General features: G+C 71.2%; 53 protein-coding genes and 1 pseudogene (2 of these 54 only partly in view). 33 read left to right on the top strand and 21 right to left on the bottom strand.

Translation table 11 applies throughout. The annotated features are described in order from the left end of the window. The 6 genes and pseudogenes from QE381_RS07780 to QE381_RS07755 all read right to left on the bottom strand — a co-directional run. Positions 1-4,066: pseudogene (locus QE381_RS07780) on the bottom strand (ATP-dependent helicase); it reaches 552 nt to the left of the window's first position. A 124-nt stretch (positions 4,067-4,190) separates the two neighbouring features. Further along, positions 4,191-5,237 carry an alanine racemase gene (locus tag QE381_RS07775; RefSeq protein ID WP_307216991.1) on the bottom strand — a complete coding sequence of 349 codons (1,047 nt, stop codon included), beginning with the start codon at positions 5,235-5,237 and terminating at the stop codon, positions 4,191-4,193. After that, the gene (locus QE381_RS07770; protein ID WP_307216989.1) at positions 5,234-5,908 is read right to left on the bottom strand and encodes an alanine racemase C-terminal domain-containing protein; all 675 of its coding nucleotides are present in this window, start codon (positions 5,906-5,908) and stop codon (positions 5,234-5,236) included. Before QE381_RS07770 ends, QE381_RS07775 begins: the two co-directional genes overlap by 4 nt. Continuing rightward, the gene (locus QE381_RS07765; RefSeq protein ID WP_307216987.1) at positions 5,905-6,930 is read right to left on the bottom strand and encodes a sugar-transfer associated ATP-grasp domain-containing protein; all 1,026 of its coding nucleotides are present in this window, start codon (positions 6,928-6,930) and stop codon (positions 5,905-5,907) included. The genes QE381_RS07770 and QE381_RS07765 overlap by 4 nt, the downstream gene beginning before the upstream one ends. Before the next feature lie 25 nt (positions 6,931-6,955). Continuing rightward, complete coding sequence (locus QE381_RS07760; protein WP_307216985.1) at positions 6,956-7,936, bottom strand: TauD/TfdA family dioxygenase; 981 nt, start codon at positions 7,934-7,936, stop codon at positions 6,956-6,958. 140 nt (positions 7,937-8,076) lie between these two features. Beyond that, positions 8,077-8,739, bottom strand: a complete 663-nt coding sequence (locus QE381_RS07755) for an alpha/beta hydrolase (protein WP_307216983.1) — start codon at positions 8,737-8,739, stop codon at positions 8,077-8,079. Between the two features lie 61 nt (positions 8,740-8,800). Here QE381_RS07755 and QE381_RS07750 point away from each other — a divergent pair, with 61 nt between their 5' ends. Both QE381_RS07750 and QE381_RS07745 read left to right on the top strand, forming a co-directional pair. Further along, a complete protein-coding gene (locus QE381_RS07750; protein WP_307216981.1) occupies positions 8,801-9,430 on the top strand; it encodes an NUDIX hydrolase family protein in 630 nt (209 codons plus the stop codon). A gap of 14 nt (positions 9,431-9,444) precedes the next feature. Next, a complete protein-coding gene (locus QE381_RS07745; RefSeq protein WP_307216979.1) occupies positions 9,445-10,287 on the top strand; it encodes a helix-turn-helix domain-containing protein in 843 nt (280 codons plus the stop codon). A 56-nt stretch (positions 10,288-10,343) separates the two neighbouring features. Here QE381_RS07745 and QE381_RS07740 read toward each other — a convergent pair whose 3' ends face one another. After that, on the bottom strand, positions 10,344-10,898 hold the full coding sequence (locus tag QE381_RS07740) for an NADPH-dependent FMN reductase (protein WP_307216977.1): 555 nt from the start codon (positions 10,896-10,898) through the stop codon (positions 10,344-10,346). 106 nt (positions 10,899-11,004) lie between these two features. Next, the gene (locus tag QE381_RS07735) at positions 11,005-12,075 is read right to left on the bottom strand and encodes a low specificity L-threonine aldolase (protein WP_307216976.1); all 1,071 of its coding nucleotides are present in this window, start codon (positions 12,073-12,075) and stop codon (positions 11,005-11,007) included. A gap of 125 nt (positions 12,076-12,200) precedes the next feature. On the opposite strand from QE381_RS07735, the gene QE381_RS07730 reads away from it, so the two are divergent. Continuing rightward, on the top strand, positions 12,201-13,886 hold the full coding sequence (locus QE381_RS07730) for an SPFH domain-containing protein (protein ID WP_307216973.1): 1,686 nt from the start codon (positions 12,201-12,203) through the stop codon (positions 13,884-13,886). 100 nt (positions 13,887-13,986) lie between these two features. Here QE381_RS07730 and QE381_RS07725 read toward each other — a convergent pair whose 3' ends face one another. Beyond that, positions 13,987-15,429: a DUF6421 family protein gene (locus QE381_RS07725; RefSeq protein ID WP_307216971.1), complete on the bottom strand. Its 1,443-nt coding sequence runs from the start codon at positions 15,427-15,429 to the stop codon at positions 13,987-13,989. A 94-nt stretch (positions 15,430-15,523) separates the two neighbouring features. Here QE381_RS07725 and QE381_RS07720 point away from each other — a divergent pair, with 94 nt between their 5' ends. Further along, on the top strand, positions 15,524-15,994 hold the full coding sequence (locus QE381_RS07720) for an Lrp/AsnC family transcriptional regulator (RefSeq protein ID WP_307216969.1): 471 nt from the start codon (positions 15,524-15,526) through the stop codon (positions 15,992-15,994). Positions 15,995-16,099: 105 nt separating this feature from the next. Here the strand turns inward: QE381_RS07720 and QE381_RS07715 are convergent, their stop codons facing one another. The 7 genes from QE381_RS07715 to QE381_RS07685 form a co-directional block, all read right to left on the bottom strand. Further along, positions 16,100-17,242: an ABC transporter substrate-binding protein gene (locus QE381_RS07715; RefSeq protein ID WP_307216968.1), complete on the bottom strand. Its 1,143-nt coding sequence runs from the start codon at positions 17,240-17,242 to the stop codon at positions 16,100-16,102. Between the two features lie 70 nt (positions 17,243-17,312). Continuing rightward, a complete protein-coding gene (locus QE381_RS07710; RefSeq protein ID WP_307216967.1) occupies positions 17,313-18,074 on the bottom strand; it encodes an ABC transporter permease in 762 nt (253 codons plus the stop codon). Beyond that, positions 18,074-18,886: an ABC transporter ATP-binding protein gene (locus tag QE381_RS07705; protein ID WP_307216965.1), complete on the bottom strand. Its 813-nt coding sequence runs from the start codon at positions 18,884-18,886 to the stop codon at positions 18,074-18,076. Before QE381_RS07705 ends, QE381_RS07710 begins: the two co-directional genes overlap by 1 nt. Continuing rightward, complete coding sequence (locus QE381_RS07700; RefSeq protein ID WP_307216963.1) at positions 18,883-19,752, bottom strand: ABC transporter permease; 870 nt, start codon at positions 19,750-19,752, stop codon at positions 18,883-18,885. The genes QE381_RS07705 and QE381_RS07700 overlap by 4 nt, the downstream gene beginning before the upstream one ends. Beyond that, entirely contained in the window at positions 19,749-20,765 is a 1,017-nt protein-coding gene (locus QE381_RS07695) for a TIGR03842 family LLM class F420-dependent oxidoreductase (protein ID WP_307216961.1), read from the bottom strand. Before QE381_RS07695 ends, QE381_RS07700 begins: the two co-directional genes overlap by 4 nt. Positions 20,766-20,777: 12 nt before the next feature. Beyond that, positions 20,778-22,220, bottom strand: coding sequence for a dihydropyrimidinase (gene hydA / locus QE381_RS07690; protein ID WP_307216959.1), 1,443 nt, complete (start codon positions 22,218-22,220; stop codon positions 20,778-20,780). 40 nt (positions 22,221-22,260) lie between these two features. Next, entirely contained in the window at positions 22,261-23,109 is an 849-nt protein-coding gene (locus QE381_RS07685; protein ID WP_307216957.1) for a nitrilase-related carbon-nitrogen hydrolase, read from the bottom strand. A gap of 126 nt (positions 23,110-23,235) precedes the next feature. Here QE381_RS07685 and QE381_RS07680 point away from each other — a divergent pair, with 126 nt between their 5' ends. The 5 genes from QE381_RS07680 to QE381_RS07660 all read left to right on the top strand — a co-directional run bounded on the left by QE381_RS07680 (position 23,236) and on the right by QE381_RS07660 (position 28,858). Then, on the top strand, positions 23,236-24,576 hold the full coding sequence (locus QE381_RS07680) for an aminotransferase class I/II-fold pyridoxal phosphate-dependent enzyme (protein WP_307216955.1): 1,341 nt from the start codon (positions 23,236-23,238) through the stop codon (positions 24,574-24,576). Positions 24,577-24,636: 60 nt separating this feature from the next. Beyond that, entirely contained in the window at positions 24,637-25,782 is a 1,146-nt protein-coding gene (locus tag QE381_RS07675) for a sensor histidine kinase (RefSeq protein WP_307216953.1), read from the top strand. Continuing rightward, entirely contained in the window at positions 25,779-26,426 is a 648-nt protein-coding gene (locus tag QE381_RS07670) for a response regulator transcription factor (protein ID WP_307216951.1), read from the top strand. Before QE381_RS07675 ends, QE381_RS07670 begins: the two co-directional genes overlap by 4 nt. Positions 26,427-26,624: 198 nt before the next feature. Then, positions 26,625-27,386: an ABC transporter ATP-binding protein gene (locus QE381_RS07665; RefSeq protein ID WP_307216949.1), complete on the top strand. Its 762-nt coding sequence runs from the start codon at positions 26,625-26,627 to the stop codon at positions 27,384-27,386. Next, a complete protein-coding gene (locus tag QE381_RS07660; RefSeq protein WP_373426922.1) occupies positions 27,383-28,858 on the top strand; it encodes an FtsX-like permease family protein in 1,476 nt (491 codons plus the stop codon). The genes QE381_RS07665 and QE381_RS07660 overlap by 4 nt, the downstream gene beginning before the upstream one ends. A gap of 10 nt (positions 28,859-28,868) precedes the next feature. Here the strand turns inward: QE381_RS07660 and QE381_RS07655 are convergent, their stop codons facing one another. Then, a complete protein-coding gene (locus QE381_RS07655; RefSeq protein WP_307216947.1) occupies positions 28,869-29,363 on the bottom strand; it encodes a hypothetical protein in 495 nt (164 codons plus the stop codon). Positions 29,364-29,427: 64 nt separating this feature from the next. On the opposite strand from QE381_RS07655, the gene QE381_RS07650 reads away from it, so the two are divergent. Then, positions 29,428-30,015, top strand: a complete 588-nt coding sequence (locus QE381_RS07650) for a 2-phosphosulfolactate phosphatase (protein WP_307216945.1) — start codon at positions 29,428-29,430, stop codon at positions 30,013-30,015. A 29-nt stretch (positions 30,016-30,044) separates the two neighbouring features. Here QE381_RS07650 and QE381_RS07645 read toward each other — a convergent pair whose 3' ends face one another. The 3 genes from QE381_RS07645 to QE381_RS07635 all read right to left on the bottom strand — a co-directional run bounded on the left by QE381_RS07645 (position 30,045) and on the right by QE381_RS07635 (position 32,131). Continuing rightward, positions 30,045-30,533: a SprT-like domain-containing protein gene (locus QE381_RS07645; protein WP_307216942.1), complete on the bottom strand. Its 489-nt coding sequence runs from the start codon at positions 30,531-30,533 to the stop codon at positions 30,045-30,047. 29 nt (positions 30,534-30,562) lie between these two features. Further along, positions 30,563-31,090, bottom strand: coding sequence for a hypothetical protein (locus QE381_RS07640; protein ID WP_307216940.1), 528 nt, complete (start codon positions 31,088-31,090; stop codon positions 30,563-30,565). A gap of 174 nt (positions 31,091-31,264) precedes the next feature. Next, entirely contained in the window at positions 31,265-32,131 is an 867-nt protein-coding gene (locus tag QE381_RS07635) for a spermidine synthase (RefSeq protein WP_307216938.1), read from the bottom strand. A gap of 98 nt (positions 32,132-32,229) precedes the next feature. Here QE381_RS07635 and QE381_RS07630 point away from each other — a divergent pair, with 98 nt between their 5' ends. The 5 genes from QE381_RS07630 (at position 32,230) to QE381_RS07610 (ending at position 42,857) form a co-directional block, all read left to right on the top strand. Continuing rightward, complete coding sequence (locus QE381_RS07630) at positions 32,230-33,375, top strand: sensor histidine kinase (protein WP_307216936.1); 1,146 nt, start codon at positions 32,230-32,232, stop codon at positions 33,373-33,375. Further along, positions 33,372-34,052, top strand: coding sequence for a response regulator transcription factor (locus QE381_RS07625; protein WP_307216934.1), 681 nt, complete (start codon positions 33,372-33,374; stop codon positions 34,050-34,052). Before QE381_RS07630 ends, QE381_RS07625 begins: the two co-directional genes overlap by 4 nt. A gap of 253 nt (positions 34,053-34,305) precedes the next feature. Beyond that, positions 34,306-37,800: a DNA-directed RNA polymerase subunit beta gene (gene rpoB, locus QE381_RS07620; protein WP_307216932.1), complete on the top strand. Its 3,495-nt coding sequence runs from the start codon at positions 34,306-34,308 to the stop codon at positions 37,798-37,800. 41 nt (positions 37,801-37,841) lie between these two features. Continuing rightward, positions 37,842-41,717, top strand: coding sequence for a DNA-directed RNA polymerase subunit beta' (rpoC, locus tag QE381_RS07615; protein WP_307216930.1), 3,876 nt, complete (start codon positions 37,842-37,844; stop codon positions 41,715-41,717). 528 nt (positions 41,718-42,245) lie between these two features. Then, the gene (locus tag QE381_RS07610) at positions 42,246-42,857 is read left to right on the top strand and encodes a hypothetical protein (protein WP_307216928.1); all 612 of its coding nucleotides are present in this window, start codon (positions 42,246-42,248) and stop codon (positions 42,855-42,857) included. Between the two features lie 4 nt (positions 42,858-42,861). Here QE381_RS07610 and QE381_RS07605 read toward each other — a convergent pair whose 3' ends face one another. Beyond that, the gene (locus tag QE381_RS07605) at positions 42,862-43,446 is read right to left on the bottom strand and encodes a hypothetical protein (RefSeq protein ID WP_307216926.1); all 585 of its coding nucleotides are present in this window, start codon (positions 43,444-43,446) and stop codon (positions 42,862-42,864) included. 117 nt (positions 43,447-43,563) lie between these two features. Here QE381_RS07605 and QE381_RS07600 point away from each other — a divergent pair, with 117 nt between their 5' ends. The 18 genes from QE381_RS07600 to rplP all read left to right on the top strand — a co-directional run. Beyond that, entirely contained in the window at positions 43,564-44,565 is a 1,002-nt protein-coding gene (locus QE381_RS07600; protein ID WP_307216924.1) for an ABC transporter, read from the top strand. Next, complete coding sequence (locus QE381_RS07595; RefSeq protein ID WP_307216922.1) at positions 44,562-45,041, top strand: hypothetical protein; 480 nt, start codon at positions 44,562-44,564, stop codon at positions 45,039-45,041. Before QE381_RS07600 ends, QE381_RS07595 begins: the two co-directional genes overlap by 4 nt. A gap of 76 nt (positions 45,042-45,117) precedes the next feature. Then, positions 45,118-45,780, top strand: coding sequence for a spermidine/putrescine ABC transporter substrate-binding protein (locus QE381_RS07590; protein WP_307216920.1), 663 nt, complete (start codon positions 45,118-45,120; stop codon positions 45,778-45,780). An 8-nt stretch (positions 45,781-45,788) separates the two neighbouring features. Further along, on the top strand, positions 45,789-47,156 hold the full coding sequence (locus QE381_RS07585) for a DUF5684 domain-containing protein (protein WP_307216918.1): 1,368 nt from the start codon (positions 45,789-45,791) through the stop codon (positions 47,154-47,156). Positions 47,157-47,433: 277 nt separating this feature from the next. After that, entirely contained in the window at positions 47,434-47,802 is a 369-nt protein-coding gene (rpsL, locus tag QE381_RS07580; protein WP_150920677.1) for a 30S ribosomal protein S12, read from the top strand. Between the two features lie 5 nt (positions 47,803-47,807). After that, positions 47,808-48,278 carry a 30S ribosomal protein S7 gene (rpsG, locus tag QE381_RS07575; protein WP_307216914.1) on the top strand — a complete coding sequence of 157 codons (471 nt, stop codon included), beginning with the start codon at positions 47,808-47,810 and terminating at the stop codon, positions 48,276-48,278. A 74-nt stretch (positions 48,279-48,352) separates the two neighbouring features. Beyond that, the gene (gene fusA, locus QE381_RS07570) at positions 48,353-50,467 is read left to right on the top strand and encodes an elongation factor G (protein WP_307216912.1); all 2,115 of its coding nucleotides are present in this window, start codon (positions 48,353-48,355) and stop codon (positions 50,465-50,467) included. Between the two features lie 154 nt (positions 50,468-50,621). Further along, a complete protein-coding gene (gene tuf / locus QE381_RS07565; RefSeq protein WP_307216910.1) occupies positions 50,622-51,815 on the top strand; it encodes an elongation factor Tu in 1,194 nt (397 codons plus the stop codon). Between the two features lie 240 nt (positions 51,816-52,055). Next, a complete protein-coding gene (locus QE381_RS07560; RefSeq protein ID WP_307216908.1) occupies positions 52,056-52,562 on the top strand; it encodes an LPXTG cell wall anchor domain-containing protein in 507 nt (168 codons plus the stop codon). A 472-nt stretch (positions 52,563-53,034) separates the two neighbouring features. Further along, positions 53,035-53,343: a 30S ribosomal protein S10 gene (gene rpsJ, locus QE381_RS07555; protein ID WP_045246810.1), complete on the top strand. Its 309-nt coding sequence runs from the start codon at positions 53,035-53,037 to the stop codon at positions 53,341-53,343. Between the two features lie 8 nt (positions 53,344-53,351). Next, positions 53,352-54,011 (top strand): 50S ribosomal protein L3, encoded by a 660-nt coding sequence (rplC, locus tag QE381_RS07550; protein WP_307216899.1) that lies wholly within the window; start codon positions 53,352-53,354, stop codon positions 54,009-54,011. 5 nt (positions 54,012-54,016) lie between these two features. Further along, entirely contained in the window at positions 54,017-54,676 is a 660-nt protein-coding gene (gene rplD / locus QE381_RS07545) for a 50S ribosomal protein L4 (protein WP_307216898.1), read from the top strand. Beyond that, entirely contained in the window at positions 54,673-54,972 is a 300-nt protein-coding gene (gene rplW, locus QE381_RS07540) for a 50S ribosomal protein L23 (protein WP_307216895.1), read from the top strand. The genes rplD and rplW overlap by 4 nt, the downstream gene beginning before the upstream one ends. 22 nt (positions 54,973-54,994) lie before the next feature. Then, complete coding sequence (rplB, locus tag QE381_RS07535; RefSeq protein WP_307216893.1) at positions 54,995-55,834, top strand: 50S ribosomal protein L2; 840 nt, start codon at positions 54,995-54,997, stop codon at positions 55,832-55,834. Between the two features lie 13 nt (positions 55,835-55,847). Then, positions 55,848-56,129: a 30S ribosomal protein S19 gene (rpsS, locus tag QE381_RS07530; protein WP_307216891.1), complete on the top strand. Its 282-nt coding sequence runs from the start codon at positions 55,848-55,850 to the stop codon at positions 56,127-56,129. Between the two features lie 38 nt (positions 56,130-56,167). After that, complete coding sequence (gene rplV / locus QE381_RS07525) at positions 56,168-56,566, top strand: 50S ribosomal protein L22 (protein ID WP_307216889.1); 399 nt, start codon at positions 56,168-56,170, stop codon at positions 56,564-56,566. Continuing rightward, complete coding sequence (gene rpsC / locus QE381_RS07520; protein ID WP_307216888.1) at positions 56,566-57,327, top strand: 30S ribosomal protein S3; 762 nt, start codon at positions 56,566-56,568, stop codon at positions 57,325-57,327. The genes rplV and rpsC overlap by 1 nt, the downstream gene beginning before the upstream one ends. Then, a protein-coding gene (gene rplP, locus QE381_RS07515) for a 50S ribosomal protein L16 (protein ID WP_029145865.1) crosses the window boundary here: on the top strand, positions 57,327-57,348 show its start. The gene runs 398 nt beyond the window's last position; the window shows 22 of its 420 coding nt (coding positions 1-22); its start codon is at positions 57,327-57,329; its stop codon lies beyond the right edge, outside the window. The genes rpsC and rplP overlap by 1 nt, the downstream gene beginning before the upstream one ends.

Here is a 57,348-nt window from a genome sequence, read left to right as displayed (position 1 = left end):
CACGCTGCCCCGCGTCACGACGCCGTAGCGGTCCAACAGCAGACTCGCGGATGCGGTGGCTCGCAGGGTCGGCTCGGACTCGGCCTGCGGCAGCAGCGACCAGCGGCCCCCGGCGCCCGTCGGGCGGGGCGGTGCGGCAGGACGCGGCAGCGACTGTCCGCGGAACACCCGCGCGCGGGGCGCGCGACGCACGGACCGATGCGCCTGCGACCCGCCCGAGAGCAGCCCCCGCACCGGGGCGAACGTGTCGTTGGTGACGCGGCTCGTCCACGTGAGCCGCCACAGGGCGTCGAGCACCTCCTGCTCGTTCGCCGCGCCGGTCGCCTCGCGCAACTGACCGGCGAAGTACGCCCCGCCCTGCGCGAGGGCGGCCAGCAGCTGGGCGTCGAGCGAGCCGGAGGCCACCTCGTCCGACGGCGGGAGGAGGGTGAGGCTCGCGGCATCCGCCGGGTGCAGCGCGATCCAGCCGTCACGGCCGGGAAGCGCGCCGTGCCCGGACCAGAGCACCTCGCCCGTCGCCGTCAGCTCGTCGAGCATCGCGGGGGCGTAGTCGCGCACCCGCCCCGGGAGCACGAGCGACTCCCAGGCGCTCGCCGGCACCGGCACCCCGGCGAGCTGCTCGACCACGGCGAGCACGCCGTCGACCCCCTCGAGCGGCCGCATCACGTGCTGCCAGTCGGGCAGGAACCGCGCGAACGCCTCGGGCGGCACGGGCTCGACGCTGCCGCGGATCGCGGCGAGCGAGCGCATCCGCAGCCGCCGCAGCACCTCGCTGTCGCACCACTCGGTCGCATCCGCCGGCGAAGCAGGGCCGTCTGCGGCTGACGCCGGCAGGAAGAAGCCGCTCGCGACGCGGCCCTGCGCCTCCAGGCGCTGCAGGGCGTGGCGGGCGACGGCGATGCCGACCCCGAAGCGGTCGGCGACCGCATCCGTCGGGAACGGACCGTGCGTGCGGGCGAATCGCGCCACCAGGTCCCCCAGCGGGTCGGGGGTCGGCTCGAGGAACGCGTTCGGAAGCCCCACCGGCAGCGCCGCGCCGAGCGCGTCGCGCAGCCTTCCCGCATCCTCGACCGCGGCGATCCGGGTCTCGCGGGCGATCTGCACCCGGATCGCCCGGCGCGCCTCGACGAGCTCTGCCGCGCACGCCGCCGCATCCCCCTCGCGCAGCCGCGCCGCGATCTCGTCGACGCCGAGCGGTCCGAGGAGCCGCAACAGGTCGGCGACCCCCTCGACGCCCCGCACCTGTCGGCCCGGATCGAGGCGCTGCGCCTCCCGCTCGAACTGGGCGATCACGTCGGGGTCGAGGAGCTCGCGCATCTCGACCGTGCCGAGCAGCTCCGAGAGCAGCGCCGGGTCGACCGAGAGCGCGGCGGCGCGCCGCTCGGCCAGCGGGGAGTCGCCCTCGTACATGAACGCGCCGACGTAGCCGAACAGCAGGTCGCGGGCGTAGGGCGACGGCTGCGAGGTCGTCGTCTCCACCAGCCGGATGCGGCGGTCCCCGATGCGGCGGGCGATGTCCTCGAGCGCCGGCAGGTCGTAGACGTCCTGCAGCACCTCGCGGAGCGTCTCGAGGATCACCGGGAAGGTCGGATGGCGGCGAGCGACCTCGAGCAGCTGCGCCGACCGCTGCCGCTGCTGCCACAGCGGGCTCCGTCGCGACGGGTTCGTTCGCGGCATGAGCAGCGCCCTCGCCGCGCACTCGCGGAAGCGCGAGGCGAACAGCGCCGAGCCCCCCACCTCCTCGGTCACGATCTGGGTGAGCTCCTCCGCCTCGAACACGAAGAGCTCGGCTCCCGGTGGCTCGGCGTCCGCATCCGGGATGCGGGCGATGATGCCGTCGTCGCTCGCGACGGCGGAGCCCTCGACGCCCAGCCGCTCGCGGATGCGCGCGTTGATCGCGAGCGCCCAGGGGGCGTGCACCTGCATGCCGTAGGGCGAGTGGAGGATGACCCGCCAGTCGCCGACCTCGTCGCGCGACCGCTCGACGACCAGCGTCCGGTCGGTCGGCACGTGTCCGGTGGCCTCCCGCTGCTCGGCGAGGTACGCCAGGAGGTTGTCCTGGGCATTGCGGTCCAGCCCCGCCTCGGTGAGGCGGTCGCGCGCCTTCTCGGGCGTCGCCGCCGACACCTCCCGCGAGAACCGGCCGAGGGCCTCGCCGAGCTCGGCGGGTCGCCCGAGTCCGTCGCCGTGCCAGAACGGCACCTTGCCGGGCTGCCCGAAGGCGGGGACCACGTTGACGCGGTCGTGGGTGATCTCGACGATGCGCCAGCTCGTCGTGCCGAGCGTGAACACGTCGTTGACCCGCGACTCGTAGACCATCTCCTCGTCGAGCTCGCCGACGCGGGCGTTCTGCGACTCGCCCGCCACGTAGACCGCGAAGAGCCCGCGGTCGGGGATCGTGCCGCCGCTGGTCACCGCGATGCGCTGCGCACCGGGACGCCCGGTGAGGGTGCCGTGGTCGCGGTCCCAGACCACGCGCGGACGCAGCTCGGCGAACTCGTCGGAGGGGTAGCGGCCGGCGAGCAGGTCGAGCGTCGCCTCGTACGCCGACCGGGGGAGCGTGCGGAACGGCGCCGAACGTCGCACCGTCTCGTACCACTGCTCGACCTCGATCGCGCCGAGCGCGGCGGCGGCGACGGTCTGCTGGGCGAGGATGTCGAGGGGATTGCGGGGGATGCGGACGGCCTCGATAGCGCCCGCCAGCATCCGCTCGGTCACCACGGCCGTGTGCAGCACGTCACCGCGGTGCTTCGGGAACAGCACGGCGCGGCTCGTCTCGCCCACCTGGTGGCCGGCGCGCCCGATGCGCTGCAGCCCGGAGGCGGCGGAGGGCGGCGCCTCCACCTGGATGACGAGGTCGACGGCGCCCATGTCGATGCCCAGCTCGAGGCTGCTCGTCGCGACCACGCAGCGCAGCGCCCCCGACTTCAGCTCCTCCTCGACCCGGGCCCGCTGCTCCTTCGAGACCGAGCCGTGGTGCGCCTTCGCGAGCACCGGCTCCGCGCCCGCGGTCGCGCCGGCCTGCGCCATGACGGAGGCCGGGACGGTCGGCTCGGGCAGGTCGATCCCGAGCCGCCCGCTGTAGATCTCGTTGAGGCGCGCCGTGAGCCGTTCGGCGAGCCGGCGGGAGTTCGCGAACACGATGGTCGAGCGGTGCGCGAGGATGCGGTCCACGATCGCCTCCTCGACGTGCGGCCACAGCGAGCCCGTCACCGTGCTCTCGCCGCCCTCGAACCACTCGCCCTCGGCCGTCTGCTCGGCACCGGGCGGAGGCGGCGGGTGCAGCATGTCGTCGACCGGAACCGCGACGCGCAGGTCGAACGTCTTCGACGCGGGCGGGGCGACGATCTCGACCGGTGCGGCGCCGCCGAGGAAACGGGCCACCTCGTCGATCGGGCGCACCGTCGCCGACAGGCCGATGCGCTGCGCCGGCGTCTCGAGCAACGCGTCGAGCCGCTCGAGGCTCACGGCCAGGTGCGCACCGCGCTTGGTGGCCGCGACCGCGTGCACCTCGTCGACGATCACGGTGTGCACCTCGCGCAGCGTCTCGGCGGCCTGGCTCGTGAGCATGAGGTACAGCGACTCGGGCGTCGTGATGAGGATGTCGGGCGGATCCGCGAGCAGCCTCCGCCGGTCGGGCCGCGGGGGTGTCGCCCGAGCGCACCCCGACCGTGACGTCGGGCGCCGGGAGGCCGAGGCGTCGTGCCGACTGCCCGATCCCGACGAGCGGCGAGCGGAGGTTGCGTTCGACGTCCACCCCGAGCGCCTTCAGCGGCGACACGTAGAGGATGCGGGTCCGCGGGGGAGCCTTGTCGCGGCGGCGGGGGGAGGCATCCGTCGTCGTCTCGGGCCGTGCGCCGCGGTCGCGGAACACGCGGTCGATCGCCCATAGGAACGCCGACAGGGTCTTGCCCGATCCGGTCGGGGCCACGACGAGGGCGTGCCGACCGTGCGAGATGGCCTCCCAGGCGCCGGCCTGCGCCGCGGTCGGCTCGGCGAAAGCGCTGCGGAACCAGTCCTGCGTGGCCGGCGAGAACCTGCTCAGCACGCCGGACGTCTCATCCACCCCTCCATCATGACCGCCCCCTCCGACACCCCGGCGGGGTTGCGCTCACAGCGCACGCCCCGAGCCGTCACAAAAACGCGCGAAAACGGCGTCCGGAAGCGCGTTCTGTGACGGCTCGGCGGGGTCAGCCGACGTAATCGCGCGGGACGAGCGGCGAGACGCGCACGAGGATCTCCTCGCCGACCGTGCCGATGGCCTCCGCGAGCGTCGTCGCCGACGACTCGCCGAGCGCGCCGGGGCCGAACACCGCGACGTCCTGCCCCGGCGTCGCGCCCGGCCAGGCCTCGACCGTGAGCGAGACGTCTCCCACGGCGCGCACCCGGCGTGCGCCGGCCACCGTGCCGACGGCGAAGCGCTGCGCGAGCGTCGACGGCACGCCGTCGAGCGCGCCGACGCCGATCTCGACGGTGTCCGCGTCGACGGCGACGACCGGGGCGAGCAGGGTCGCGGCCGGCGCGATGCCGGGCAGCTCCGGCCCGTCGGTCGAGCGCACGCCGTAGCAGAACGCCCCGAAGCGCACCATGTCGAAGCGGAACTCGGGTCGCGCGTAGCCCGCGGCGCTCGCCGCGAGATGCAGCGTGCGCGGCGAGAGCCCCGCGGCGCGTGCCGCGTCGACCCCGGCGAGGAACTCGGCTCGGGCCGCATCGTCGGCCGCCTCGCTCGTCTCGGCGATGTGGCTCCACAGCCCCACGACCCGGATGTCGCCGCTCGCCTCCAGCGCGGCGGCACGGCCGACGAACCCCGCCCAGTCCTCCGGGCGCACGCCGTTGCGGTGCAGGCCCGTGTCGATCTTCAGGTGCACCGGGACGCCGCGTCCGCGCGACACGGCCGCGACGTCCTCGAGGTAGTCGCGGTCGCCGACGCCGAGCTCGAGCCGTGCATCGATCGCGGCCGCGACCTCCTTTCGTCCGACCGTGACCCAGGCGAACACGCGGGCGTCGGGGCCGGCGGCGGCGCGGGCGCGCACGCCGGTCGGCACGTCGAACGAGCCGAACCGGGCCACGCCGTGCGCGGCGGCATCCGCCACGACGCGCTCGACGCCGTGGCCGTAGGCGTCGTTCTTCACGACGAGCATGACCTCCGCGTCCCCGATGCGCGCGCGGAGGGCGTCGACGTTCGCGCGGATGCGTCCCAGGTCGACCCGCAGCCGCGCGCCCGACCCGCCGCTCACGCGACCACCTCGCGTGCCAGACGCAGCCCGAGCGCGCCCACGAGCTCGGTTCCGCGCAGGCCCGTCGCCCGCTCCCACTCGGCGAGGGCGTGCCGCGCGGGACCTGCGCCGCCGAAGTACACGACCTCGTCGAACCGCGCCACCGGCGCGGCGCCGACGTCGACGACGCACACGTCCATCGCGACGCGGCCCACGATCGGATGCACCGCGCCGCCGATCTCGACCGACACCCGGTTGCCGAGCGCGCGCACGACGCCCTGGCCGAAGCCGCCCGAGACCAGCGCGATGCGCGTGTCGCGCGGGGCGATGTGCGTGTAGTTGTAGGAGACGCCCTCGCCGGCGCGCAGCCGCTTGACCGAGAGCACGGATGCCGACAGCCGCAGCGCGGGCTCGCCCGCCGAGCCGGGCAGCCCGAACAGCGCGCGCGGATCGATCGTGGGCGAGACATCCGTCACCGCGAGTCCGGCGCGCGCCACCGCCTCCCGGTCGCGCTCGTCGGCAACGACCGAGCGCACCCCGGCGTCGAACAGCGCCGACGCGACGACCCCGGCGCCGTGCCCGTACGCGTCACGCCGCAGATCGGCGATGCCGCCGTGTGCCGCGACGCGTCGGGCGTTGGCCGCGAGCGCCCCGCGGGAGACCGCCACGCGGGCGGCCGTGGGGCTCGTCAAAAGCCGATCGCCTTCTGGTACCGCGGACGGTGGCCGGTGCGGATCCCGAGCACGCTCGGCTTGTTCTCGTAGACGCCGGTGGCCCAGTTGCCCTCGATGAGGTCCGGGCCGTCCGGGGTCATCGCGATGTCCCACCCGACGTAGGGCACCTGCGGCACGTGACGGGCCACGGTGTCGATGAAGGCGACGACCTCGTCGAACATCGGCAGCTGGAAGTCGGCGATGCGGAACCCGCTGTCCGGGTGCACCTCGTGCACGTGCGCGTGCGAGTCGTACCCGCCGCCGAGCGCCTTGCCGGTCTCGGGGTCGAGCATCGTGTAGAAGCCGCCGAAGTCCATCTGGTCGGCCACCTGGCCGCGTCCGAACTTCTGCGCGACGGCGAGGATGTGCGTCTTCTCGCCGTCGAAGTACGCGACCACGCGCGTCGAGTTGACGGTGCCCGGGCAGACGGCCGCGAGGTCCGGGTGCTGTTCGATGTTCTCCTCGATGAGTCGCTCGCCGCGCTCCATGAGCTCGGCGTGGAAGGCGTCCCAGTCCTCGACGTCGCCGGCGAAGTAGCGGCGGATCGCGCTTCCCGACTGCCCGAGCTGCAGCTTCGTGATCAGCACCGGGTGGCGTTCCGCGAATGCGCGCAGCTCTGCGGCGTTGCCGGGCTCCAGCAGCATCCACTCCCGCCGGATGTGGGGTGCGAACACGCGGTCGAACTCCCACTTGTCGTGGAAGATGTGGCGGTAGTCGGGGTGGTCCAGCTGCGCCGAGTACTGGTTCGAGTAGGGATGCGTCATCATCGTGCGCCGCTCCGCACGGTTCAGGATCGCGAAGTCGTAGTCGACGTAGTCCTGGAAGCCCACCTGATGGAACGAGGCCTGCCAGAACATGTCGGCGACGATCGCCGGCCTCCACCTGCCGAAGTGCTCCGACACCTCGGTGGCGCGCTCGAGGACCGAGCGCACGTCGATGTTCTGCAGCCGCCACTTCATGTAGCCGACCTGGCGGGCGATCCCACGGAAACGTGAATGCATATGTGGCGATCCCGTGTCGCCGGGATCAGGCGTTCAGGAGCTCGTTCTCGACGACGCGGGGGCGGACGCTGCGGCGCCCCTCGGAACGACCGAGGTCGTCGGTGATGATGACGCGCTGCAGCCACCGATCCGTGCCATCGTACCGGGGCTCGAAGGGAGTGCGTGCGTGCATCACCCTGCGGTTGTCGAACAGGAGGATGTCGCCGGCTCCGAGCGTGACGTACACGCCCTCCGCGTCGGCGCCGTCGTGGAAGCGCTGGAGCGCGGCCGCGGCCTCCTCGTCGCCCGCCACGGCCGCGGCGCAGTCCGTGTCGATGCGGACGAAGCGCTTGCCGTCGTCGCCGTACAGGGCGGCGCCCTGGACGCCGTCCTCGGGGCGGCCGGTTCCGCCGGAGGCCTTGTCGATTCCGTGCATGAATCGCGGCTGGCGCAGCACGGCCTCGTCCTCGTCGCTCAGCGCGATGCGGTCGACCGGGGCGAGCGCGGTCTGCACGCGCTCGTCGCCGCGCACGCAGAAGAGTCCGACGAACTGCGGGTGCGCGTCGTCGAACGCGTCCTCGGAGTGCCAGTCGAGCAGGCTCCGGCTGCCGGTTCCGACCGCGTCGTACTCGTGGCCCGGCACGGGGGTCACGTTCTGCACGATCTGGCCGCGGTGCTGGCGCGCGAACGCGAAGACCTCGCCGGCCGCGGCGGCGAAGGCGAGCAGCGCCGCCTCCGTGACCGGGTCGCGGTCCTTCTCCTCGAAGTCGGCCGCGTTGCGCGGGCTCTCGCCCATCTGCTCCTGGTCGACGAGGAGGCCGTGGAAGAGCACGCCCCCGTCGGGCACCTCGGCGCGGGCGAACCGGCGGATGATCTCCACCGTCTCGGGATCGGCCGTCTCGAGCGCCGCCTTCGCGTCGGCGATCAGCTGCTCGAGCTGGTCGTCGTCGCGGTACAGGCCTCGTCGACCCCGGGCGAGCCCGATGAACACCTCGGCGACCTCTGGCGCGATCGTGCGCTCGATCATTCGTTGTCCTTCCCCAGGAACCGGCCTCGGTCTGCCCCGGCGCAACGACGACGGATCGGTTCTCCCCGCCGCGATCATAGCGGCTCCGCGGCGCCGGTGCCGTGCGTGTGCGTCCGTGCGCCGCCGTGGTGCGTCGGCCGCTATCCGGTCGCCTCGCCGGCCAGCCGATCCGCCTGCTTCGTGAGGAAGGCGGAGACGTCGGCCAGCTCCTGCGCCGAGACGCTGTGGGTGAGCCCGGTGTAGACGCGGCCGCTCAGGTCGGCGTGGTCGGGCAGCCACTGCACGGTGTGCGCGACGAGGGCTGCGGGGATGACCTCGTCGCGGCTGCCGCGGCCCCAGAACACCGGCGGTCGCGACTCGGCGAGCGCCTCGTCGCCCGGCAGCGGGCCCGGCGCCGCATAGCCGCTCAGGTTGACCGCGAAGGCGAACCGTGCAGGCTCCAGGCGCAGCGCCTGGATGGCCACCGCGGCTCCCTGCGAGAACCCGAGGAGTCCCACGGCATCCGACGCGACACGCGCGTCGACCCACTCGATCAGCCGTGCCGCGGCATCCGTCACCCGCCCGCCGTCGCGGCCGTCGAGGCCCTCGATGGGGTACCAGGAGTGGCCCGGCGTGGGCCAGGGCGGCGCGAGCGGGGCCCGCACGGCCGCGTACGCGAAGGCGTCGGGCAGATGCTCGACGAGCGCGAACAGGTCGCGCTCGTCGCTGCCGTAGCCGTGCAGCAGCACGACGAGGGGTCGGGGATCGCCGGGGTCCGCGGACCGGAGCACGGCCTCGTCGTCGAGGGGTGGCGTCGCATCCATGCCGTCATTGTCTCAACCCGCGCCGACGTCCGCGCCGGCGCGGGTGGGGTATACAGGAGCTATGCCGGTGCGTACTCCCGATCCCGATCCGAACGAGTCCGGCGACGAGTCGCGTCGTGACGCGCTCAGCGCCTTCGAGAGCTCGATGGGGCGCTCGCTGCCGGCGGATGCCGCCAACCCGGGCTGGCTCAGCGATGTCGAGCTCGCGGAGGCGCGCCGCCGCATCCCCATGCTCTACGTCGAGGCGATCCCGGTGCGCACCGACGGGATGGGCGCCGTGACCCAGGTCGGCATCCTCCTGCGCGCCACCCCGATGGGCGAGATCACCCGCACGATCGTCTCCGGCCGCGTCCGTTACGGCGAGACCGTGCGCGACGCCCTGTTCCGCCACCTCGAGAACGACCTCGGGCCCATGGCCTTCCCGCTGCTGCCGCCGCAGCCGGCGCCGTTCACGGTCGCGGAGTACTTCCCGATCCCCGGCGTCAGCGCCTTCCACGACGATCGGCAGCACGCCGTGTCGCTCGCCTTCATCGTCCCCGTCACCGGCACGTGCGAGCCGCGTCAGGATGCGCTGGAGGTCACCTGGATGGACCCGGCCGAGGCCGCCTCCGACAGTCTCGCCGCCGAGATGGAGGGGGGCAGGGGCACGCTCGTGCGTCTGGGCCTCGCCAGCGTCGGCGCGCTGCGCTGAGAACGGCCGACACCGTGGAGTCGGGCCTGTCGGCGCCGGTCGAGACGGCGCTCGCACTGCCCGTCGTGCTGCTGGTGGCCTGGGTCATCGCGATCGTGCTGCGGCGCCTGTTCGGCGCGGCGCGATCGCTGAGCGTGTCGGTCATGACCGTGATCGGCGTGCTCGGGGTCAGCATCGGGCTCCTGCTGTCGGCATGGCTGTTCGGCGGGTCGCGGCTGTGGGTGCCCACGACGCTCCTGCTGTCGGCGGGGGCGAGCCTCGGGCTCTCTGTCCTGGTCGCCGCCGTCGTCGCGGCGCTGCGTCGCGGCTGGGGGAGCCCGGATGTGGCGGCCCTGCTCGCGGGCGGCGAGACCGACCGCGTCGAGTTCAAGGAGACCTCGCGCTGGAACGTGCGCGAGGAGCGCAAGGACCCGCGCATGGAGATCGCCGTCGCCAAGTCGATCGCGGCCTTCCTGAACTCGCGCGGCGGCACGCTCGTGATCGGCGTGGACGACGCGGGGGAGCCGGTCGGTCTCGAGCGTGACTTCGCGACGCTGCGCACGGCGGACGAGGACCGCTTCGAGCTGTGGCTGCGCGACATGCTGTCGCAGACCCTCGGCCGCAACGCGGCGGCCCTGCCGCGCATCCGGTTCGTGCCGGTCGGCGAGCGGGACGCGCTCGTGTGCGTCGTCCAGTGTCGCCCGGCGATGGGGCCCGTCTACCTCACGCAGCCCAAGAACGGGGGCACGGCGACCGACCTGTGGGTGCGCGTGGGCAACTCCAGCCGTGCGCTCGGCGTCGACGAGGCCGTCCAGTACGTGGCCCGCCACTGGCGCCCCTCCGCGGCGAGCGTCGTGCTCGGCCGCCCCCTCGGCTGAGACGCCGCGAGCCGGGCACGCCCCGGTGGGCACGCCCGGCTCACGGACCGGCGATCTCAGGCGCTGTAGCGCTGGATGTGCGCGGCGGCGGCCGTCAGCCAGTCGGTGAGGAACTGCGCGGTCGCCTCGTCGGTGACCTCGCCCTCGGCGGTGATCAGGCCCGGCTTCGACCAGATGTAGGCCTCCGGCTGCGAGAGCTCCGGCGACGCGAGGAACGACAGGATCGAGCGCAGGTGCTGCTGCGCGACGGCCGTGCCGATCTGGCCCACCGAGGTGCCGATGACGGCGGTGGGCTTGCCGGCGAACGAGTTCTGGCCCCACGGGCGGCTCGCGACATCCAGGGCGTTCTTCAGCACGCCGGGGACCGAGCGGTTGTACTCGGGTGTGACGATGACGACGCCGTCGACGTCGGCGATGGCCTGCTTGAACGCGACCGCCTCTGCGGGGTAGTCGGCATCGAAGTCGGAGGTGTAGAAGGGGAGCCCGGCGATCGGGATCTCGACCAGCTCGATGCCGGCGGCGGGGGCCAGACGCTCGAGCGCACGCGCCAGGGCGCGGTTGATCGAGGTCGACGAGATGCTGCCGACGATGTAACCGACGCGCAGAGTCATGGAGTGCCTTTCGTTCGGGGGAGGGCGCGGAGCGGACGCCCGATGAACTGCTCCTGCAGACCCAATCGCGCGGCGTCGCGGGGAATTCCCGACGCGCCGGCATGCGTCAGAGCCCGCTCGTGTGCTCCGCGATCACCGCGACGAACGCGTCGATGTCGTCCTGGGTCGTGTCGAAGCCGCAGACCCAGCGCACCTCGCCGGTCGCGGCATCCCAGTCGTAGAAGCGGAACCGCTCGCGCAGACGGTCCGCGACGCCGGCCGGCAGCGTGGCGAAGACGGCGTTGGCCTGCGTCTGCTGGGTGAACGCGACGCGGCGGATCGTGCCGTCGTCCAGGCCCCGCTCGATCCCCGCGCGCAGCCTGCCCGCCATCGCGTTGGCGTGCCGGGCCGAGCGCAGCCAGAGGTCGCCCTCGAACAGCGCGAGCAGCTGCGCCGAGACGAAGCGCATCTTCGAGGCGAGCTGCATCTGATGCTTGCGCAGGTACACGAGCCCGTCGGCGGCCTCGGGGTCCAGCACGACGATCGCCTCCGCGCCCAGGGCGCCGTTCTTCGTGCCGCCCACGCCCACGACGTCGATGCCCGCATCGCTCGTGAAGGCGCGCAGGGGGAGGTCGAGGGATGCCGCGGCGTTGGCCAGCCGCGCGCCGTCCATGTAGACGCGCATCCCCTGCGCGTGCGCGTGGTCGGCGATCGCCCGCAGCTCCTCCGGCGTGTACACCGTGCCGAGCTCGCTGGACTGGGTCAGCGCGACGACGGCGGGCTGCGCGCGGTGCTCGTCGCCGTGGCCCCATGCCTCCGTCGCGATGAGCTCGGGGGTCAGCTTGCCGTCCGGGGTGGAGACCGGCAGCAGCTTGATCCCGCCGGCCTTCTCGGGTGCGCCGCCCTCGTCGGTGTGGATGTGTGCGGTCGCGGCGCAGATCACGGCACCCCACCGCGGCAGCATCGAGAGCAGCCCCACGACGTTCGCGCCCGTGCCGTTGAAGACGGGCCAGGCCGTGACCGGCCGGCCGAAGTGCTCGGCGAACACCTCCTGCAGCCGCTGGGTGTAGACGTCGCCGCCGTAGGCCGGCTGGTGACCGCCGGCCGCGTCGGCGAGCGCGGCCAGCACTTCGGGATGCACGCCGGAGTAGTTGTCGGACGCGAAGCCCCGGGAAGCGGTGTCGTGGAGAGAGGTCACGGTGTTCCAATCTACGTGTCGCGTCAGCGGGCCGGTCGTGGCTGCCTGTGGATGACCTCGGAGGCCGTCGGCGCCTCTCTGGCATAGTCGAGGCTGGGGGCCGTCCCCGAGTGAGGGAGGATCACGTGGAGTTCGCTGCCGTTGCCGGCATCCTGTTGCTGGTGGGCGTCGGAGTCGTCGCCGTCGTCGTCATCCTGCTGATCGTCCTGCTGTTCGCGCGCAGCTGGATCAAGGTCGCCCGCGCCGATGAGGCGCTCGTGATCTCGGGTCGCAAGCAGCGCGTCCGCCGCGAGATCGTGACGGTCGGACCCGATGGCGCCCCCGTCTCGGCCTCCGAGACGGACGAGTCGCCGGTGACGGTCATCGTCAACGGCAAGTCGCTCGTGAACCCCATCACGCAGCGCCACGAGATCATCTCGCTGCGCTCGCGTCAGGTCTCGCTGAACGCCGAGGCGCAGTCGTTCGACAACGTGACGCTGAACGTCGACGGGGTCGCGATCGTCAAGATCGGCTCCGATCCGGCCCTCGTGCGCCGTGCGGCGGAGCGCTTCGCCTCGCAGGACGCGGCCATCGAGCACTTCACGACCGAGCAGCTCGAGGGTGCGCTGCGCGGCATCGTGGCGACGCTCTCGGTCGTCGAGCTCATGCGCGAGCGCAAGAAGTTCTCGGACCAGATCGCGGCGGATGTCTCCAGCGAGCTCAGCGAGCAGGGCCTCATCCTCGACTCGTTCCAGATCAAGGGCATCACCGACCAGGTCGGCTACATCAAGTCGCTCGGTGCGCCCGAGATCCAGGCCAAGCGGCAGGCCGCCGAGATCGCCCAGACCAACGCCGACCGCGCGATCAACCAGAAGAACATCTCCAACAACGAGGCGAACCTGATCGAGCAGACCGCTCTCGATCGCAACACGGCCAACGCCGACGCCGAGGTCGGCCGTGCGCGCGCCGAGGCCGAGCAGGCCGAGCAGCTGGCTCGTGCGCAGGCCGAGCAGGCGGTCCTGCAGCAGCAGGCGGAGAACCGGCAGGCGCAGCTGGACGCCGACGTCAAGCGCGTCGCCGACGCCCAGCGGTACGAGGCCGAGACGCGCGCGCAGGCCGATCTCTACACCCGCGAGCGCGCGGCCGAGGCGGCCGCGATCGAGCAGGTCAAGCAGGCGGAGGCGCGCACCCGCATCGCCGAGCAGGAGGCCGAGGCCGACCGCGCTCGCGCCGCGGGTGAGGCGGCCGCCGCCGAGGCCCGTGCGAGCGGTGAGGCCAACGCGCTGCGGTCGCGCGCCGAGGCGGAGGCGCAGGCCCGCCGGCTCACGGCGCAGGCCGAGGCCGAGGCCATCCGCGCAGAGGGCGAGGCGCGCGCCGCCGCGATCGAGGCGGAGGCCGAGGCGATCGCGTCCAATCGCGACGCACTGCTGGCCCAGCGGGCGTTGGACGCGCTGCCGGCGCTCATGGCCGAGTTCGCCAAGGGGTACGGCACGATCGGCAGTGTGTCGATCGTGGGCGGTGCGGGCGAGGCGGGCGCCTCGCCGAGCGAGTTCGTCGGTGCGGACAACGCCCGCGCGCTGCGCTCGGTCTTCGACTCGGTGAGCGCGGCGACGGGCCTCGACCTCGCCGCCCTCATCCAGGGGCAGGCCGTCGGCCGCGCGTTCGGGGCGGGCGCCGCCGCCGGCGCCGATGCGGCGGGTGCCGGCGCCTCTCGCGCGGGGGTCGGGGCCGGTGCCCGTGCGGCGGGTGCCGGCGAGGGCGCCGATCGCGCGGGCACTGCCGAAGCCGCAACCCCCGCGTCTGCGGCCGCCGAGCCCCCGCTCGCGGACTAGCTGCGGCCTCCCGCGCCGCGATCCCCCCGCGCCGCGGCGCCTCGACACGGCGCCCGTCGCCACCCCTGAGCCGGGATCCCGCTCTCGTTCCGCAGGGGCGCTAGGAATCCGTGGCGCCATTGCGGGACGACGGCGTCAGAGCGGTGGGAGCGAGCCCCGGGAGAGCCTGCGCCGTGGGGGCGGCGCGGATGCCACGGGTCGAGGCGATCACCGGGCGCAGCGTCCGATCGAGCGCCTCGTGGAACATCGAGAGCGGGAACTCGTCGTCGAGCACGGCATCGGTGTACCCCGAGGGCGGACCCGCCAAGACCTCGTCGGGGAGGCCCTGCGCCCATCGTGAGGCGGGATGCGGCGTCACGACGCTCCGCACCAGCTCGTAGGCGGCGAGCCAGTGCGCGGTCTTGGGCCGGTCGATCGACTCCCAGTACAGCCGGTCGATCGCCTCGCCGAGCGCCATCACGGCGGCGGGGACCGCATCCCAGTCCAGCCGGAGCCGTGAGTCGGTCCAGTGCAGCACCCCGCCGCGGTGCAGCCAGGAGAACAGCAGCTGCCCGCCCAGCCCGTCGTAGTTGCGCACGCGCGGACCCGTCAGCGCGAACCGGAAGATCCGGTCGAAGAGGACGGCGTCCTGCACGAGACCGGCACCCTCGAGCAGGGCGGCGTCGGCCGCATCCCCTGCGTCGGGGCGGGCACGCAGACGCCGCTCGATCGCGACGCACTCGCGATAGGCCGTGAGGTCGCAGCGCAGCTCCTCCAGCGCGTAGAGGAAGTAGGGCATGCGCTGCTTGATCATGAAGGGGTCGAACGGCAGGTCGCCGCGCATGTGGCTGCGGTCGTGGATGAGGTCCCACATGACGAACGCGCCTTCCGCGAGCGAGGCGTCGTCCAGCATGCGGCGAGTGCGCTCGGGCAGCTCCAGCCCGGTGGCCTCGGCGGCGGCGCGCACGACGCGGCGATAGCGCGCCGCCTCGCGATCCTGGAAGATCGCACCCCAGGTGAAGGCGGGAGCCTCCCGCACCGAGACGGTCTCGGGGAAGAGCACGGCCGAGTCGCTGTCGTAGCCCGGCGTGAAGTCGATCAGCCGCAGCGAGACGAACTGCGGGTTCGCGTAGTCGGCCTCCAGCCGCTCGATCTCCTCCGGCCAGATGACCTCGGTGAGCACGGCTTCCAGGTGCCGATCCCGCGACCCGTTCTGCGTGTACATGGGGAAGACGACCAGGTGCATGAGACCGTCGATGCGGCTCCGTTCGGGCCGGAACGCCGCGAGCGCGTCGTGGAAGTCCGGGATGCCGAGGCCGCCGTCGCGCCAGCGCTCGAGGTCCGCGACGACCGCATCGAGGTAGGCGCGGTCGTGAGGGAAGCGTGGCGAGAGCTCGGCCACCGCGCCGATGATCGTGTCCAGGTGCGCACGCGCGCGGTCCGTGGCCTCCGGCACGGATCCGTCGGAGGCCTGCAGCTGTTGGAAGGCGGTGACCTCCGCCTTGAGGGTGAGCCAGGCGGGATCGGTCGCCGCGGGCGTCTCGAGGGGCAGCAGGGTCGTCATGGGTCCTCCGTTCGTCGGCGTCAGTCTCCCCAAAAGCGCATCGATCTGTGAGAGAACGTCGAGAATGCAGGAAAGTTTCCGGCAGAATGAGCGAGTGACCGCATCCGCACCTGTCCTCGACGACATCGATCGCGCGCTCCTCGGCACGGTCTCCCGTGACGCGCGCGCGACGCTGCAGGAGCTCGGCGCGGCCGTCGGCCTCTCGGTCTCGGCGGTCCAGGCGCGGCTGCGCAAGCTCGAGGCGCGGGGCGTGATCGCGGGCTATCGGGCCGTCATCGACCCGGATGCGGTCGGCCGCCCGCTCGCCGCCCTCGTCGAGATCACCCCGCTCGACTCCGCGCAGCCCGACGACGCGCCCGAGCGGCTCGCGCACCTCGATGCGATCGAGGCGTGTCACTCGGTCGCGGGCTCGGCGAGCTACGTGCTCTTCGTGCGGGTCGCGAGCCCGAAGGCGCTGGAGGGGCTGCTCCGCGACATCCGGCAGGCGGCCGCCGTCTCGACGCGGACGACCGTGGTGCTGCAGACGTTCTACGAGCACCGCCCGCCGCTGCCCGCGGCCGGCTGACCGCCAGGACGAGCACACCCCGCGCGAGCGCCGTCGTGCGGCGCGCTCGCGCGGGGTGGATAGGACGGAGAGCCCGGGGTCCGCGACGGACCCCGGGCTCCCGCGTCAGTTGCCGCCCTCGTTCAGGGTGACCGTCAGCGGTGTGAAGCCGGTTCCCATGACGTCCACGCCCTCCGACTTGAGCTCATCGAGCGCCTTGGTGACGTAGGTGTTGTCGTACGCGGTCGACGGCGGGGCCTTCGTGATGATCGTGGCCCCGGTGTTGTCCTTCGTGCCTTCCGCGATGCTCACCGTCTGGTCCCAGAGCGAGCTGCGGACCATGCCGATGCCCTCCGTCGAGGGCCAGATGAGCTTGTTGACCTCGTTGGTCATCCACAGCTGGTGGCTCGTGCCGAGCGTGGAGCCCGCCTTCGTCACGATGTCGGCCGCGTCCTGTGCGTGGTCGCGCGCGTACACCCAGCCCTTGATCGAGGCCTTGATGAACTTGACCGTCGTGTCCTGGAACGTCGGGTCCTTCAGCTTGTCGGCGTCGGCCCAGATGGCGTCCTGCAGCATGGCCGTGCCGTAGTCGTTCCAGTTGATGACGTTCAGGTCGCTCGGCTGGTACAGCTTGCCGGTGGCGGGGTTGATCGTCTCGAGCACCTGTGCGTACTCGTTGTAGGTCATGGCCTGGGCCGCGTCGATGTCGCCGGCGAGGAAGCCCTTCATGTCGAAGGCCTGCTGCACGAGCGAGATCTGCGAGTCGGTGTCGATGCCCGCCTTCTGCATGCCGGCGAACAGCTCCCACTGGTTGCCGTAGCCCCAGCTGCCGACCTTCTTGTCCTTCAGATCCGCGGGCGTCGTGATGCCCTTGTCCGCGAACGAGATCTGCGTCGTGCCGCTGCGCTCGAAGATCTGCGCGACATCGGTGACGTTGACGCCCTTCTCGATCGAGCCGAGGACCTTGGGCACCCACGAGATCGCGTAGTCGGCGTTGCCCTTGGCGACCTCGTTGATGGGCACGGTGTCGGTGCCGGCGGGGACGATCGTGACGTCGAGGCCCTCGTCCTTGTAGTAGCCCTCCGCGGCGGCCGCGTAGTAGCCGGCGAACTGGGCCTGAGCGACCCACTGGAGCTGGAGTGTGACCTTGGTGAGCCCGTCACTGCTGGTGCTGGACGGAGCGGACGAGCCGCTGCATCCGCTGAGGACGAGTGCTGTGGCGATGGCGACGGATCCCAGTCCGATCGCCGCGCGACGGCGGTGAGTCATCGGGTTTCCTCTCATGGTGCAATCGGGATGGTGCAGGGACAGCGGGGGTGCGGCGACGCCGCATGGTGCATCACGACGCGGGTGCGCCGTGCCGCGTCGCCAGCCGCTCGAGTCCGAGCGCGACGACGAAGAACAGGAGCCCGAGCAGCACGCTGCCGAGCACGAAGGCGTAGGCGAGGGATGTCGCCGAGTACGAGATCGCGGAGGTGATCGCGGTCGCGAGCCCGTTGACGGGGCCGCCGAAGTACTCCGCGATCAGGGCGGAGATCACCGCGAGGCTCGAGGCGATGCGGATGCCGGTGAACAGATACGGCACGGCGCCCGGCAGCGTCACGGTCCGCGTGGCCTGCCACCCGGTCGCGGCGTTCGCCCGCATGAGGTCGCGGTGGACCGGCTGGACCTGCCGCAGTCCGCGGAGCGTGTTGACGTACACCGGCACGAACACCGCCAGTGCCGCGATGATCACGCGTGCGGTCTGCTGGTCCGCCCCGTACATCGTGTAGAGCACGGGGGCGAGGGCGGCGATCGGGATGACCGACAGCGCCGTCACGAGCGGCTGGGTGAGCTCGTCGACGGCGTCCAGCAGGGCCGCGATCACGGCGGCCAGGATCGCGAGCACGACCCCGAGGACCAGCCCCAGCAGCGCGTTGAGGCCCGTGATCCCCGCGCTCTGCACGATCGTGGGGAAGCGCGCCACGAACTGCGACCAGATCTCGCTCGGCGCCGGCAGCACGAACGGCTTGATCCCGAGGGCGATGACGAGCACCTCCCACACGACGATCGCCGCGATCCCGAAGACGATCGGGGCGAGCGCGCGCAGCCAGACGGGCATCAGCGGTTCTCCACGCCGCGCACGCCCGTGGGGGCCTCGCCGTGCAAAGCCTCCCGGACCCGGCTCACGGCCCCGAAGAAGGCGGCATCCTCACGCAGCGCCTCGTCGTCACCGCCGTGGGTGAGACCGATCGGAAGCTGCGCGACGATCCGTCCCGGCCGCGGCGACATGACCACCACGCGGTCGGAGAGGAACACGGCCTCCGGGATGGAGTGCGTCACGAACACGACGGCGGCGCCGGTGCGCTCCCGGATGCGGGCGAGCTCGGACTGCATCCGCTCTCGGGTCATCTCGTCGAGGGCGCCGAACGGCTCGTCCATGAGCAGGAGCCCGGGGCTCTCGGCGAGAGAGCGGGCGATCGCGACGCGCTGCTGCATGCCGCCGGAGAGCTGGTCGGGGTAGCGGTCGGCGAAGTCGGAGAGCCCCACCATCTCGAGCAGCTCCCGGACCCGGTCGGCGCGTGCGGCGCGGGCGACGCCGTGCAGCTGCAGCGGCAGGGCGACGTTCTCCGAGATCGTGCGCCAGGGCAGCAGGCCGGCCTGCTGGAAGGCGATGCCGTAGGCGTGCTGCTTGCGGGCCTTCGCGGCGGTGAGGCCGAACACCTCGACCGTGCCGCCGGTCGGTCGGTCCAGGTCCGCGATCAGGCGCAGCAGCGTCGACTTGCCGCATCCGGACGGACCGATGAGGGAGACGAACTCCCCACGGGAGACCGTGAGCTCGATGCCGGTGAGGGCGGTGACGATGCCGCTGCGCGTCGAGAAGGTCTTCTCGACGCCCTGGACGCGGACGGCGGGGGATGCGGTGTCGTTCATGCGCCGACCTCCACGCGGCGGTAGCGGCCGAGCGTCAGTCCGAGGAGCGCGACGGCTCCCGCGGAGACGAGGCCGATCGCGATGGCGCCGAAGATGGGAGCCCAGGGCTTGCCGGGATCTCCCGAGGCGGCGGAGGCGTACTCGACCATCATCCGGCCGAGGCCGCCGCCCATCCCGATCGAGACCTCCGCCACGACGGTCCCCACGATCGCGTTGGCCGCTGCAAGTCGCAGGGCGGAGAGCAGATAGGGGACGGATGCGGGCAGCCGCAGCCGCAGCAGGGTCTGCCACCACCCGACGGCGTAGCTGTGCAGCAGCTCGACGTGCGCGGTCTGCGGTGAGCCGAGCCCCCGCAACGCCCCGATCGAGACGGGGAAGAACGCGAGGTAGCTCGCGATGATCGCGACGGCGAACCAGATCGGCGGCTGCTGACCCCCGACCTTGGCCTGCGCGATCAGGCCCGCCACCAGCGGGGCCAGCGCGATCAGCGGCACGGTCTGGGACACGACGATCCACGGCAGCAGGGAGGCTTCGGCCAGGCGCACGCGCTGCATGAGCAGGGCCAGCAGCATGCCGACCACCACCCCGACGACCCAGCCGAGGGCGGCGACGCCGAGGGTGACCCCCGCCGCTCCCACGACGACCTGCCACAGCGGATCGCCCCCGCGCCCGGGCAGCACGGGCTCCGCGAGGCGCGCGAACATCGTCCACACGTGCGGCATGGCCAGATCGCTCGTGCGCGGCAGCACGGTGATTCCGCCGATCACGACCCCGTCGGCGGGGCCGATCGCCTTGTACCCCTCCCAGACCACCGGCACCAGCATCACGCCTGCCGCGCCGAGGGCCCACCTGCGTCCAGCGCTCATCGCTTCGCCGTGATGTGCGAGGAGAGCGCGGGGATCACGGTCTCGCCGTACACCCGCATCGTCTCCTCCTTGTTGTCGTGCTGCAGGTAGCCCGCGAACTGCGTGACCCCGAGCTCGCGCAGCTGCTCGAGCTTCGCGATGTGGTCGGCGGCGGTGCCGAGCACGCAGAAGCGGTCGACGATCTCATCGGGCACGAAGTCCACGTGGTCGTTGCCGCTCTTGCCGTGCGTGTTGTAGTCGTACCCGGTGCGGCCGGCGATGTAGTCGGTCAGGGCCGTGGGCACCTCGCCGCTCGTGCCGTACTTGGCGACGATGTCCGCGACGTGGTTGCCGACCATGCCGCCGAACCAGCGGCACTGCGCACGCATGTGCTCCCAGTCGTCGCCGATGTACATCGGCGCGGCGACGCAGAACGAGATGGCGTCGGGATCGCGCCCGGCCTTCTCGGCGGCGTCGCGGACGGCGCCGATCATCCATGCCGCGATGTCGACATCCGCCAGCTGGAGGATGAACCCGTCGCCGACCTCGCCCGTGAGCTTGAGCGCGAGGGGGCCGTAGGCGGCGACCCACACCTCGAGCTCCGAGCCGCGGCTCCACGGGAACTGCAGCGTGGCGCCGTTGTACTCCACGGCGCGCGAGTTGCCGAGCTCGCGGATGACATGGATCGACTCGCGCAGCTCCTTCAGCGTCGTCGGCTTCCCGTTCGTCACGCGCACGGCCGAGTCGCCGCGACCGATGCCGCAGATCGTGCGGTTGCCGTACATCTCGTTGAGGGTCGCGAAGACGCTGGCCGTCACGGTCCAGTCACGAGTGGCCGGGTTCGTGACGAAGGGGCCCACCGTCAGCCGCTTGGTCGCGTTGAGGATCGCCGAGTGGATGACGTAGGGCTCCTGCCACAGCAGGTGCGAGTCGAACGTCCAGAGGTGGCTGAAGCCGTGCGCCTCGGCCAGCTGCGCGAGCTGGACGGTGCGGGATGCGGGCGGATTGGTCTGCAGGACGACGCCGAAGTCCATGGGGGTCTCCTCTCAGACCAGGTACTGGCTCAGGCCACGCGCGATGTAGCGTCCGTGACCGGCGGTTCCGACGTAGCCGGAGCGGTCGACGACGACCGTGCCGCGCGAGATCACGGTGTCGACGCGTCCGTCGATCTCGAACCCCTCCCAGGCGGAGTAGTCCATGTTCATGTGGTGGCTGCGCCCCTCCCCGATCCCGATCGAGGTGTGCCCGTTCGGGTCGTAGACGACGACGTCCCCGTCGGCCCCGGGCTGGATCACGCCCTTGCGGCCGTACATGCCGAACATGCGTGCCGGTGTCGTGCTGGTCAGCTCCACCCACCGGGGGAGCGTGATCTGGCCGGTGACGACCCCCTGGTACATGAGATCCATGCGGTGCTCGACCGAGCCGATCCCGTTCGGGATCTTCGAGAAGTCGCCGAGTCCCATGTCCTTCTGTCCCTTCATGCAGAACGGGCAGTGGTCCGTGGAGACCATCTGGATGTCGTTCGTGCGCAGGCTCTGCCACATGTGGTGCTGGTGTCCCTCCGCGCGCGAGCGCAGCGGCGTCGAGCACACCCACTTGGCGCCCTCGAAGTCGCCCCACTCCTGGCTGGAGGCCCCCAGCTGCTCCTCGAGCGACAGGTAGAGGTACTGCGGGCACGTCTCGCCGAACACGTTCATGCCGCGGTCGCGGGCCTCGGCGATCTGCTCGACGGCCTGCTTCGCGCTCACGTGCACGACGTACAGCGGTGCGCCGGTGAGGTCGGCGAGCATGATGGCGCGGTGCGTGGCCTCCTCCTCGGCCTGCCACGGGCGCGTCGTCCCGTGGAAGTAGGGCGTCGTCTCGCCGCGGGCGAGCGCCTGCTGCACGAGGACGTCGATGATCGCGCCGTTCTCGGCGTGCATCATCATCATCGCGCCGTTGTCGGCGCCCTTCTGGAACGCCTTGAGGATCTGGCCGTCGTCGGAGAGGAAGACGCCCTTGTAGGCCATGAACAGCTTGAAGCTCGTGACGCCCTCGGCGATCAGCTCGTCCATCGCGGTCAGCGAGCTCTCCTGCACGTCCGAGAGGATCTGGTGGAAGCCGTAGTCGATCGCGCAGTTGCCGGCGGCCTTCTCGTGCCATGCGTGGTACTGGTCCAGGATGTTCTGATCCGGGTACTGCACGACGAAGTCGACGATGCTCGTCGTGCCCCCGATCGCCGCCGCCCGCGTTCCGGTCTCGAACGTGTCGGAGGCCTCCGTGCCGCCGAACGGCATCTGCATGTGCGTGTGCGCGTCGATGCCGCCGGGGATCACATACTTGCCGGATGCGTCGACCACGGTGTCGACGGAGGCGGCGAGGTCGTGCCCGAGCAGGGTCGAGCCGGGCGCGAGCACGGCGACGATCTTCTCGCCGTCGATCAGGACGTCGGCGTCGCCCGTGCCGGTCGCGTTGACGACCGTGCCGCCCGTGATGAGGGTCGTTCCCATGAGGGGTCTCTCCTGTCTGTGGTTGGTCTGTCGTGCGTCGTCAGGGGGCGACGATGTCGCCGTAGGAGTCGGGGCGGCGGTCCCGGTAGAACTGCCAGTCGTCGCGCATCTCCTGGACGAGGTCGAGGTCCAGGTCCCGCACGAGGATCTCCTCGTGCTCGCCGGAGCCGATCGCGCCCACGAAGTTGCCGCGCGGGTCGATCACCTGGCTGGAGCCGTAGAAGGTCACGGCCTCGTCGCCGTACTCGTTGTCCTCGCGGCCGACGCGGTTGGGCTGCAGCACGAAGTAGCCGTTCGCGACCGCGGCGCACGGGCCCTCGATCTCCCACAGCCGGTTCGACAGGCCGGGCTTGGTGGCGTTGGGGTTGAACACCATGTGCGCGCCGTTCAGGCCGAGCTCGCGCCATCCCTCGGGGAAGTGGCGGTCGTAGCAGATGTACATGCCGATCTTGCCGACCGCGGTGTCGAACACGGGGTAGCCGAGGTTCCCGGGGCGGAAGTAGAACTTCTCCCAGAACTTCTCCACGTGGGGGATGTGGTGCTTGCGGTACGTGCCGAGGACGCGGCCGTCGGCATCGACCAGCACGGAGGAGTTGTAGTAGACGCCGGTCTGCGCCTCCTCGTAGACGGGGAGCACCATGACGGTGCCGAGCTCGTTCGCGAGCGCGGCGAAGCGCTGCACGATCGGTCCGTCGACGGGCTCCGCGTAGCGGTAGTACTTCTTGTCCTGCGTGATGCCGAAGTACGGGCCGTAGAAGAGCTCCTGGAAGCAGAGCACCTGCGCGCCCTGGGCCGCGGCCTCGCGGGCGAAGCCCTCGTGCTTGTCGAGCATGGAGGCCTTGTCGCCCGTCCACGTGGTCTGCGTGATGGCCGCACGTACCGTCGTCATCGTTGTCCTCCCAGGCTCGCTCGAGCCGACTCGGGGCTCGTTTCTGTTACTGTTCCGCTTGAACATTTCTCGGTAATTTCCGAATATGACAGAGCGGTAAATCCTCGTCAATGGGAGGGCGAACGGATGCTGCGCGCCGAGACCCTGGCCGATCGCACGCCGCAGGGCATCGCGGGCGAGATCTCGCGGCTCGTCGCCGAGGGGGTGCTCGCGCCCGGCGACCGGCTGCCCACGGTGCGCCGGGTCGCGGCGGACCTCGGCGTCTCGGCCGGAACGGTGGGGGCGGCGTGGCGCGCGCTCGCCGGGGCCGGCGTCATCGTCTCGCGCGGGCGCGCCGGCACGTTCGTCCGCGAGGAGCGTCGTGACTGGCTGAGCCGCCGCGTGCACGACCTCGCAGGGCCCGGGGCGCCGACGCGGCTCGATCTCTCGCTCGGAACGCCCGATCCGGCGCTGCTTCCTTCGCTGTCGGCCGCGTTCTCGCGAGTCACCCCGCGCGCCGACACCGGCCGCTACCACGATCAGCCCGTGCTGCCGGAGCTGGCCGAGGTGCTCCGCGAGACGTGGCCGACGAGCGGTGTCGAGGCGATCACGGTCGTCGACGGCGCGCTCGACGGCATCTCGCGCGTGCTCGAGCAGGTCGTCCGCTTCGGGGACCGGGTCGCGATCGAGTCGCCCGGCTTCCCGTACTTCTTCGACCTGCTCGACGTGCTGGGAGCCCAGGCGGTGCCGCTCGAGCTCGACCGCGAAGGCGTCGTCCCGGCCTCCCTCGGTGCGGCCCTCGCCCGCCGCCCGGTCGCCGTGCTGCTGCAGCCGCGCGCCCAGAACCCCACAGGCGCCTCGATGTCGGCCGAGCGGGCGCGCGCGCTCGTGCGCGTGCTGCGCGGCGTGCCCGGCGGTGACCGGGTCACGGTCGTCGAGGACGACCACTCCGCCCTGATCGGCTCCGCCCCCGACGTGACCCTCGGCCGATGGCTCCCGGCGCAGGTCGTCCACGTGCGCAGCTTCTCCAAGTCGCACGGACCCGACCTGCGGATCGCCGCGATGGGAGGCCCCGCGCGGCTGATCGAGCGGGTCGTCGCACGTCGCATGCTGGGGCCGGGGTGGACGTCGCGGCTGCTCCAGGCGGTGCTCGTGGACCTGCTGACCGACCCGGGAGCGGTCGCGCGGGTGCGCACGGCGCGGCTCGTCTACCGCGACCGGCTCGACCGGCTCGCCTCCGGACTCCGCCGCCGCGGCATCGACGTCGGCGACCCCGACGGCATCAACCTGTGGCTGCCCGTCGCCGACGAGCGCGCAGCCCTCGCCCACCTCGCCGCCTCGGGCATGCTCGCCGCGGCGGGGACCCCGTTCCGCATCGCGGAGGGGGGCGCGAACCTGCGCGTGACGGCGGGCGCCGCATCCGCCAACATCCCCGTCATCGCCGAGGCGCTCGCCGACGCCGCGGCGGCCGCGCCGCTGGTCCGCTGAGCCCGCGGATACATCCGCAGACGGATGCGGCGGCCCGGCTTGCCGCGTAGCGTGGAGGGGATGTTCCGCTCCCTGTCGTGGCCGCAGCGCCTGTTCGACGTGGTGATCGCGGTCGGGTTCTTCCTCGGCTTCGGCGTGATGATCGGCCGCATCGACGGGATGACGGTGGGGCAAGGACTCCTCGCCTCCCTGCTGCTGTCGGCAGCGCTCGCCGTCCGGCGGCTCTCGCCCGTGCTCGCGCTCGCCGCCGCCTGGGCCGCGGCGATCCTCCAGATGGCGATGGGGCTCACGCCGCTGCCGAGCGACGTCGCGATCCTCGGGGTGCTGTACGCGGCGGCGGCCTACGGCTCGTGGACCGTGTTCTGGCTCGGGCTCGCCTCGTCGTTCGTGGGCGCCGCGACGATCTCGTGGTACCTCGTGCTGCTCATGCCCGCCGTGCAGGGCGGGCACGCCGGCGACCCGGTGAGCGCCTTCCTCGTCCTCCTCGCGGCGCTGTTCGCGCTCCTCCTGTCGTGGACCGCGGGTGCTCTCGTGCGTGCGACGCGGCGGGCGCGCGAGAACCGGGAGGCCCAGCTGCGCGCGGAGGACGAGATGGCGGCGGAGCAGGAGCGGGTGCGCATCGCCCGCGACATGCACGACATCGTCGCGCACTCGCTCGCTGTCGTCATCGCGCAGGCCGACGGCGCTCGCTATGCCGCCGCGGCGGATCCCGCGGTCGCGGACACGGCGCTGCGGACGATCTCCTCGACCGCCCGCGCGGCGCTCGGCGACGTCCGCCTCCTCCTGACGCAGCTGCGTCACCGGCAGGGCGACGGCCCCCAGCCGAGCCTCGCCGATCTCGACGACCTGTTCGCACAGGTCCAGTCGACGGGAATCGACCTGCGCGTCGAGATCGCCCCGCCCGCTCCGGCCGACGCGCCCGCCGCGGTGCAGCTGGCGGTCTACCGGATCGTGCAGGAGGCGCTCACGAACGCGCTCCGCCACGGTGCGCCGGGCCCCGTGCACGTCCGTCTGGCCTGGCATCCCGGCGAGCTCGAGCTGGAGGTCCGCAACGCGCGCGATCCGATCGTCGCGCGGGGCGCCGGGCACGGGATCATCGGGATGTCCGAGCGCGCCGCGCTCGTCGGCGGGACGCTGGAGGCCGCGCCCGCCGGAGCCGAGGCGTTCGCGGTGACCGCCCGCATCCCGTGGCAGGTGGCGGCATGACCGACGAGGCGATCCGCGTCGTGCTGGTGGACGACCAGGCGCTGTTCCGCGCCGGGATCCGCATGATGGTCGACTCGCAGCCCGATCTGCGCGTCGTCGGTGAGGCCGGTGACGGACGCGAGGGCGTCGGGGTCGTCCGTCGTGCGCGGCCGGACGTCGTGCTCATGGACATCCGGATGCCGGTGCTCGACGGGATCGCCGCGACCACCGAGCTGCTGGGCGACCCGGACCCGCCGCGCATCATCATGCTGACGACCTTCGACCTCGACGAGGCGGCGGCGCGCGCCATCCGTCAGGGTGCGAGCGGCTTCCTCCTGAAGGATGCGGAGCCGGAGTTCCTGCTCGCTGCGATCCGCACGGTCCATGCCGGCTCCGCCGTGATCGCCGCGGCGGCGACGCAGGAGCTGTTCGCGGCCTTCCCGACCGCGGCCGCCCCGCCGCCGCCCTCCTGGGGCACCCTGACCGATCGCGAGCGCGAGATCTTCGTGCACGCCGCCCGGGGCCTGTCGAACGCGGAGATCGCGGCGGCGGAGTTCCTCTCGGAGGCCACCGTCAAGACGCACGTGAGCCGCATCCTCGCCAAGCTGTCGTTGCGGGACCGCGTGCAGCTCGTCGTCTTCGCCCACCGCCACGGCCTCGTCTAGCCCCCCGCCCCCCGCCCCCCGCCCCGCCCCCGTCCCTTGTCCGCGAGACCAGTCCGCGCCGCCGAGACCGGCGAGAAAACCACCGGTCTCGGCGCGCGGGACTGGTCTCGCGGTCGGGGGCGGGTCATACCGCGGGGGGATGCGGATGCATCCGGCGGTGGATGCGGCGCCTGCGGGCGGGTTCGTAGCGTCGAGGACATGCACATTCCATCCAGCGAACTGGGGTTCGCCGCCCGCGTCGAGCGGCTGACCAAGACCTACGGCACCGGCGAAGGCGAGGTGCGCGCGCTCGACTCCGTCAGCGTCGGCATCCGCCGTGGCGAGTTCACGGCGATCATGGGCCCTTCGGGGTCCGGGAAGTCCACGCTCATGCACATGATGGCGGGGCTCGACGCGCCGACATCCGGGCGTGTGTGGGTCGGCGACACCGAGATCGGCAGGCTCGGCGACGCGGAGCTGACGCTGCTGCGCCGCCGACGCATCGGGTTCGTCTTCCAGGCGTTCAACCTCGTGCCGACCCTCGACGTCATCGGCAACATCACGCTGCCCTTCGACCTCGACGGGCGGCGTCCGACATCGCTCGAGCGGGCGCGCATCGACGAGCTCGTCGAGACGCTCGGACTCGCAGGCCGTCTCCGTCACCGGCCGCACGAGCTGTCCGGCGGACAGCAGCAGCGTGTCGCGATCGCACGGGCCCTCGCCGGTGCGCCGGACCTCGTGTTCGCCGACGAGCCGACCGGGAACCTCGACTCGCGCACGGGCCGGGAGGTGCTCGGGCTGCTCCAGCGGGCGAGCCGGGAGAAGGGGCAGACGATCGCGATGGTGACGCACGATCCGATCGCGGCCTCGCACGCCGACCGTGTGCTCTACCTCGGCGACGGTCGGGTCGTCGCGGACTCCCGCGGACAGAGCGCCGAGCAGATCGCGGCGTACATGCTCGCGTCGGAGGTGGCGGCGTGAGCGCGCGCACGGCGGACTCCGCGAGCCGCGACCTCGCCGTCCCGACTCGCGGCCCGGGGCCCGGCCGCTCGCGTCGCGAGCGCGAGCCGGGGATGGGGGCGAGCGTGCTCGTCGCGGCGATCTCCACCGCCTTCGCCGTGCTGCTGCTCTCGGCCACCGAGCTCATCGCGGCCCTGATGCGCGCGGACTCGATCCTCGGCGAGTCCGGCACGGTGCTGGTCGTGCTCTCCATCATGACCGTGCTGCTGGTGGGCCTCGCCGTCTACGTCGCCTCGATCGTCGTCGCCAACACGTTCGCCACGATCGTCGCGGGGCGCACCCGCCGGATCGCCCTCATGCGCCTGATCGGCGCCTCGGCGCGCTCGGAGCGACGAGCGATCGCCCGTCAGGGGCTCGCCGTGGGCGCCGTCGGCGCCGTCCTCGGCCTCGTCGGCGGCACGGCCGTCGCCATGGCCGGCGTGGCCGTCCTCGAGTCGGCGCTCTCGCTCCACCCCGAGGGGATGCAGCTCGTGCGCCCCGTGCTGCTGCTGCCGGCCGCGATCGTCGTGCTGACGACCTGGGCGGCCGCGTGGGCCGGGTCGCGCCGGGTCCTGACCGTGACCCCGCTGCAGGCGCTGGGGGATGCGGGCGAGCCGCCCTTCGCCCGGGTGGCGCGCCGGACGGTGCGCAACGTCGTCGCGATCGTGCTGTTCGTGCTCGGTGCGGCGCTGCTCGGGCTCGGCGTGCTCACGGGCATGGTCACCCCCCTCGGGGTCGTGATCGCGTTCTTCGGGGGCGTGTTCTCGTTCACCGGCATCGTGCTGGGCGCGACGCTGGTCATGCCGCCGCTCCTGCGGCTGGTCGGTCGGGCCTTCGGACGCTCCGCGACGGCGCGGCTCGCCGCCGAGAACGCGCTCCGCAGCCCCGAGCGCTCGAGCCGCATGGCGATCGGGGTCGTCATGGGAGTGACGCTCGTGACGATGTTCGCTGTCGCGCTGCAGACCGTGAAGGCCGTGCTCTCGGATGCCGTCGGCGGCGAGATGCCGCCCGAGCTCGCGACGGGCATCGACACGTTCTCGGCCGTCATGATGGCTCTCATCGCGGTCTCGGCCGTCATCGCCGGCGTGGGCCTCGTGAACCTCCTCGTGCTCGGCGTCGTGCAGCGGCGCCGGGAGCTGGCGCTGCTGCGCACGCTCGGGCTCTCGAACGGGCAGGTGCGCACGATGGTGCTGCTCGAGGCGACGCACGTGACGGTCACCGCGGTCGTCACGGGGCTCGTCCTGGGGATCGGCTACGGCTGGGCCGGTGCGCAGTCGCTGCTCGGCTCGGTGCCGACGGTGAGCGGCGAGGCGCCGCTCGTCGCCCCCGCGCTGCCGGCGGCCCCCCTGATCGCGATCGTCGCAGCGACCGCGCTCCTCACCGTCGTCGCCGCGGTCGTGCCGACACGCCTCGCGACCCGGGTGACGCCCGTCGCGGCGTTGGCGAGCGCCTGAGCGCCCGCGGTCAGTCGGCGGCCGGGGCCGGGTCGTGAGCCCATGAGGGCGCGAGGGCGCGGATGCGGCCGGCCCGCCACTGCCATGTCGCCCAGAGGGCGGGCCAGAGCAGTGGCGCGGCCCGGCCGCCGATCACGAGGCGTTCGCGCCACAGGCACCGGCCGTCGGGAAGCGGCGAGACCGCCATCTGGTGGTCCCACACGTCGAGGGCAGCGAGCGGGCCCGTCAACGGCGTCCCGCTGTCGCGGAGGATCCGCACCTCGCCGTCGGCCGTGGTCACGACGCGGTCGCTGATCGAGATGAGCTGCTGGCCCACTGGCAGGAGGCCGAGCGCCGAGAGCGACACCGCCGCATCCATGCCCGGCTCCCAGCGCGTCGGCGCCGGGCCGAGCTGGTCGAGCGAGAGGAGCGGTCCGTACAGCTCGGCGAGCGCCGCGGGGGAGTGCAGGGCCCGCCACGCCGCGTCGGCATCGCACGCGATCGGGAACTTCAGCAGGATGCGCATGCCCCAGTGTCGCATTCCGACATGCGCGGCGGGGGAGGCCCCGACCGCGTCCTAGGCTGGACGGATGCCGTCAGCGTTCGATCAGTCCCGGTACCAGGTCCGCCTCGAATGGGGTGCCGAGGGGCTCGCCCGTCTCGCTCCCGCCGATGTCGTCGTGCTCGTGGACGTGCTCACGGAGACGACGGTGCTGACGGATGCGGCGGCCCGCGGTGAGGCCGTGCCGGCGCCCGCGTCGCTCGCCGCCGCGATCGCCGCCGCGGGTGAGGCGCTGGTGCTCGCGGGCAGCCTGCGCAACGCCTCGGCCGTCGCACGGGCCGCGTTGGCCGAGCAGCACCGTCGCGGAGCACGCACCTCCATCGCGATCGTGCCCCTCGGCGAGCAGGGACGTGTCACGGTGGAGGACCAGTTCGGCGCCGGCGCGGTGATCGACGCCCTCGCCGCCATCGGCATCGATCACACGTCGCCGGAGTCGGCCGCCGCGAGCGAGGCGTTCCGGGGGCTCCGCCGGGCGCTCCGCCACCTGCTGACCGCCTCGGGCTCGGGGCAGGCGCTGCTGGATGCCGGACGTCGCGACGAGGTGCTCGCCGCGGCCGAGATCGACGCGGCGCACGTCGTGCCGGTGCTTCGGGACGGCGTCTTCGTCGCGGACTGAGCCGGCCGGCGCGAGAGCCGTCGCGACGGCTACCGCGGGGTCATCGCGGCGATGCGGTCGCTTCGTGTGATCTCGCGTCGCGTCCACACGAACGCGTGGGCGGGATCGAAGCGAGGCGCGCACTGCGCGCACGACACCTGCCGGGTCGCTCGGCGATGGCGATAGACCGTATGCCCCGCGGGGCATACACCCACCCAGGGCGCGAGCTCCGTGGCCGTCTCGCCCCGGTGCGTCGCCCCGCCGGCGTAGCCGATCTCGCGCGCGATGCGCCGCCAGACGGGTCCGTGCCCGGCGCGCTGCCCCGCGAGCGCGTGGGCGACCTCGTGCAGCAGCGTCTGATGGTTGTCCTCGTCGTCGTACCGGGCCGCGAGGTACCGCGACACGCTGATGCGCCGACGGGAGAAATCGCACAGCCCCGCTCGCCGGGTCGCGTTGTCGAACCCGAACGACCACGACTCGTCGAGGTGGAGCGCGATGAGCGCCTCGGCCCACTCGCGGACCCGCTGCAGTTCGGACATGGCGGAAGACTAGAGGCCGGCTCCGACACTCAGCTCGCGAGCCCTGCGTGCACGCGCCGCCGGTCGATCGCGTCGATCGCGAGCAGCGTCGGCTCGAGCTCCGCGTCGACGGCGCCGGACTCCTGCCGGAGGAACAGGGTGCGCTTGAAGTCCGCGCGCGCGCCGTCGAGGTCGTCGGCATCCCACCGGTTCTTGCCGCGGTGCTGGTAGGCGAATGCGGCGATGCCGGCCCACCCCTGGCCCTCTGCCTCTTCGGCGCAGGTCGTCAGCTCCTGCTCGGCGACGGCGTACTGGCCGCGCCACTGCAGGATCGTGGCGTGCAGGATGCGGGCGCGCAGCAGGTCCTTGCGGGTTCCGGCCATGCGGGCCGTGCGCACCGACTGCTCGGACACCAGAAGGGCCTCGTCGAGCTGATCGGTCACCTTCAGCAGCCACACCCGCTCCAGCAGAGCAGGCAGGCTCCGCAGCGTGCCGAGCTCCTCGAGCCGCTGCAGGCACTCGCGCTCGTCGACGATCTCTCGCAGCGTCTCGGCGTCGTAACCCCTGATGTAGCTCACGTCGTCTCCTCTCCGCGCGGTCGCCCATCCAGTCTGCCGGTCGTGGCGCGCATCGCGTCGAGGCCACGCCGCGTCGTGGCGACGCCACGCGGCGGTGTCCGGACGCCGCGCCGCGGCACGGTGCCGCTCCGACATCCCGTGGCCTCGCGCCCCGCCTTCCCCGCTCGGGAGGGGTCAGCGCTCGAACAGGGATGCCGCCGGCTTGGGCGATGCGACGGCGTCGGCGTCGGCGACGGGAACCGCCGAGCCCACGAAGGCCTCGAGCTCGGTCCCGTGCGCGACCTTGGCGGGGTGGGGGCCGGCCGCCATGAGCCGGGGGAGCCACTCGGTGGGGAGCGGGGCGGCGGAGGCCGCGATGACGAGGTTGCCGAAGCGGCGTCCCTTGAGGGTCTGCACCTCGGCGAGCAGCGCGACGTGCGGGAGCACCGCGCGCACGGTCGCGACCTGCCGGCGGGCGAAGGCGAGCCCGGCGCCGTCGGCGACGTTCACGAGCAGGACCCCCTCGGGCGCGAGCAGGTCCGCCGCCGCCCCGTAGAACTCCACGGTCGTGAGGTGCGCCGGGGTCTGCGCGCCCGCGTAGACGTCGGAGACGAGCAGGTCGACGGCCCCGGTCAGCGCAGCGGGCAGCCGGCCGAGTCCCTCCCGGGCGTCGCCGATCCGCACCCGGATCGCGGCGCCGCGCGGCAGCGGCAGCTGCTCGCGGACGAGCTCGACGAGCGCGGGCTCCAGCTCGATGACCTGCTGTCGCGACCCCGGTCGCGTGTGCGCGACGTAGCGCGGGATCGTGAGGGCGCCCGCGCCCAGGTGCACGGCGGTGAGGGGCTGGCCGGGCATCCGGAGCCGGTCGATCACGGCCGCCATGCGTGCGACGTACTCGAAGTGCAGATGCGTCGGATCGTCCAGGTCGACGTGCGACTGCGGGGTTCCGGCGACCTCGAGCTCGTAGCCGCTGGTGAAGCCGGAGGGCACGACGCGGGCGATGGAGCCGTCGGAGAGGCGCACCTGCGGGCGCTCGTCCGGTTCGTATCGCGCCCGTGCCACGTCTCTACGCTACCGGCCCGGCCGTGGAGCCGGGCCGGGCCGCCACGCCCGTGGCCCGGATCGGAACGCCGCCGCCGCGTCGGCGCGATGATGGTCTCGTGACCTCTCGCCCCACGGTGTTCGGCGCGGTGCTGACCGTGCTCGGCGCGGCGCTGACGCTCTGGGCGCTGCTCAGCGTCGACCGGCCGACGTGGGCGGTGGCGCTGGGCGTGGTCGCGATCGCGTGCTGGCTCGTGCGGACGGTGCTGGTGTTCGCGACACGACGCGCGGCCGGGGCGGCCATCGCGCGGTGGGCCGCGGTCGCGGCGGTCGCGACGGGCTCGATCGCGGGACCGGCCACGGGCGGCAACGCGCTCGTGCCCGCGGTCGTCTGCGTCATGGTGCTGCTGGCGGATGCCGCGTTCCCGCCGGTCGCGGGCGGCATCGTCCTGGCGGGCTCGCTCGGGATCGTGGCGGTCGCGGCGATCGGCGCCGCGACGTCGCTGCCGGGCCTCGGCGCGATGCTCGTCGCCCTGCTCGTCGGGGGACTGGCCGGCGTCAGCCGCCGGCAGGTCGCGCGAGCGCTCCGACGCGAGGCGCTGCTCGCGGAGCGCGACCGGCAGCTGCGGGAGGAGGCCGCGCGCGTCGCGCTCGCCCGCGACCTGCACGACGTGCTCGCGCACAGTCTCGGGGGCCTGGTCGTGCAGCTGGATGCCGCGGAGGCGCTGCGGGAGGCGGGCGACCCCGCCGCCGCGCTGGAGCGGCTGACGGGTGCGCGCGAGCTCGCGGCGTCCGGTCTCGGCGAGGCGCGCCGGGCCGTCGCGGCGCTCCGGCGCCCCGCGACGGCGCAGGCGGGGCAGGACGCCGCGCCCGTGCCGCCGGAGGAGGTCGAGCGGCTGCTCGACGAGCTCGTGGCGGTGCACCGGGGGCTCGGCGGCGCGATCCGCTGGGAGCGTGTCGGCACGCCCGCGCCCCTGACCCCGGCGCAGGCCACGGCCCTGCAGCGCGCGCTGCAGGAGGCGCTGAGCAACGCCCGTCGCCATGCGCCCGGGGCGACGGTCGAGGCGAGCGTCCGCTGGCAGGCCGACCTCGTCCGGCTGACCGTCGCGAATCCGCTGACGACGCCGGGCGGCGGGGCGGCGTCCGGCGGATACGGCCTGCGGGGGATGGCCGAGCGGATGCGAGAGCTCCCGCGGGGCGGCCGGGTCCACGTCGACGAGACCGCCGGGCGGTTCGTGCTCGTCGTCGAGGAGGGGCTCGGGTGAGCGGGGACCGGCCGATCCGGGTGGTCGTCGCGGACGACCAGGCGATCGTGCGCGAGGGTCTCGCGACGGTCCTCGCGCTCCTGCCCGACATCGAGGTGGTCGGCACGGCCGGCGACGGGGCCGAGGCCGTCGCGCTGGCTGTGCAGCGGCATCCCGACGTCGTGCTGATGGATCTGCGGATGCCGGGCATGGACGGCGCCGCGGCGACCGCGCGGCTGGCGGTCGAGGTGCCCGGCGCCGCCGTGCTCGTGCTGACGACGTACGCGGACGACGAGTCGATCCTGGCCGCTCTCCGAGCGGGTGCGAAGGGGTACCTGACCAAGGACGCCGGACGTGCGGAGGTCGCCGCGGCCGTGCGGTCGGTCGCGCGCGGGCAGTCCACCTTCAGCGCGGAGGTGGGCGCGGCTCTCGTCGGCTCGTTGACCGGGACGCGGCGAGCGCCCCTCTCGGCCGCGGAGGAGCTCGCCGCGCGCCTGCCGCAGCTGACGCCCCGGGAGGCCGAGGTGCTCGCGCTCCTGGCGCAGGGCCGCACGAACGGGCAGATCGCCGAGCTCCTGTACGTGGGGACGTCGACGGTCAAGACGCATGTCAACGCGCTCTTCGCGAAGCTCGGCGTGCGCGACCGGGCAGCCGCCGCGGCGATCGCGCGGGGCGACGCGCCCCCGCCGCAGCGCTGAGCGCGACCGGTCGCGGAACGGGATTTATACCGCAGGAAGGAAAACTGGTCAAGAACCGCGCTGGACACGGCGCGTCATCAGCCGTATAGTTGTTCTTTGCGCTCCCATCCTCCTGCCCTCATATGGTGGTCGGCTGTTCTTTCGCTCCCCCGTGCATATTGCGGCGCGTGATGCGAAGGCTTCGGGGATGGGGAGCACTCCACCTGACGACAAGGAACACGAGCCCCTGCCCGGGCCCACGGAGGTAATCCCCTTGGCTGCTGCGCCGAACGCATCCACCACCACCCCGAAGAACGGACGCGCGGCATCGCGCCTCTCGTTCGCGAAGATCACCGACACGCTCACCGTCCCCGACCTCCTCGCGCTCCAGACCGAGTCCTTCGACTGGCTCGTGGGCAACGAGGCCTGGAAGGCGCGCGTCGCCGAGGCGCAGGCCGCCGGCCGCACCGACGTGCCGGAGATCAGCGGCCTCGAGGAGATCTTCGAGGAGATCTCGCCCATCGAGGACCTCAGCGAGACGATGCAGCTGAGCTTCACGAACCCGTACCTCGAGCCGGAGAAGTACTCGATCGAGGAGTGCAAGGAGCGCGGCAAGACCTACGCCGCCCCGCTGTACGTCGAGGCCGAGTTCATGAACCACCAGACCGGTGAGATCAAGACGCAGACGGTCTTCATGGGCGACTTCCCGCTCCAGACCGACAAGGGCACGTTCATCATCAACGGCACCGAGCGTGTCGTCGTCTCGCAGCTCGTCCGCTCGCCCGGCGTGTACTTCGACCGCGTCGCCGACAAGACGAGCGACAAGGACATCGTCTCCGCCCGCATCATCCCGAGCCGCGGCGCCTGGCTCGAGTTCGAGATCGACAAGCGCGACCAGGTCGGCGTGCGCATCGATCGCAAGCGCAAGCAGTCGGTCACGGTGTTCCTGAAGGCGCTGGGGCTGACCAGCGAGGACATCCTGAACGAGTTCGCGGGCTTCTCCTCGATCGAGGAGACGCTCGAGAAGGACACGATCCTCACCAAGGAGGACGCGCTCCGCGACATCTACCGCAAGCTCCGTCCGGGCGAGCAGGTCGCCGCGGAGGCGGCCCGCGCGCTGCTCGACAACTTCTACTTCTCGCCCAAGCGCTACGACCTGGCCAAGGTGGGTCGCTACAAGATCAACCAGAAGCTGGGCCTGGACAAGCCGCTGAGCGACTCGGTGCTCACGGTCGACGACATCGTCGCGACCATCAAGTACCTCGTGCGTCTCCACCGCGGCGACGCGTCCTTCGAGGGCCTGCGCAGCGGCAAGCAGGCCGAGATCCGCATCGACGTCGACGACATCGACAACTTCGGCAACCGCCGCATCCGTGCGGTCGGCGAGCTCATCCAGAACCAGGTCCGCACGGGCCTGTCGCGCATGGAGCGCGTGGTGCGCGAGCGCATGACCACGCAGGACATCGAGGCGATCACCCCGCAGACCCTGATCAACGTGCGGCCCGTGGTCGCCGCGATCAAGGAGTTCTTCGGCACCTCGCAGCTGTCGCAGTTCATGGACCAGAACAACCCGCTCGCGGGGCTGACCCACAAGCGCCGCCTGTCGGCGCTCGGCCCCGGCGGCCTCTCGCGCGAGCGCGCGGGCGTCGAGGTCCGCGACGTACACCCGTCGCACTACGGCCGCATGTGCCCGATCGAGACGCCGGAAGGCCCGAACATCGGTCTGATCGGCTCGCTCGCGTCCTTCGCGCGCATCAACGCGTTCGGCTTCATCGAGACGCCGTACCGTCGTGTCGAGAACGGCCGGGTCACCGACCAGATCGACTACCTCACCGCGAGCGAGGAGAACGACTACATCGTCGCGCAGGCCGGTGCCGAGCTCGACAAGAACGGCCACTTCACGCGCGAGCGCATCCTCGCCCGCCGCGGAAACGGCGGCGAGGTCGACCTGTTCCCCGCCGATGAGATCGGCTACATGGATGTCTCGCCGCGCCAGATGGTGTCGGTCGCGACCTCGCTGATCCCGTTCCTCGAGCACGACGACGCGAACCGCGCGCTCATGGGCGCGAACATGCAGCGTCAGGCCGTGCCGCTCGTGCGCAGCGAGTCGCCCGTGGTCGGCACCGGTATGGAGGGCTACGCCGCGATCGACGCCGGCGACGTCGTCACCGCGCAGAAGTCGGGCGTCGTGCTGGAGGTCTCGGCCGACGTCGTGACGATCCAGCTCGACGAGGGCGGGACGCAGGACTACTTCCTGCGCAAGTTCGACCGCTCCAACCAGGGCACGAGCTACAACCAGCGCGTCATCGTCTCGGCGGGAGACCGCATCGAGGCCGGCGAGGTCATCGCGGACGGCCCCGCGACCGAGAACGGCGAGCTCGCCCTCGGAAAGAACCTGCTGGTCGGGTTCATGACGTGGGAGGGCCACAACTTCGAGGACGCGATCATCCTCAGCCAGGAGCTGGTGAAGGACGACACCCTCTCCTCGATCCACATCGAGGAGTACGAGGTCGATGCCCGCGACACGAAGCTGGGCAAGGAGGAGATCACCCGTGACCTCCCCAACGTCAGCCCCGACCTGCTGAAGGACCTGGACGAGCGCGGCATCATCCGCATCGGCGCCGAGGTCCGCCCCGGCGACATCCTCGTCGGCAAGGTCACGCCCAAGGGCGAGACCGAGCTGAGCGCCGAGGAGCGTCTGCTCCGCGCGATCTTCAACGAGAAGAGCCGCGAGGTCCGTGACACCTCCCTCAAGGTGCCCCACGGCGAGCAGGGCACGATCATCGCGGTCAAGGAGTTCAACGCCGAGGACGGCGACGACGAGCTGGGCTCGGGCGTCAACCGTCGCGTCGTGGTCTACATCGCCCAGAAGCGCAAGATCACCGAGGGCGACAAGCTCGCCGGCCGCCACGGCAACAAGGGCGTCATCGCGAAGATCCTCCCGGTCGAGGACATGCCCTTCCTCGCCGACGGCACGCCGCTGGACGTCATCCTCAACCCGCTCGGCATCCCCGGCCGCATGAACTTCGGCCAGGTGCTGGAGCTCCACCTCGGCTGGATCGCCAAGCAGGGCTGGAAGGTCGAGGGCACCCCGGAGTGGGCGCTCCACCTGCCGGAGTCCGCTCGTGAGGCCGCTCCCGGCACGAAGGTCGCCACCCCGGTGTTCGACGGCGCGTTCGAGGACGAGATCGCGGGTCTGCTCGACTCGACGACCCCGAACCGCGACGGCGTGCGGCTCATCGACTCGAGCGGGAAGACGACGCTGTTCGACGGCCGCTCCGGCGAGCCGTTCCCGGCGCCCATCTCGGTCGGCTACATGTACATCCTGAAGCTGCACCACCTGGTGGACGACAAGATCCACGCCCGTTCCACCGGCCCCTACTCGATGATCACGCAGCAGCCGCTGGGTGGTAAGGCGCAGTTCGGCGGCCAGCGCTTCGGTGAGATGGAGGTGTGGGCGCTCGAGGCCTACGGCGCCGCCTACGCGCTGCAGGAGCTCCTCACGATCAAGTCCGACGACATCCTCGGCCGTGTGAAGGTCTACGAGGCCATCGTCAAGGGCGAGAACATCCAGGAGCCCGGCATCCCCGAGTCGTTCAAGGTGCTCATGAAGGAGATGCAGTCGCTCTGCCTGAACGTCGAGGTGCTCTCGGCCGACGGCACGGCGGTCAACCTCCGCGACACGGATGACGACGCCTTCCGCGCGGCGGAGGAGCTCGGCATCAACATCTCCGCCCGGTTCGAGTCCTCGTCGATCGACGAGATCTGATCCGGCCAGGCAACGAACAGAATTCCGACACAGGAGAATCAGTGCTCGAGTCACACACCTTCGATCAGCTTCGCATCGGCCTGGCCACCGCTGACGACATCCGTCGTTGGTCCTTCGGCGAGGTCAAGAAGCCCGAGACCATCAACTACCGCACGCTCAAGCCCGAGAAGGACGGCCTGTTCGGCGAGCAGATCTTCGGTCCCAGCCGGGACTGGGAGTGCGCCTGCGGCAAGTACAAGCGCGTCCGCTTCAAGGGCATCGTCTGCGAGCGCTGCGGCGTCGAGGTCACCAAGTCCTCGGTCCGCCGTGAGCGCATGGGCCACATCGAGCTCGCCGCTCCCGTGACGCACATCTGGTACTTCAAGGGCGTCCCCTCGCGCCTCGGGTACCTGCTCGACATGGCGCCCAAGGACCTCGAGAAGGTCATCTACTTCGCCGCCTACATGGTCATCTCGGTCGATGAGGAGGCCCGCCACCGCGACCTCCCGACGCACGAGAACAACCTCCGCCTGGAGATCAAGAACCTCGGCGACCGTCGCGACGCCCGCGTCGCCGCGCGCCTGAGCAAGCTGGAGGAGGAGCTCGCCGCCCTGGAGGCGGAGGGCGCCAAGGCCGACGCCAAGAAGAAGGTCAAGGACGCCGCCGAGAAGGAGATGTCGCAGATCCGCAAGAACGCGGACGAGCAGATCGCCAAGCTCGAGCGCGTCTGGGAGGACTTCCGCTCGCTCGAGGTCGGCGTCCTCAAGCCCGAGGACGAGATCTTCAACGAGCTCGTCGACCGGTTCGGCCAGTACTTCGAGGCCTACATGGGCGCGGAGTCCATCAAGCGCCGCCTCGAGGCCTTCGACCTGCAGGCCGAGGCCGACTCGCTCCACCTGCAGATCTCGGAGGGCAAGGGCCAGCGCAAGATCCGTGCGATCAAGCGCCTCAAGGTCGTCAACTCCTTCCTGCAGACCGGCATGAGCCCGGCCTCGATGGTCCTCGACGTCGTCCCGGTGATCCCGCCGGAGCTGCGTCCCATGGTCCAGCTCGACGGTGGCCGCTTCGCCACCAGCGACCTGAACGACCTGTACCGTCGCGTGATCAACCGCAACAACCGTCTCCGTCGGCTGATCGATCTCGGCGCGCCCGAGATCATCGTCAACAACGAGAAGCGGATGCTGCAGGAGGCCGTCGACGCGCTGTTCGACAACGGACGTCGCGGCCGCCCGGTCACCGGCACCGGCAACCGCGCGCTCAAGTCGCTCTCCGACATGCTCAAGGGCAAGCAGGGCCGGTTCCGTCAGAACCTGCTCGGCAAGCGCGTCGACTACTCGGGCCGTTCGGTCATCATCGTCGGCCCGCAGCTCAAGCTGCACCAGTGCGGTCTGCCCAAGCAGATGGCGCTCGAGCTGTTCAAGCCGTTCGTGATCAAGCGCCTGATCGACCTCGGCCACTCGCAGAACATCAAGGCCGCCAAGCGCGCCGTCGAGCGCACGCGTCCCGAGGTCTGGGACGTGCTCGAGGAGATCATCCGCGAGCGCCCGGTGCTCCTCAACCGCGCGCCCACGCTGCACCGCCTCGGCATCCAGGCCTTCGAGCCGCAGCTCGTCGAGGGCAAGGCCATCCAGCTGCACCCGCTCGTCTGCACGGCCTTCAACGCCGACTTCGACGGCGACCAGATGGCCGTCCACCTGCCGCTGTCGGTCGAGGCCCAGGCCGAGGCCCGCATCCTGATGCTGGCGTCCAACAACATCCTGAAGCCGTCGGACGGCCGCCCGGTGACCCTGCCCTCGCAGGACATGATCATCGGTCTGCACCACCTGACCACGGTCAAGGAGGGCGCAGCCGGTGAGGGGCGTGTGTTCGGCTCGGTCGGCGAGGCGATCCTCGCGAAGGACGAGGGCACCCTCGACCTGCAGGCGAAGGTCCGCATCCGCATCCCGGGTCTCACCTTCCTCGAGGGCGAGGCCCCGGAGGGCTACGAGCGCCACGGGCTGGTGGACGCCTCGCTCGGCCAGGCGATCTTCAACGACACGCTCCCCAAGGGCTACCCGTTCGTGCGCGAGCAGGCCGACAAGGGCAAGCTGTCGCAGATCGTCAACAAGCTGGCCGAGGAGTACCCGAAGGTGGAGGTCGCGGCCTCCCTCGACCGGATCAAGGACGCCGGCTTCTTCTGGGCGACCCGTTCGGGCGTCACGGTCGCGCTCAGCGACATCCTGACCCCGCCGAACAAGCCCGAGATCATCGCGGGCTACGAGAAGCAGGCGGCCAAGGTCCAGGCCCAGTACGAGAAGGGTCTCACCACCGACGCCGAGCGTCGGCAGGAGCTCATCAAGATCTGGACCGAGGCGACCGACGAAGTCCAGGCCGCGATGCGGGCGAACTTCCCGGCGGACAACACGATCAACCGCATGGTGTCCTCGGGCGCCCGCGGTAACTGGCTGCAGATCCGGAACATCGCCGGCATGCGAGGCCTCGTGAACAACCCGAAGGGTGAGATCATCGCCCGCCCGATCATCTCCTCGTACCGCGAGGGTCTGAGCGTGGCGGAGTACTTCATCGCGACCCACGGTGCCCGCAAGGGTCTGGCCGACACGGCGCTCCGTACGGCCGACTCGGGCTACCTGACCCGGCGTCTCGTGGACGTCTCGCAGGATGTCATCATCCGCGAGGAGGACTGCGGCACGACCAAGGGCCTCGAGCTCCCGATCGCCGCAGCCGGCGCCGACGGCGTGCTCGTGAAGGACGCGAACGTCGAGAACTCGGTGTTCGCCCGCACGCTCGCGGCCGACGTGGTCTCGGAGTCCGGCGAGGTGCTGGCCGAGGCCGGCTCCGACGTGGGCGATGTTCTCATCAACCGGCTCGTCGAGTCGGGTGTGACCACGATCAAGGTCCGCTCGGTCCTGACCTGCGACTCGGCGGTCGGCGTCTGCGCGAAGTGCTACGGTCGCTCGCTCGCGACCGGCAAGGTCGTCGACATCGGCGAGGCGGTCGGCATCATCGCCGCCCAGTCGATCGGTGAGCCCGGCACGCAGCTGACGATGCGTACCTTCCACACGGGTGGTTCGGCCTCCGCCGAGGACATCACCCAGGGTCTGCCGCGCGTGCAGGAGCTGTTCGAGGCGCGTACCCCCAAGGGCGCGTCCCCGATCGCCGAGGCCGACGGCCGCATCACGATCGAGGAGACCGACAAGCAGAAGAAGGTCATCCTCACGCCCGACAACGGCGACGAGCCGCACGTCTACCCGGTCCTCAAGCGCGCCACCCTCCTCGTCGAGGACGGGCAGCACGTCGAGGTCGGCCAGCCGCTGCAGGTGGGCACGCTGGACCCGAAGGAGATCATGCGCGTGCAGGGTGCGCGCGAGGTGCAGAAGTACCTCGTGGGCGGCGTGCAGGGCGTGTACCGCTCCCAGGGTGTGCCGATCCACGACAAGCACATCGAGGTCATCGTCCGCCAGATGCTGCGCAAGGTCACGGTCGTCGACCACGGCGACACGACCCTGCTGCCGGGTGAGCTCGTCGACTCGCGTCGCTTCATCGACATCAACCGTGCGTCCGTGGCCGAGGGCAAGCGCCCCGCGTCGGGACGCCCGGAGCTGATGGGTATCACGAAGGCGTCGCTCGCGACCGAGTCGTGGCTGTCGGCGGCGTCGTTCCAGGAGACGACGCGCGTGCTGACGCAGGCCGCGATGGAGGGCAAGAGCGACCCGCTCGTGGGCCTGAAGGAGAACGTCATCATCGGAAAGCTGATCCCCGCGGGGACCGGCCTGTCGAAGTACCGCAACGTGACGGTCGAGGCGACCGAGGAGGCCAAGAGCGAGCGGTACCCCAACCGCATCTTCGCCTCCGACGGTGCGTACAGCGACGCCGACCTGAGCTACGTCGACTTCGACAGCTTCTCGACGGACGACTTCACGCCCGGCACCTACAACTGACCGAGCCCGGCTGACCGAGCCCGACTGACCGCGAGACCAGTCCCGCGCGCCGAGACCCTGGGGTTTCCCCACGGTCTCGGCGCCGCGGACTGGTCTCGCGGTCTTTTGTGCTCGCGCAGGCGTGGCACCGTGTGCGCGCCGACCTCGAGCGGGACGGCTATCGGGGCATCGCGGTCGACCTCGCCGGTCACGGCCGCAGCCCCCGAGGTGATCGTCGGCCGTCTTCGGCCTCGCCGACACACGCCCCCTCGCGCCGCCGGTGAGGCGCACCGCGTCTCGTCATCCTCGCGGAGAAGAGCCTGCTGATCACGAGGCGGGTCGCTGCGAGCCTGCAGGGACGGGGCATGACCGTGACGACGCCGGCCGGATCCGGGCACACGCTCTTCCGCGACGACCACCCGGGCTTGATACGACTGGTGACCGGACGGCTCGCCCAGGTGCTGCCCCAGCGCGTGTGAGCCGATCCGCGCCGCGTGCCGCTGCCCGGTGGGGGAGGACCCGCGACGTACCGTGGAGTGCGGAGGGATCGTGGCGCGGATCGGCGGACGCAACATCGGCATGGCCTGGATCGCCGGCATCATCTGTGCCGGCGTCGTCGCCGTGCTGTTCGGGCTCGCCGCGCCGGGCATCCCCGGTGCGGTCGCCCTCGTCGGCGACCTGCTGCGCCAGCGCGACGCGGTCCCGTCCTTCGCGCAGAAGGCCGCCGTCTCGGACGCGCCCACGAAGACGCCCGAGTGCCGGGCGCTCTACACCGACGCCCTGTGGTCCCAGCTCACGCAGCGCGCCGGCGGCGACCCCACGCAGGACACGAGCGCGCCCGCGACCGCCGTCGCCGGTCTCGCCAGCGCGCTCGCGCCCACCGTGCGCGTCACGTGCACCTTCGTCGGCGCGAGCACGGGCCGCATCACCACGACCGTCGCGGACGTCGCCGCGGATGCCGCCTCGGTCGCCCAGGCGACGCTCGAGGTGAGCGGCTTCGCGTGCGCCCCCTTCGGAGACGGCGTGCGCTGCACACGGGCCGCGGGCGCGGTCGTCGAGGAGGATGCCGTCCGCGGCGGCGTGTGGATCTCGACGACGTACGACGGCTGGCGACCCGAGGGCTACCTCGACCGGATCGCGCCGCAGATCTGGCCGGGCTGACCGCTCAGCCGAACACGTGCGCGATCACGCTGTCGGTGTATCCCGTCGGGGCGAGGTTGATGTAGGACGTGTCGATCATCACGTCCTGCCGCCAGAACAGCGTGCGCCCGGCCTCGACCGGGTAGGTGTCGTCTATCCACGACTTCTCGCACCGGGTGCCGCCGGACGGCGTGTAGCACGTGTACTGCTGGTCGTTGCGCAGCGTGTTCATGAGGTCGAGCGCCGGGCCGCGGTCCATGCGCGAGATCGTGGTGGCGAGCCGGCCGGTGTCGGTGCCGGGATATCCCCACACGCATTTCAGGCTGCCGTCGGGCTGCACGCCGACGTCCGTGCCGTACGCCGGGTCGTTCAGCGGCAGGCTGCCGAACTGGGCGATGACCTCGGGGGACAGGACGCTGCGGCAGTCGGTCGGCAGCGCGACCGGCGTCGGGCTGGGGGTGGGCGTCGCAGCGGGGGAGGATGCGGCGCCGGCGGAGGCGGACGGGGCGGTCGTCGCCGGCACCGGGGGCGTCGGGTCGGGCGCGCAGGCCGACAGCGCGATGCCGAGCGAGGCCAGCAGCGGAAGGATGATCGGGGCGACACGGCGCATGGCTTCACGCTAGCGGGAACCGATTCGCCGTGACGGCTGCGCGCCTCCGGGGCGCGCCGCGACCCTCCGGTTACTCTCGCGGTGCGGGCGAGTGTCCCGTATGAGGAGCGGATTGCGATGAGTGACCCGAAGACGACCCACGACGGCGATCAGGCCGAGCCGGAGCTGAGCCCGGAAGAGGCCGTCGCGCGCGCGAACGAGGGACTGGCGGATGCCGAGGCCGCAGGCCGTGAGGCCGTCGCCGATCCCGCGGAGGGTGAGGTCGTCGTGGAGCGGGCCGAGGAGACCGTCGTGACCGAGGACGCCGTCGCCGAGCCCGCCGCCGAGACCGCCGCGACGGCGGACGAGGACGTCGCCTGGTACGACCGTCCGCTCGAGGAGACCCCGGGCGCGGCCGAGCCCGACGCGCCCGCCGAGCGCGTCGAGGCCGCGGCGCCGATTGCCGCGGACGACCCCGCTCCCGCCGAGGAGACGGTCGTCGCCCCGGTGCCGCCGACTGCCGCCGAGCCGGTCGCCGCGACGGACACCTACGTCGCGCCCGCGGCGACGGCGCAGCCGATCTTCGTCCAGGCGCCCGAGGCTCCGCGTCCGCGCGGCAACCGCGGTGCCGCCGGCGCGATCGGTCTCCTCGCCACGCTGGCGTTCGGCGCGCTGTTCCTCGCCGTGATCCTGCTCTCGAGCCTCCTGTTCGGCACGATCGAGACCGGCGATCTGGTCGACGCCGTCATCGCCACCGTGACGTCGTGGGTGTTCTGGACGCCCGTCGTCGCCTTCTTCATCGGCTTCTGGTTCCTCGGCGCGATCCTCAACCGCGCGCGCTGGGGCCACTGGGTCATCTGGGGTCTGCTCGTGGGCGTCGTCGCCTACGGCGGCTACATCCTCGGTGCGCTCTTCCAGGCGCCGTTCTGGGAGCTCACCGCGAGCGAGGGCAGGGCGCTCCTGAGCGCGCAGGCCTTCACGCCGTACGCGATCGCGGCCTTCGTGATCGGCCGTGAGCTCACGATCTGGTTCGGCGGGTGGGTCGCCCGGCGCGGCCGGCGCCTGAACGAGCTGAACGCCGAGGCGCAGCGCGAGTACGAGCGCACGCTCGAGGCGGGGCCGCAACTGTACCAGGCGTGAGCGAGCAGCCGCCGTCGCGGTCCGTGCGCCCGAGCGTGGTGCTCGGGATGTGCACGGTGGGCTTCTTCGCGGTGGTGGTGGCGGGACTCGGGTTCGCGAGCCTGCTCACGGATGCGGACGTGATCGCGGTGCGCGGGCTCGGGCAGGGGCCCGGCGTGGTGGGGATCGCGATCGCGTGCGCGACCTTCGCGATCGCGGTGTGGTCGGCGATCCGCCGCCCACCGGGGTCCTTCCGGTCGGTGCCGGTCGTGGTCGCAGCCACCTACCTCGCCTACGTGCTCGCCACGGGGGTCGCCGCGGCCGTGGTGTCGTCCGATCTCGGGGCCGGGCTCGCGGTGACGGGCGAGCTCGCCACGGGGTGGCAGGGCGGGGTCGTCGCGGCGGCGGCCCTGCTCGCGGGGATCGCCGGCGTCGCACTCGCCCGGATGAGCGCCGCCAGACCCCGATGGCCGTGGGAACGGGACGACGAGGACTGAGGGGCACAGGAGCCGTGGCGCCCCTTCTTCCCCGCCATTCCGCGGGATCCGCGCCCGGGGCGCTACCTTTGAAGGCGTGGAGCGCTCGCTCGAGACGCAGGTGAGCCAGGCCGTCGACGCCTGGCTCCGATGGCTGCCCCGGTGGGAGCCCGCGACCCACGCCGGGAGGGTCGCCCCCTGCCGCCGTTGCCTCGGGTCACCCGTGCTCTCCGCCGCGGGCGTCGGAACCGACGTCCCGCACGGCGTGCAGCACGGGCTCTCGACCCGCGTGAAGGCCATCATCGACCACGCCGTCGCCGAGTACACGGCGCGCAACCTTCCGCTGCTGCAGGCCGAGCTCGACCAGCAGGCCACGCGCAACCGAGCCCGCAGCTACCGGCCCGGCGAGGGGCTCGACCCGGAGTTCGAGGGACTGCCGCTGGATCCCGAGCCGACGCCGGGCGCGCCGTTCCTGTTCACGATCGCGGGTCTTGCCGAGCAGGCGGATGCGGATGTCCCCGCCCTGCCGCCGCTGTCCGAGGAGGCGAAGGCCGCCCTCCGGCAGGAGGTCGGCCTCGCCGACGACTACGCCAACATGATCGGTCGGGAGGTGTGCAGCATCCTGCTCCACCACCGGCTCCGCATCCAGTCCGCGATCGCCGAGCACGTCGAGCCGCAGATCGCGGCGCTGCTCGACGACCTGACCCGCTCGCTCGACGCTCCCTTCGACCCTCGTGATCTCGAGGGTCCTCGATCCTGAGGCACCACATGCAGACCGCTCTTCTCCATGCCGCGACCAGCCCGCTCATCCCGGGCGGGCGCACCGTCGTCATCGTCCTGCTCGTCGCGATCGTGCCCGGGCTGCTCGTCTACGTGTGGACGGCGCTCGCCCTCTCCCGCGTGTACGCCAAGCTCGGGATCGCCGGCTGGAAGGCATGGGTGCCCGTCTACAACGCGGTCGTGTTCCTCGGGCTCGGCGGCTTCAGCGGCTGGCTGCTGCTCCTGCTCCTCATCCCGCTGTTCGGCGCCGTCTTCGTCTATGTCGCGATCGTGACCTCGGCGCACCGCGTCAACGCCGTGTTCGGCCACGGTGCGGGCATGACCGTCCTCGCCGCCCTCGTCTTCCCGGTGTGGGCGAGCGTCCTGGGCTTCGGCGGGGCGGACCCCGCGCCCGACGGCGATGCTTACGACCGCGGTCACGATCGGCTCCGGGACGAGGATGCCGCGGCCGCGCTGCGCGCGCTCTCGCCGGACTTCGGGCGGCCGGCGCTGAACGAGCCGCTGTTCGACGCGCGCCGCGAGGTGCTCCCGCCGTCGGCCTGGATCCCCGCCGCGCCCGAGCCCGAGCGCGCCGCGGCGCCGGTGCTCGCGCCCGAGACCTGGGCACCCCGTGCGGAACCGCCCGCGGCCGCTCCCGCGCACGTGGCGGAGCCGCCGACCGTCGCGGTGCCGGTGAGGAGCGAGGCCCCGGCCGCGCCGCCGGCGCCGGAGCCCGCTCCGGTCACGTCCTGGTGGATGCCGGCACCCGACGAGCGTGCGGCCGCGGCCCCGTCGGCACGGGTGGCGCCCGAGCCCGCCGCCGCGGTGCCGCCGCCGCCCGCCGCCCCCGCGCCGCCCGTCGCCCCGGTCGCCGCCCCGCCGGTCCTCCGCGAGGCGTACCTCCCCGAGGCGGACGCCTTCCCCGAGGAGTCCGGCGCCGTCTCGGCCGTCGCGGGCTCACCGACCGCCGGCGCCCCCCGCGCCGCGGCATCCGCGGTCTCGGCCTTCCGCCCGGGCGTGGGCGACATCGCCGACGACACCTTCATCGCGCAGCGCAAGCGCGCGCTCTGGGCGCTCGAGCTCCCCGACGGCACAGCGGTCGATCTCACGGAGGAGACGGTCGTGCTGGGGCGTCGTCCTTCGCCGGTGCCGGCCGCGCCGGGAGCGCAGCTGATCACGATCGAGGAGGAGACCCGGACGATCTCCAAGACGCACGCGCTCCTGCGCAGGCAGGGCGAGACGTGGACGATCTCGGACCTGGGGTCGACGAACGGCGTGATGGTCGACACGGTCGAGGTCGAGCCCGGCCAGTCGGTCGTGCTCGACGGCGACTTCCTGCTCGGAGACGCGACGCTGCGCCTCGCCCGCCGCCGCTGACGGGCTCGTTTGACCGCGTGGCCCGCACGCGCGTATCATAGGGCGGGTGTGCGCTCAGTGCGCGCCCTGCGTCATGCCCGGCATGGCGGAGAGCGCGACCGGTCGCATCATCTCAGGGAATGACCTGCGAACAGGCCACCCCCACGGCATATCCACCACGACACGCGTCAGACATCCTGCCGCGTCGGTGGATTCGTGTGGCCCGTCGGAGACACGAAACGTCACCGACGGGGGAGACCACGTCGCTGTCACCGTGCAGCACTGACAAGGAGAGAACGTGCCAACCATTCAGCAGTTGGTTCGCAAGGGGCGTGCGCCGAAGGTCTCGAAGACCAAGGCTCCCGCGCTGAAGGCGAACCCGCAGCAGGCGGGGGTCTGCACCCGCGTCTACACGACGACCCCGAAGAAGCCGAACTCGGCGATGCGCAAGGTCGCCCGTGTCAAGCTCCGCAACGGCACCGAGGTCACCGCCTACATCCCCGGCGAGGGCCACAACCTGCAGGAGCACTCCCTCGTGCTCGTCCGCGGCGGTCGTGTGAAGGACCTCCCGGGTGTGCGCTACAAGATCGTCCGCGGTGCCCTGGACACCCAGGCCGTCAAGAACCGTAAGCAGGCGCGCAGCCGCTACGGCGCGAAGAAGGGCTGAGAACAATGCCTCGTAAGGGTCCCGCCCCGAAGCGTCCCGTCGTCAACGACCCGGTGTACGGCGCTCCCGTCGTCACGCAGCTCGTCAACAAGATCCTCATCGACGGCAAGAAGTCCCTCGCCGAGTCGATCGTCTACGGCGCCCTCAGCGGCGTCGAGACCAAGACCGGTGCGGACGCCGTCGCCACCCTCAAGAAGGCGCTCGACAACGTGCGCCCCACCCTCGAGGTCAAGAGCCGCCGCGTCGGCGGCTCGACCTACCAGGTTCCGGTCGAGGTCAAGCCGCACCGCGCGAACACGCTGGCGCTGCGCTGGCTCGTCAGCTACGCGAAGGGCCGTCGCGAGAAGACGATGACCGAGCGTCTGCAGAACGAGATCCTCGACGCCTCGAACGGTCTCGGCGCCGCCGTGAAGCGTCGCGAGGACACCCACAAGATGGCCGAGTCGAACCGCGCCTTCGCGCACTACCGCTGGTAACAGCATCCGGTGACGGGACGGGATCCCCGTCCCGTCACCGGGCATCACCTCACAACAGGTAAGGAAGACACCTCGTGGCACAAGACGTGCTCACGGACCTCAAGAAGGTCCGCAACATCGGCATCATGGCCCACATCGACGCCGGCAAGACGACGACGACCGAGCGCATCCTGTTCTACACGGGCGTCAACCACAAGATCGGCGAGACCCACGACGGCGCCGCCACCACCGACTGGATGGAGCAGGAGCAGGAGCGCGGCATCACGATCACCTCCGCCGCGGTGACCTGCTTCTGGAACAACCACCAGATCAACATCATCGACACCCCCGGACACGTGGACTTCACGGTCGAGGTGGAGCGCTCGCTCCGCGTCCTCGACGGCGCGGTCGCCGTCTTCGACGGCAAGGAGGGCGTCGAGCCCCAGTCCGAGACGGTGTGGCGTCAGGCCGACAAGTACGACGTTCCGCGCATCTGCTTCGTCAACAAGATGGACAAGCTGGGCGCCGACTTCTACTTCACGGTCGACACGATCGTCAACCGCCTGAAGGCCAAGCCGCTCGTGCTGCAGCTGCCCATCGGTGTCGAGAACGACTTCATCGGCGTCGTCGACCTGGTCGAGATGCGGGCCCTCGTGTGGCCCGGCGACGCCAAGGGCGACGTGACGATGGGCGCGAAGTACGAGGTGCAGGAGATCCCCGCCGACCTCGCCGACCGCGCCGCGGAGTACCGCGAGAAGCTGCTCGAGACCGTCGCCGAGAGCGATGAGGCGCTGCTGGAGAAGTACTTCGGCGGCGAGGAGCTCACGGTCGCCGAGATCAAGGGCGCCATCCGCAAGCTCACCGTCGCGGGCGAGCTCTACCCCGTCCTGTGCGGCTCGGCGTTCAAGAACCGCGGTGTGCAGCCGATGCTCGACGCGGTCGTGGACTACCTCCCGTCGCCCCTCGACGTCCCGGCCATCGAGGCGCACGACCCGAAGGACGAGGAGAAGATCATCGAGCGTCACGCCGACGCCGACGAGCCCTTCGCCGCCCTCGCCTTCAAGATCGTGTCGCACCCGTTCTTCGGCCGACTGACCTACATCCGCGTCTACTCGGGTCACCTCGAGTCCGGCGCGCAGGTCGTCAACGCGACCAAGGGCAAGAAGGAGCGCATCGGGAAGATCTTCCAGATGCACGCCAACAAGGAGAACCCGGTCGACTCGGTCACCGCCGGTCACATCTACGCCGTCATCGGTCTGAAGGACACGACGACCGGTGACACGCTCTCGGATGCCACGAACCAGGTCGTGCTGGAGTCGATGACCTTCCCGGAGCCGGTCATCGAGGTCGCGATCGAGCCGAAGACGAAGGCGGACCAGGAGAAGCTGGGCGTCGCGATCCAGAAGCTCGCCGAGGAGGACCCGACGTTCCGCGTCGAGCAGAACTCGGAGACCGGTCAGACCGTCATCAAGGGGATGGGCGAGCTTCACCTCGACATCCTCGTGGACCGCATGAAGCGCGAGTTCAAGGTCGAGGCCAACGTCGGCAAGCCCCAGGTGGCCTACCGCGAGACGATCAAGAAGAACGTCGAGCGCCACGACTACACCCACAAGAAGCAGACCGGTGGCTCGGGTCAGTTCGCGAAGATCCAGTTCGCGATCGAGCCCATCGAGGTCACGGCCGACAAGATCTACGAGTTCGAGAACAAGGTCACCGGTGGCCGTATCCCGCGCGAGTACATCGAGCCGACCAACCAGGGCTTCCAGGACGCGATGGCCGTGGGCGTGCTCGCGGGCTACCCGATGGTGGGCGTGAAGGCGACCCTCATCGACGGTGCCTCGCACGACGTCGACTCGTCCGAGATGGCGTTCAAGATCGCCGGTTCGATGGGCTTCAAGGAGGCCGTCCGCAAGGCGAACCCGGTGCTCCTCGAGCCGCTGATGGCGGTCGAGGTGCGTACGCCCGAGGAGTACATGGGCGACGTCATCGGCGACCTGAACTCCCGTCGCGGTCAGATCCAGTCCATGGAGGATGCCGCCGGCGTCAAGGTCGTCCGTGCGCTCGTCCCGCTGTCCGAGATGTTCGGCTACATCGGCGACCTGCGCTCGAAGACCTCGGGTCGCGCGGTCTACTCCATGGAGTTCGACAGCTACGCCGAGGTGCCTCGGGCCGTCGCCGACGAGATCGTCCAGAAGAACAAGGGCGAGTGAGCCCGCGCGGGTGCGGCGGCGTGCTGCCGCACCCGCTCCTCTGGTCCACAACTTCACACGAACCCTCTCTACTAAACTGAGAACCATCCCCGTAGCGAACCGGTCGCAATCCAGCGCCCGGGACACCTACACGACCGTCCTATAGGAGGACCCAGTGGCTAAGGCCAAGTTCGAGCGGACCAAGCCGCACGTGAACATCGGAACGATCGGTCACGTGGACCACGGCAAGACGACGCTCACCGCGGCGATCTCGAAGGTGCTCGCCGACAAGTACCCGTCCGCGACCAACGTCCAGCGCGACTTCGCGTCGATCGACTCGGCTCCCGAGGAGCGTCAGCGCGGCATCACGATCAACATCTCGCACGTCGAGTACGAGACCCCGAAGCGTCACTACGCTCACGTCGACGCCCCGGGCCACGCCGACTACATCAAGAACATGATCACCGGTGCCGCTCAGATGGACGGCGCGATCCTCGTGGTCGCCGCCACCGACGGCCCGATGGCGCAGACGCGTGAGCACGTGCTGCTGGCCAAGCAGGTCGGCGTGCCCTACCTGCTCGTCGCGCTGAACAAGGCCGACATGGTCGACGACGAGGAGATCCTGGAGCTCGTCGAGCTCGAGGTCCGTGAGCTCCTGAGCTCGCAGGACTTCGACGGCGACAACGCGCCGGTCGTGCGCGTCTCGGGCCTGAAGGCGCTCGAGGGCGACCCGGAGTGGACCGAGTCGATCGTCAAGCTCATGGAGGCCGTCGACGAGTCCATCCCGGACCCGGTGCGCGACAAGGACAAGCCGTTCCTGATGCCGATCGAGGACGTCTTCACGATCACCGGTCGTGGCACGGTCGTCACGGGCCGCGCCGAGCGTGGCACGCTCGCCATCAACTCCGAGGTCGAGATCGTCGGCATCCGCCCGACGCAGAAGACCATCGTCACGGGTATCGAGATGTTCCACAAGCAGCTCGACGAGGCCTGGGCCGGCGAGAACTGTGGTCTGCTCCTGCGCGGCACCAAGCGTGACGACGTCGAGCGCGGCCAGGTCGTCGTGAAGCCGGGCTCGGTGACCCCTCACACCAACTTCGAGGGCACCGCGTACATCCTGTCCAAGGACGAGGGTGGCCGTCACAACCCCTTCTACACGAACTACCGCCCGCAGTTCTACTTCCGCACCACGGACGTCACCGGCGTCATCACGCTGCCCGAGGGCACCGAGATGGTCATGCCCGGTGACACCACCGACATGACGGTCGAGCTGATCCAGCCGATCGCCATGGAGGAGGGCCTCGGGTTCGCGATCCGTGAGGGTGGCCGCACCGTCGGCGCCGGCACGGTGACCAAGATCCTCAAGTAAGTCCTCGGACTTCAGACAGGGGTCGGGCCTTCGGGCCCGGCCCCTGTGTCGTTTCGGCGGGTTACGGGCACGTAAAGAATCGTCGGCGAATACTGAGGAAAGTTGTGGATGCGCTGAGAGGATGGGTATCGTGCTCAGTGGGGGCCGAAGGTTTCGGGTAGCCGCACCTCTCCTCCCGCAACAGTGTTCAACCGGAGATCCCCCCATTCTTCGACACATCCCCTACGGAGAAAAAACATCATGAAGAGCCTTCGCATCAAGCTTGCTGCGGTCGCGGTCGCGATCGTCGCCCTCGTCGCGGCTCCGGCTGCGGCCTTCGCCTACACGCCCGTTGCCCCGGGCGGCACGATCACGGTCGCGCCGGGCACGCCGACGACGGTCGGAATCTCTGGCTTCCAGGACAGCGAGACCGTCACGTTCACGATCGATGGTCCGACGTCGGCGACTCTCGCCCTCGTCAAGACGATCGTGAGCGGCCCGACGAGCCCCAAGGCGGTCAGCGGTGGCACCGCGCAGGTGACGGTGACGCTGCCCTCGAACGCCTCCGGTACTTACACGCTCACCGGCACTGGCACCGCGTCCGGCGCCAAGAGCGTCGCGGTGACTCCGTCGGGCAACGGCACGCTGCCGGCCACGGGTGTCGACAGCGCGTCCCTCATGGGCGTCTGGGTCGGCGGCGGCGTCCTGCTGCTCGGCGGCCTCGCGGTCACGGTCTTCGCGGTCCGTCGCCAGCGCCAGGACTCCTGACCCTCGCAACCACGTCTCCGAGAAGGCCCCCGGCATACGCCGGGGGCCTTCTCGCATTCCCGTTCCCGGAGGGGGAGAGGACGTCACGACACGCCCGGGTTTGCGACACGCCCGGGTGTCACGTAAGCTAGACCAGTTCCACATTCCGCGTGTGCTCCGGCGCGTGCGGATCACTGCCAGGGCAGTGCATAGAGCGCGTTCGCGCAGACTCTAGGCCGCGGGCAGCAGAACTCGTGCAGATCGCGGGCGTCAGCCCGAAGAGACGTGCAACACCCCATAATCCGCATGCCGGGAGACCGGCAGCTTGGCGCGTGCGGAGGCGGGGGCCGGTGCCTGCGGCGCCGGCCTGACATGAGAACAGCGGTGCAGCATCCCGTGAGAACGGAGAAGTGCCCCGGCGCGCAAGCGCCGCCGTGCGTCCGATGCCCCCGAACCCGGTGCGATAAGACGCGAGAAAGAGAGTGAGCAGACAATGGCGGGACAGAAGATCCGCATTCGCCTGAAGTCGTACGACCATGCAGGTCTCGACTCGTCGGCGCGCAAGATCGTCGACACCGTGACCCGAGCCGGCGCGACCGTCGTGGGCCCCGTGCCCCTTCCGACGGAGAAGAACGTCGTCGTGGTCATCCGGTCGCCCCACAAGTACAAGGACAGCCGCGAGCACTTCGAGATGCGCACCCACAAGCGCCTCATCGACATCATCGACCCGACGCCCAAGGCCGTCGACTCGCTGATGCGTCTCGACCTCCCGGCCGACGTCAACATCGAGATCAAGCTCTGAGGTCCGACATGGCTGACATCACCACCAAGACTTCCCAGGGACTGCTGGGCACCAAGCTCGGCATGACGCAGGTCTGGAACGAGCAGGGCAAGCTCGTGCCCGTCACGGTCATCCAGATCACCCCGAACGTCGTGACCCAGGTCCGCACCGTGGAGAAGGACGGCTACACCGCCGTTCAGATCGCCGCCGGTCAGATCGACCCCCGCAAGGTCACCAAGCCCCTCGAGGGCCACTTCGAGGCCGCCGGCGTCACCCCGCGTCGTCACCTCACCGAGGTCCGCACCGCGAACGCCGCTGACTACTCACTCGGTCAGGAGCTCACGGTCGAGGGCATCTTCGAGGCCGGCCAGCTGGTCGACGTCGTCGGCACCAGCAAGGGCAAGGGCACCGCGGGTGTCATGAAGCGCCACAACTTCAAGGGCGTCTCCGCCTCGCACGGTGCGCACCGCAACCACCGCAAGCCCGGTTCGATCGGCGCGTCCTCGACGCCCAGCCGCGTCTTCAAGGGCATGCGCATGGCCGGTCGCATGGGTGGCGAGCGCGTCACCGTCCTCAACCTCACGGTGCACGCCGTCGACGCCGAGAAGGGTCTGCTGCTCGTCAAGGGCGCCGTCCCCGGCGCGCGCGGTCGCATCGTCTACGTCCGTACCGCAGTGAAGGGTGCCTGATTCCGATGGCTGACTCCACTCTCGCGCTCGACGTCCGCAAGGTCGACGGCAAGAAGGCCGGCTCCGTGGAGCTGCCCGCCGCGATCTTCGACGTCAAGACGAACATCCCGCTCATCCACCAGGTCGTCGTGGCGCAGCTCGCCGCGGCTCGCCAGGGCACGCACTCGACCAAGCGTCGTGGCGAGGTCTCCGGCGCCGGTCGCAAGCCCTTCAAGCAGAAGGGCACGGGTAACGCCCGTCAGGGCTCCATCCGGGCGCCGCACATGACCGGCGGTGGCATCGTCCACGGCCCGAAGCCGCGCGACTACTCGCAGCGCACCCCCAAGAAGATGGTCGCCGCGGCCCTGCTCGGCTCGCTCAGCGACCGCGCGCGCGGCGAGCGGCTGCACATCGTCGAGTCCTTCGGGGTCGACGGCGCGCCCTCCACCAAGGCTGCGGCCGCGGTGCTGGCCACGCTCGGCGCGACGAAGAACGTCCTCGTCGTCATCGAGCGCGGCGATGAGCTCACCCTCAAGAGCGTGCGCAACCTCGCGTACGTGCACACGCTGAGCTTCGACCAGCTGAACGCCTACGACGTGCTCGTCTCCGACGACATCGTCTTCACCCAGGCCGCCTACGAGGCGTTCGTCGCCTCCAAGACGACCACCGAGGAGGTCTCGGCATGACCGCCGTGAACAAGGACCCACGCGACATCATCCTCAAGCCCGTCGTGTCCGAGAAGAGCTACGGCCTGATCGACGAGGGCAAGTACACCTTCTACGTGGACACCCGCGCCAACAAGACCGAGATCAAGTTCGCCATCGAGAAGATCTTCGGTGTGAAGGTCGCCTCGGTCAACACGATCAACCGCGTCGGCAAGGCTCGCCGCACCCGCTTCGGCATCGGCAAGCGCAAGGACACCAAGCGCGCGATCGTCACGCTGAAGTCGGGCACCATCGACATCTTCACGGCCGTCGGCTGACGGTCGGGGGAGGACAACAACCATGGCTATTCGCAAGTACAAGCCGACGACCCCGGGTCGCCGCGGCTCGTCGGTGGCCGACTTCGCCGAGATCACCCGATCGACGCCCGAGAAGTCGCTGCTGCGCCCGCTGTCCAAGACCGGTGGCCGCAACAACCAGGGCCGGATCACCACGCGTCACATCGGTGGTGGGCACAAGCGTCAGTACCGTCTGATCGACTTCCGTCGTAACGACAAGGACGGCATCGACGCGAAGGTCGCGCACATCGAGTACGACCCCAACCGCACCGCGCGCATCGCGCTGCTGCACTACGCCGACGGCGAGAAGCGCTACATCCTGGCGCCGAACAAGCTGGCGCAGGGGGATGTCGTCGAGTCCGGCGCCGCGGCCGACATCAAGCCCGGCAACAACCTGCCGCTGCGCAACATCCCGACCGGTACCGTCATCCACGCCATCGAGCTGCGTCCCGGTGGCGGCGCGAAGATGGCCCGCTCGGCGGGCGCCAGCGTGCGCCTCGTCGCCAAGGACGGCCCCTACGCCCAGCTGCGTCTGCCCTCGGGCGAGATCCGCAACGTCGACGTGCGCTGCCGCGCGACGATCGGCGAGGTCGGCAACGCCGAGCAGTCGAACATCAACTGGGGCAAGGCCGGCCGCAAGCGCTGGAAGGGCGTGCGCCCGACCGTCCGCGGTGTCGCCATGAACCCGGTCGACCACCCGCACGGTGGTGGTGAGGGCAAGACCAGCGGTGGCCGCCACCCGGTCACGCCGTGGGGCCAGCCTGAGGGTCGGACCCGCCACGCGAACAAGGAAAGCGACAAGCTGATCGTCCGCCGTCGCAACGCCGGCAAGAAGCGCAAGTAGGTAGGAACAGAAGATGCCACGCAGTCTTAAGAAGGGCCCCTTCGTCGACGAGCACCTGCTTCGCAAGGTCGTGTCGCAGAACGAGACGGGCTCCAAGAACGTCATCAAGACCTGGTCGCGCCGGTCGATGATCGTGCCGGCCATGCTCGGCCACACGATCGCCGTCCACGACGGTCGCAAGCACATCCCTGTGTTCGTGAGCGAGACCATGGTCGGTCACAAGCTGGGCGAGTTCGCGCCCACCCGCACCTTCCGCGGCCACGAGAAGGACGACAAGAAGGGTCGCCGCCGCTGACGCGGTGGCGTTCCAGAGAGGACTAGAGGAGGAGAGACATGGTGGAATCCATCGCACGCGTGAAGCACATCCGCGTGACCCCTCAGAAGGCCCGTCGCGTCGTCGCGCTCATCAAGGGAAAGCAGGCCCAGGAGGCCCTCGCGATCCTGAAGTTCGCGCAGCAGTCGGCGAGCGAGCCCATCTACAAGCTCGTCGCCTCGGCGGTCGCGAACGCCCGCGTGAAGGCAGACCAGCTGAACGAGTACCTGGACGAGGCCGACCTCTACGTGAAGAACGCGTACGTCGACGAGGGCACGACGCTCAAGCGTTTCCAGCCCCGCGCCCAGGGTCGCGCGTTCCAGATCAAGAAGCGCACGAGCCACATCACGGTCGTGCTGGCCACGCCCGAGGTCGATGAGGCCGGAAGCGTCACCGCGAGCAAGAAGGCGAGCAAGTAATGGGACAGAAGGTCAACCCGTACGGCTTCCGCCTCGGCATCACGACCGACCACGTGTCGCGCTGGTTCTCGGACTCCACGAAGCCGGGTCAGCGTTACGCCGACTACGTCGCCGAGGACATCAAGATCCGCAAGCTCCTGCAGTCGAAGCTCGACCGCGCGGGCGTCAGCAACATCGAGATCGAGCGCACGCGCGACCGCGTTCGCGTCGACATCCACACCGCGCGCCCGGGCATCGTCATCGGCCGTCGCGGTGCGGAGGCCGAGCGCATCCGCACCGACCTCGAGAAGCTGACCGGAAAGCAGATCCAGCTGAACATCCTCGAGGTCAAGAACCCCGAGGCCGACGCGCAGCTGGTCGCGCAGGGCGTCGCCGAGCAGCTGAGCGCCCGCGTGGCGTTCCGCCGCGCGATGCGCAAGGGTCTGCAGGGCGCGCAGCGCGCCGGCGCCAAGGGCGTCCGCATCCAGGTCTCCGGCCGCCTCGGCGGCGCCGAGATGAGCCGTTCGGAGTTCTACCGCGAGGGTCGTGTGCCGCTGCACACGCTGCGCGCGAACATCGACTACGGCTTCTACGAGGCCAAGACCACCTTCGGCCGCATCGGCGTGAAGGTCTGGATCTACAAGGGCGACCTGACCAACAAGGAACTGGCTCGCGAGCAGGCCAACGCGCCCAAGGCGCCCCGTGGTCGTGACGACCGTGGCGGCGACCGCCGGCGCGGTCCTCGCAACGAGGCCCCCGTCGCAGAAGGAGCGTCTGCCTGATGCTTATCCCCCGTAAGGTCA

This window comes from Microbacterium sp. SORGH_AS_0888 (assembly GCF_030818905.1).
Taxonomy (GTDB): domain Bacteria; phylum Actinomycetota; class Actinomycetes; order Actinomycetales; family Microbacteriaceae; genus Microbacterium.
Note: the sequence above shows the minus strand (reverse complement) of the source record. Positions and strands in the feature narration are given on the sequence as shown.

Bases quoted from the DNA above. Each gene is read 5' to 3' on its own strand.
- QE381_RS07765 (WP_307216987.1), bottom strand. From the start codon at position 6,930: ATGCATTCACGTTTCCGTGGGATCGCCCGCCAGGTCGGCTACATGAAG.
- QE381_RS07760 (WP_307216985.1), bottom strand. From the start codon at position 7,936: ATGATCGAGCGCACGATCGCGCCAGAGGTCGCCGAGGTGTTCATCGGG.
- QE381_RS07755 (WP_307216983.1), bottom strand. From the start codon at position 8,739: ATGGATGCGACGCCACCCCTCGACGACGAGGCCGTGCTCCGGTCCGCG.
- QE381_RS07750 (WP_307216981.1), top strand. From the start codon at position 8,801: ATGCCGGTGCGTACTCCCGATCCCGATCCGAACGAGTCCGGCGACGAG.
- QE381_RS07740 (WP_307216977.1), bottom strand. From the start codon at position 10,898: ATGACTCTGCGCGTCGGTTACATCGTCGGCAGCATCTCGTCGACCTCG.
- QE381_RS07725 (WP_307216971.1), bottom strand. From the start codon at position 15,429: ATGACGACCCTGCTGCCCCTCGAGACGCCCGCGGCGACCGATCCCGCC.
- QE381_RS07715 (WP_307216968.1), bottom strand. From the start codon at position 17,242: ATGACTCACCGCCGTCGCGCGGCGATCGGACTGGGATCCGTCGCCATC.
- QE381_RS07710 (WP_307216967.1), bottom strand. From the start codon at position 18,074: ATGCCCGTCTGGCTGCGCGCGCTCGCCCCGATCGTCTTCGGGATCGCG.
- QE381_RS07705 (WP_307216965.1), bottom strand. From the start codon at position 18,886: ATGAACGACACCGCATCCCCCGCCGTCCGCGTCCAGGGCGTCGAGAAG.
- QE381_RS07700 (WP_307216963.1), bottom strand. From the start codon at position 19,752: ATGAGCGCTGGACGCAGGTGGGCCCTCGGCGCGGCAGGCGTGATGCTG.
- QE381_RS07695 (WP_307216961.1), bottom strand. From the start codon at position 20,765: ATGGACTTCGGCGTCGTCCTGCAGACCAATCCGCCCGCATCCCGCACC.
- hydA (WP_307216959.1), bottom strand. From the start codon at position 22,220: ATGGGAACGACCCTCATCACGGGCGGCACGGTCGTCAACGCGACCGGC.
- QE381_RS07685 (WP_307216957.1), bottom strand. From the start codon at position 23,109: ATGACGACGGTACGTGCGGCCATCACGCAGACCACGTGGACGGGCGAC.
- QE381_RS07680 (WP_307216955.1), top strand. From the start codon at position 23,236: ATGCTGCGCGCCGAGACCCTGGCCGATCGCACGCCGCAGGGCATCGCG.
- QE381_RS07675 (WP_307216953.1), top strand. From the start codon at position 24,637: ATGTTCCGCTCCCTGTCGTGGCCGCAGCGCCTGTTCGACGTGGTGATC.
- QE381_RS07670 (WP_307216951.1), top strand. From the start codon at position 25,779: ATGACCGACGAGGCGATCCGCGTCGTGCTGGTGGACGACCAGGCGCTG.
- QE381_RS07665 (WP_307216949.1), top strand. From the start codon at position 26,625: ATGCACATTCCATCCAGCGAACTGGGGTTCGCCGCCCGCGTCGAGCGG.
- QE381_RS07655 (WP_307216947.1), bottom strand. From the start codon at position 29,363: ATGCGCATCCTGCTGAAGTTCCCGATCGCGTGCGATGCCGACGCGGCG.
- QE381_RS07650 (WP_307216945.1), top strand. From the start codon at position 29,428: ATGCCGTCAGCGTTCGATCAGTCCCGGTACCAGGTCCGCCTCGAATGG.
- QE381_RS07645 (WP_307216942.1), bottom strand. From the start codon at position 30,533: ATGTCCGAACTGCAGCGGGTCCGCGAGTGGGCCGAGGCGCTCATCGCG.
- QE381_RS07605 (WP_307216926.1), bottom strand. From the start codon at position 43,446: ATGCGCCGTGTCGCCCCGATCATCCTTCCGCTGCTGGCCTCGCTCGGC.
- QE381_RS07600 (WP_307216924.1), top strand. From the start codon at position 43,564: ATGAGTGACCCGAAGACGACCCACGACGGCGATCAGGCCGAGCCGGAG.
- QE381_RS07585 (WP_307216918.1), top strand. From the start codon at position 45,789: ATGCAGACCGCTCTTCTCCATGCCGCGACCAGCCCGCTCATCCCGGGC.
- rpsG (WP_307216914.1), top strand. From the start codon at position 47,808: ATGCCTCGTAAGGGTCCCGCCCCGAAGCGTCCCGTCGTCAACGACCCG.
- QE381_RS07560 (WP_307216908.1), top strand. From the start codon at position 52,056: ATGAAGAGCCTTCGCATCAAGCTTGCTGCGGTCGCGGTCGCGATCGTC.
- rpsJ (WP_045246810.1), top strand. From the start codon at position 53,035: ATGGCGGGACAGAAGATCCGCATTCGCCTGAAGTCGTACGACCATGCA.
- rplC (WP_307216899.1), top strand. From the start codon at position 53,352: ATGGCTGACATCACCACCAAGACTTCCCAGGGACTGCTGGGCACCAAG.
- rplD (WP_307216898.1), top strand. From the start codon at position 54,017: ATGGCTGACTCCACTCTCGCGCTCGACGTCCGCAAGGTCGACGGCAAG.
- rplW (WP_307216895.1), top strand. From the start codon at position 54,673: ATGACCGCCGTGAACAAGGACCCACGCGACATCATCCTCAAGCCCGTC.
- rplB (WP_307216893.1), top strand. From the start codon at position 54,995: ATGGCTATTCGCAAGTACAAGCCGACGACCCCGGGTCGCCGCGGCTCG.
- rpsS (WP_307216891.1), top strand. From the start codon at position 55,848: ATGCCACGCAGTCTTAAGAAGGGCCCCTTCGTCGACGAGCACCTGCTT.
- rplV (WP_307216889.1), top strand. From the start codon at position 56,168: ATGGTGGAATCCATCGCACGCGTGAAGCACATCCGCGTGACCCCTCAG.
- rpsC (WP_307216888.1), top strand. From the start codon at position 56,566: ATGGGACAGAAGGTCAACCCGTACGGCTTCCGCCTCGGCATCACGACC.